Here is a 42,276-nt window from a genome sequence, read left to right as displayed (position 1 = left end):
GTCGCACTTCCATCCTGCCGCCAGGCCTACCCCTTCCTCACACCCGACCCCGCGTCACCAACGTCATGACCCGCAACAGCTAGGGCCCGAGGCTGGGCCTTGCCCCAGGCTCGCGACGGCGTGGTCCGCTCGCAACAGTTCGTGTACGCGTGCACGTGCTCGCGGGCAGCCCGGGCTGCCTCGATCAGGACCGCTTCGCGGACGTGGCGCTCCAACTCGGTATGGGGTAGCGCACGCGTGACGGAAGGCTGCTGGCCCGTTCTGATGGTGAGTCCCGCGACCGGCAAGGATCGCGGGACTCACTTTCGAGTCTGCGCCGGTGCTCGGTGGGACGCAACGGCCCGCCGGTGTCGCACTCGCACGCGGCACGCAAGCAGACGGAGGCTGCACGCGAGCACATCGTCCAACCGAGGCCTCGAAGTGCCGAGGCGACTACGGAGCCAGGGCTGGCAGTGAGCGTCCCCCGTATGCAGTGCCATCAACACGAGCTGGTCTGCTGCTGACGGTCCCGCTCCACGCTAGTCTGACCACCATCAGGTCCTGTGCCTTCCTCAGTAGGGACATCGGCCGTACGACTCCGCCCCCAAGAGGAACTTCATGAACTCCACACCAGGGCACAACCAACCGCCGTCGGACAGCGATATTGAAGAGGCGCTCGGTGGAGGCGCTAGGCCACCTGTCGGGCGTTACCGGCTCGACCTGGCGACGGGTGAGTGGGCGTGGTCGGATGAGGTGTATGTGATGCACGGCTTCGCGCCGGGGGACATCGTGCCGACGATGGCCCTGATGCTGTCGCACAAGCACCCGGACGACCGCGCCCGCGTCGACGGCGTCCTGCGACGTGCGGCGGAGACAGGGCAGCCGTTCAGTTCCGTCCATCGCATCGTGGACGCGGCAGGAGAGACCCGAACGCTGGCCGTGACCGGTCAAGGGCGGCGCGATCCCGTCACTGGTCAGGTGACCGAGCTGTTCGGGTACTTCATCGACGTCACCAAGACGCAGCGTGAGGCGGCGTCGCGCGAGGCGACGGCCTCGATCCAGGCGTCCTCGGAGCGGCGGTCGGTCATTGAGCAGGCCAAGGGCGTGCTCATGGTCATCCATGGCATCGACGAGGAAGCGGCGTTTGACCAGCTGCGTGAGGCGTCCAACCAGTCGAACATCGCCGTCCGGGACCTCGCCTACTCGCTGGTGCACTTGTTCTCCGGGCCGGATGTCACGGTGTTCCCGACGAGTGAGGCCATCGACAAGTTCTTGGCCGACCCGATCCGGCCGGACGACCTCTGACACTCCGGCGGTCCGGAAGCACCACCGCGCTGCGCGGCGACTATTCTGTTCTCGCTTCGCCGGCTGTGACGAAGCCGGGGCATGCGACTGGGAAGTCGTGGTGTGAGAGTGGGGCTGGGGGCACGGGAGGTGACGCACGGATGGACGCGCCGCAACTTTTCAGTTCTTTTGCGCGATCTCTAGCCAAGACCGAAACCGACCGTACGTGGGCGATGCAGCTGTGCGAGGCATGCGTCGACGCCTTGGGGGCGCAAGGCGGTGCGCTGACGGTCGCGGCAGGGCCGGACGAGCGAGTCGCCGTCAGTACGTCAGGGGCGTTCGAGGGCCTCGAACCGCTCCAGGAGGTCCTGGGCGAGGGCCCGGTGCACCAGGCGATGGCCGAGGGCCGGCTGGTGGTCATGCGCCTAGTTGGGGTGGTGGACGAGTGTCCCGTCTTCTCCCAGCTGGCTGGTTCGGTCGGCGGTGAGGTGACGCTCTACGCGGTGCCGATGCGGGCGCAGAGCCGCGTCGTCGGGGTGCTCAGCCTTTACGTGACGGATTCTCGAGTCCGTAGCGCGAAGGACCTGCAGGTCCTCGCCGACCTCACCGGGGCGTACCTCCTGGCGAACGCCGAGTTCCTTGACTGGTCAGAGCGAGCATTGCTCCATCGGGCAGCCGGAATGGTCATCGCCCAACTGGGGATACGCGCAGAGGATGCGTTCGCGGTGATCCGGGCGAATGCCTTCCTGCGTTCGACGAGCCTGCGATCCGTCGCGGAGGACGTCCTTGGACGACGATTGACGTTCACCCTCGATGGATAACAACGACGCATCAGGCGCTTCATCTGCCATGAGGGGCGAGGCGGTAACGCCGTAGCCGAGTCCGAGTCAGTGTTGCCAGACCCTTTTTGGACCCGGCGTTCGGCGCCGCCACCGCTCCCACGGAGGCGAGACCTTCCAGTTGAGCCGCAGGGTGCGCCACGCGCGATCGAGCCGCCGACGGCGTTGGCGCCGCCCGCGCAAACTACGCGCGGACACGCCCACCCGCCACGAACGGTCGAGTCGGATGCGTCGGCGAGGACCGAGCCGGAACGCCAGGTCGAGGTCGTCGTGCACCTCTGCGTCATCGCGTACGACATCTCGGCGCACGGCCCGCCAGGCGCTGGAGCGCATCGCCATGCACGAGCCCCACAGGGCAGTGTGTCCGAGCGCAAGGTGCCCGAGGACGTAGTACGCCCCCAGGTAGGCCACGGCCCCAGCGGTCCGCAGGCCCGGCGGCGCATCGTAGAAGCTGCCGGTACCTGTGAGCGCGTCGAGCCCCGGGTCGGCGACCATACGCTCCACGACCGTCTGCACCCACAGCGGGCCGGGCCGGGAGTCGGCGTCGAGCCGCGCGATGACGGCACCCTTCGCGGCGTCGTACCCGGTTGCCGCGGCGGCGGGGATCCCGACGCTGGGTTCGACGACGACCACGGCGCCCCAGCGGTGCGCCACCGCAGCGGACGCGTCGGTCGAGGCGTTGTCGACCACGACGATCTCCAGCGGGGCCACGGTCTGGCGGGCCAGCAGGGACAGGCACCTGTCCAGCGCCGGTGCGTCGTCGCGCACCGGGACGACCACGGAGACCGTCGGCGCGAGATCAGATGTCACGCCCGCGCCTCCATGCCTGGCCCCGGGCTGCGAGGACGGCTCCGGCCAGCATCGCACCGAGCAGGCCGAAGGCGAGGTCGGCGATGGTGTCCGGGTATCCGACGTCGATGCCTTCGTGGAGGTAGGTGTGACCGGCCCACTCCCCCAGCTCCCACACGATCGCGCTCAGTGCACCGAATCCCGTGGTCATCAGGACCAGTCCGGCCTTCGCTCTCCCGGGAAGTGCACCGGCCTCCAGCATCTGCCCGCGGATCATGATGATGACACCGACAGCTGCGATGAGGCCCGTGCATACCGCGTGCATGAGGAGATCGAGCCATGGCACGGCCTCGTACCACCCGAGCTGCGAGGCCCACGCCGCCAGCAAGAGGCTGAACCCGAAGCAGAGGTCGAGGACCGTCGGCAGACGCAGGAACCGCGGGACGAAGACCCCGCCCAGCACAAGGAAGAACAGCGCGCCCGCGACACTTCCGAGAGCCACGATGCCGACGGCAAGACTGCCTACCGCCGCGGCACGCACCACGTCGCCCAGCACGAGGCCCTGTTCGACGGCAACACGAGGCATGGCCCCTCCGGCACAGATCGGGACGACGGCCCTCCAGTGTCACCCCGCACCCGACCGCACGCACGATCGCCTGCATCGCAGCGTTCGCCACGTCACCAGGTTTGACCGACGCCGTGGAGCGACGGCGCGCGTGTCACGAACTTACGCCAACTGCTCGTCCATGCCTGGGTCTGCGAGGTCGTGGAGAAAGCGAGTGACGATGTCCCGCTCGTGCGCGGTCAGGCGGGCGGCCGCGGCGAACCGGCGGGCATGGCTGCGGCCGACCGTCTCGCGCGCCACACGCCGCGTGTCCTCGGTGACCTCGATCGCGAGGCTGCGCCGGTCAGAGGGGTGCGGGAACCGCAGCACGTGGTCGCCCGCTGCCAGCCGGTCGATCAGCTTCGTGGTCGACGCCGTCGTGATGCCGAGGTGCTCGGCGATGGCGCCCGGGGTTACGACGCGCCCGTGGTTCTGCATCGCGATGATGTAGCGCAGCGCCCGCATGTCGGTCTCACCGAGCTTCATGTACCGCCGGGAGACCTCGCTCATCCGGCGTTCGGTCTCACGCCAGAGACGCAACGCCTCCAGGACGCGCACCACCTGGTCAACGTCCCGGTCGCCCATGCCCGAGCGGAGCACGATCTCCTGGTCGGGATCCATGACTCGAGGGTCCATCATCGACGGCTCGGGCTCGTCGCGCGCTACAGGTTCTGGATCCACCCGCGGATTTTACCGCTCTGGTGATTGCGTCCTATCCTTGAATATAGCCAGGCTAACGAAAGCATCGGCATCCTGATCGCGCGGCTCTGATGGTGGACCTGCCCCGCTTGATCACGCTCGGCAGCCCCGGATCTTGCTGGGCGGCGGGCGATGCGTGCTTCCCGGAAGCGGACCTCTGAACAACAAGACCTGGAGAACCTCGCACATGAGATCGCGACCGCCGCGCACCGACCCGAGCCGTTCGCCGTCGGGCGGCGAGGTGTCGGGCGCCGCGTCCTCGCGCGTGCCACGCTGGCTGCGTGTCTTGCTGCCTGCCGCCCTGATCCTGGTCTGGGTCGCGGCCGCCGGGCTCGGCGGGCCCCTGTTCGGGCGGATCGACGAGGTCTCTTCCAACGACCGCACGGCCTACCTGCCCACCACCGCCGAGGCCACTGAGGTTCAGGAACGGCTCGACGGCTTCTCCGAGGGCGATGCCATTCCCGCGGTCGTGGTCTTCGTCTCGCAGGACGACCTGTCCGATGAGGACCTGAGCGCCATCGGTGACCGGCTGGCAGAGGCCGGCGAACTCGACACGGTGGACGGCGACGTCTCTCCGGTGATTCCGTCCGATGACGGCGTTGCAGCGCAGGCGTTCGTCCCGCTGTCCGGCTCGGCCGACCTCGGCGAGGCGACCACCGCACTCCGTGACGCGCTGACGATCGATCTGCCCGCCGGTGTCGACGTGTACATCACTGGTCCCGCAGGGTTGTCCAGCGACCTCGGGACCGCTTTCGCGGGGATCGACGGCCTCCTGCTGGGAGTAGCTCTCGCCGCGGTGCTGGTCATTCTCGTCATCGTCTACCGTTCGTTGCTGCTCCCGCTCGCCGTGCTCGCGACCAGCATGTTCGCCCTGTGCGCGGCCCTGCTGGTCATCTGGAACCTGGCGAACCAGGGGGTGCTGCTGCTCAGCGGACAGACTCAGGGCATCTTGTTCATCCTCGTCATCGGAGCGGCGACCGACTACGCCCTGCTGTACGTGGCCCGCTACCGCGAGGAGCTGGTGCACACGCCCGCCCGGTGGACCGCCACCAAGCGCGCGGTGCGCGGCTCGTTCGAACCGATCTTGGCCTCGGGCGGCACCGTCATCGTGGGCCTACTCTGTCTGCTGCTCAGCGAGCTGCGTTCCAACAGCACCCTTGGACCGGTCGCGGCGATCGGTATCGCGTTCGCGATGCTCGCGGCGCTCACCCTGCTCCCTGCGCTGCTGCTGGCCATGGGCCGCGCTGCGTTCTGGCCCCGGCGCCCGATGTACGACCCGGCCGCTGCCCGGGCCGGTGGTGGAGCTGGTGGCCTGTGGGGCCGGGTCGCACGTCTGGTGCGCGCCAGGCCGCGCATCACCTGGATCACCACGGCGCTCGTGCTCGCCGTCGGCTGCGTGGGCGTGACCCAGCTGCAGGCGTCAGGCGTACCGCAGTCGGAGCTCGTGCTCGGCGCCTCCGAGGCGCGCACCGGACAGGAGCGGCTGGCCGAGCACTTTCCAGCAGGCTCCGGCAGCCCCGCCTATGTGATCGCACCCCAGGAGGATTTGCAGGACGCCGCCGACGTCCTGCTGAACGAGGACGGGATCGCGTCGGTCGCAGTCACCGCGGACACCCCGAGCAACACCGCCCCCGTCACCGCTGAAGGTATTGAGCCTTTCGGCCCACCTGGCACCCCGGCGCCCAAGCCCGTCGTGTCCAACGGGGAAGTACTGCTCCAGGCCACCCTGTCCGACGCCGCCGACTCCGCCGCCGCGGAAGAGACCGTCCGCGACCTGCGAGCCGGCTACGCCGACGCCGTTCCCGAGGCCATCGTCGGGGGCGTGTCCGCGACGGACCTCGACACGAACGACGCATCGATCCGCGACCGCACGCTCATCGTGCCGATCGTCCTGGTCGTCATCCTGCTGATCCTCATGCTCCTGCTGCGCGCCATCCTCGCGCCCGTGCTCCTGATCCTCACCACGGTGCTGTCCTTCGGCACGGCGATGGGAGTGGCCGCGCTGGTGTTCAACGACCTGCTCGGCTTCCCAGGCGCCGATCCTGCCGTGCCGTTGTTCGGATTCGTGTTCCTCGTCGCACTCGGCATCGACTACAACATCTTCCTCATGACACGCGTGCGGGAGGAGTCGATAGCACACGGCACCCGGGAGGGCGTGTTGCGTGGCTTGAGACTGACCGGCGGCATCATCACGTCGGCGGGCCTGGTGCTCGCCGCCACCTTCACCGCACTGGTGGTCATCCCGGTGCTGTTTCTCGTGCAGCTCGCCTTCATCGTCGCGTTCGGCGTGCTGCTCGACACGTTCGTCGTCCGCTCGCTGCTCGTTCCCGCGCTCGCCTACGACGCCGGCCGGGCGATCTGGTGGCCCTCCAAGCTCGCCCGCGGGCGCCGCTAGCACCTGCTGTCGGTTCTGACCGGTCGGCGGCAGGGCGCCCCGAGCCGCGCCGTGTCCTGGCTCTCAAGCACTACAGGCCCTCGCCAGTGGCGGCCAAGTCATCGAGAAACCGAGTGACGATCTCTCTCTCCGGTGAGGTCAGCCGCGCGGCGGCGTCGAACCGGTGGGCATGCCTACGGCCGACGGTCTCATAGGCGACGCGCGTGGTCTCCTCGGTTACCTCGACGGCGACGCTGCGGCGGTCGGTTGGGTGCGGAAGCCTGCGGATGTGGTCGCTCTCGGCCAGCCGGTCCAGCAGCTTCGTGGTCGAAGCGGACGAGATGCCGAGGTGGGTGGCGATGGCACCCGGCGTCGCCAGGCGACCTTGATTGCTCAATGTGATGATGAAACGCAGAGCGCGCATATCGGTCTCGCCCAGCTTCATATAGCGCCGCGAGGCCTCGCTCACACGACGCTCGGTCTCGCGCCAGCGCCGCAGCCCTTCCAGCAGGCGCACCACTTGGTCGACGTCGCGATCCGTGAGACCGGCCCTGCGGACCAGCTCCTGATCGGGATCCAGCACGCGCGGGTCCAGCATCGACGGTTCGACAGACCCGCCCGACACACGTTCTCGGACCACGCTCAGATCCTATCCTTGCGAGTAATGCTTCCCGTGCTTAAATATAGCCTGGCTAGCAAGAATCAACCTGAGGGGACCCATGTCAACGGAGAGAGTGGTCCTGCTGGACGAGGACGGCACACCCATCGGATCAGAGCTCAAGAGCGTCGTGCACTCCGCGAGCACGCCGTTGCACCTGGCGTTCTCGTGCCACGTGTTCAGCCCTGCAGGTCAGGTGCTGGTCACCCGCCGTGCCCTGCACAAGCGCACCTGGCCGGGTGTGTGGACCAACTCCTTCTGCGGCCATCCGCAGCCGGACGAGTCGATCGACGACGCGGTCGCGCGGCGAGCCCGTGACGAGCTCGGCCTGACCGTGCACGGGCTCACGGTGCAGCTACCTGACTTCCGCTATCGCGCGACCGATGCCACGGGAACCGTGGAGAACGAGCTGTGCCCTGTCTACGTGGCAGTCACCGACGACGCACCGAGCCTGGACCCGGACGAGGTGATGGAGGCCCGGTGGTCCGAACCGGGCGCACTCGGCTCGGCTCTGCGCGCTGCCCCCTGGGCGTTCTCGCCCTGGTTCGTACGCCAGGCCACCGAGATGTCCCACTACACGGTCGCAGCCCCGAGCGAGCGGGCACACCGATGACCGCGATCCTCACCCGAGATGCGGTAGACGTCGTCCTGGCCGAGCTGTTCGCGGACCGCATCCAGCGAGCCGCGCCGCTGGGCGAGCACTACGCACAGTTGTGGCGGCGGCTGGAGCTGGCGAGCAGCGGCGGCAAGCGGCTGCGCCCGCGCCTCCTGCTGGACACCCACCAGGCCTTCGGCGCCCCGTACCCCGAGGACGCCACCACCGCGGCCGCGGCGTTCGAGCTGCTCCACACCGCACTGCTGCTGCACGACGACGTCATCGACCGGGACCTCAGCAGACGGGGACGGCCCACGGTGTCCGCCGAGTTCGCGGCCGACGCGAGCCAGGCAGGCCTGTCAACCAGCACCGCGTCCGCCTGGGGCGATGCCTCCGCCATCCTGGGCGGCGACCTGCTGCTCAGTGCCGCACACGCCCTCGTCGCCCAGGTACGGCCGGCGGTTCGCACCGAGCTCGCCGACCTCATCGACGAGAGCCTGTTCCGCGCCGCAGCCGGCGAGCACGACGACGTCGCGTTCGGTCTCGGTACGGCGTCGGCCACACCCGAGCACGTCGTACGGATGATGGAGAACAAGACGGCCGGCTACTCGTTCGCTGCACCGCTGCGCGCCGGGGCGGCGCTGGCCCAGGCCGGCGAACAGGCGTCCACCGAGCTGGAGCGGGTCGGTATCGCGCTTGGCGTGCTCTACCAGCTGCGTGACGACCTGCTCGGCGTCTTCGGCGACACGAACCGCACGGGAAAGAGCACGACGGGCGACCTGCGCCAGGGCAAACGCACGCTGCTGGTCACGTTCGCCGAGGGCCAGCCCGCGTGGAGCGCGGTGCACCACCTGTGGGGCGACCCGCAGCTCGACGAGACCGGCGCCGAACGCCTCCGGGCCGCACTGGTCACCAGCGGCGCGCGCGACGCGACCGTCGACCTCATCGACGGCATGCGGCGCAAGACGATCACCATCATCGGCGAGACGACCCTGCCCGCTGGCCTGCGACAGCAGCTGGTCGCGCTCACTGACACCGTCGCGGAGCGTGTGTCATGAACCCGTCGTCCTCTCTCGCTCTGTACTCCGAGACCGCCCACCTGGCGGCGGCTCGCGTCCTGGGGGCATACTCCAGCTCGTTCAGTCTGGCCACCCGCCTGCTGCCACCCGTGATGCGAGCGATGATCGAGGACATCTACGCGCTGGTGCGGGTGGCCGATGAGGTCGTCGACGGCCCTGCGCATGAGGCAGGGCTCGCACCGGCCCAGTGTCGCAGCGCCCTCGACGCCTTGGAGGGCGAGACGCTCGCGACCTTGCGTAGCGGGTTCAGCGCGAACGTCGTCGTGCATGCTTTCGCCGTCACCGCTAGGACCGTCGGTATCGACGAGGCGCTCGTGCGCCCCTTTTTCGCTTCCATGCGCCGCGACCTGGACCCGGTGGTCTCGCTCACCGACGAGGAGTACCGCACCTATGTGCACGGGTCCGCCGAGGTGGTGGGCCTGATGTGCCTGCGGGCGTTCCTGCACGAGCACCCGGTCTCTCCCGCTGTACGTGAACGGCTCGAGGAGGGTGCCCGCCGGCTGGGCGCCGCGTTCCAGAAGATCAACTTCCTGCGCGATCTCGGCGACGACCAGGACCGCCTGGGCCGGTCCTACTTCCCCGGCATGGCTCCGGACGGGTTCGACGACGAGCACAAGGCAGTGATCGTCAAAGAGATCGACGCCGACCTGGCCGCAGCACGAGCCGTCGTCCCCCTGCTTCCCCCGGGCCCACGACGGGCCACCGCGCTGGCCGCCGGGCTGTTCACCGAGCTCAACGAGAGGCTGCGGCACACGCCCACCGCCCGGCTGCGCGGCCAGCGCGTCTCCGTGCCCACCGCCGTCAAGCTTCGCATCGTCGCCACGGCACTGGCCGGAGCGCGCGAAGGCAGGGACACATGAACGACGTCACGGACGATGCGGTGCGCGGTCGACGGGTTGTCGTGGTCGGCGGTGGGATCTCGGGCCTGGCGACCGCCGCCCTGCTGGCGCGGGAGGGTGCGGCGGTCACTCTGCTGGAGGCGCGCGCGGAGCTCGGTGGCCGTGCGGGGCAGTGGCACCACGGCGGCTTCCGGTTCGACACCGGGCCCTCGTGGTACCTCATGCCGGAAGTCTTCGAGCACTTCTTTCGGCTGCTGGGCACGAGCGCGGCCAAGGAGCTGGACCTCGTGCGTCTCGACCCGTCCTACCGGGTCTTCTTCGAGGGCGACCCCGAGCCCTTCGACCTGCCGGCCGACGGCGCCCGCGAAGCCCTGGTGGCGCTCGATCCGCCGTCCGCCGCGAAGCTCGGCGCGTACCTGGACTCGGCGGCGAAGACGTACCGCATCGCCACCGAGCGGTTCCTCTACGCGACGTTCGCGTCGCCGCGGCCCTTCCTCGACCGTGACCTCGTCCGTCGCCTCCCGCGCCTGGTCCGGCTGCTGACCGAGCCGTTGGACCGCTTCATCGCCCGGCACACGACCGATGACCGCGTGCGCCGCATCCTCGGCTATCCCGCGGTGTTCCTCGGTACCTCGCCGAGCGCGGCGCCGAGCATGTACCACCTCATGAGCCATCTGGACGTGACCCAGGGCGTGCTGTACCCGCGCGGCGGGTTCGGCGCCGTGATCGACGCGGTCGCCCGCGCGGCCGAGGGGCAGGGCGCGCGGCTGCTCACCGGACAGCGGGTGAACCGGATCACGGTGACTGGTGGCGCCGTCACCGGCGTCGAGGTGACCGACCTCACCGGTCACTCGCGACATCTAGAGGCCGACGTCGTGGTCTCGACCGCGGACCTGCACGTCACGGAGCACGCCCTGCTCGATCCCGAGCACCGCAGCCACAGCGACCGCTGGTGGAAGCGCCGCGACCCGGGTCCCGGCGCGGTGCTGGCGCTGCTGGGGGTGCGCGGCCAGCTCCCGCAGCTCGCGCACCACTCGCTGCTGTTCGCCCGCGACTGGCAGGAAGGGTTCGACGCGATCTTCGGTGACTCCCGGTCGGTCCCGGCACCGGCGTCGCTCTACGTCTGCCGGCCGAGCGCCACCGACGACGTCGCGCCGCCGGGCCACGAGAACCTCTTCGTCCTGATCCCCGTACCGGCCGACACCGCGATCGGCGCGGGCGGCATCAATAGTGGCGGGGATGCCCACGTCGAACTCATCGTCGACGAAGCCATCGCGCAGATCGCGCAGTGGACAGGGACGCTGGACCTCGCGGAGCGGGTGGTGGTCCGGCGCACGATCGGGCCCGCCGACTTCGAGCGCGACTTCGGCGCCTGGCGCGGCGGAGCCCTGGGCCCCGGCCACACGCTCCGGCAGAGCGCGATGTTCCGCGGGCCGAACGTCTCGGCGCGCGTGGACGGTCTCCTGTACGCGGGCGCGACGACGATCCCGGGGATCGGGCTGCCGATGTGCCTCATCAGCGCGGAGCTGGTCGTCAAGCGCCTGCGGGGCGACACCAGTGGCGGCCCGCTCCGGGAGGGCCGATGAGCTTCGCCTACCTCGCCGCGCTGCTCGTCTCGGCGGCCGGGGTGCTGCTGCTGGACCGCAGGTACCGGCTCTTCTGCTGGCAGGATCCCGCCCGGGCGGCGGCAGTTCTTGTCCTGGGCACCGTGTTCTTCCTGCTCTGGGATCTGGCGGGCATCGGGCTCGGGGTGTTCTTCCACGGCTCCGGGCGCTACATGACCGGGCTCATGCTCGCCCCTGAGCTGCCCGTCGAGGAGCTCGTGTTCCTCCTGTTCCTCTGTGAGCTGACCATGGTCCTCGTCCTCGGCGCCCAGCGCGTCCTGCACCGCTCGAGCCGGCGAGGCGACCGCCGATGGGACGAGCGCGCTCGCGGACGAGAGCACGGGCTCCGATGACCTACCTCCTGCTGGCGCTCGGCTTCCTCGCGGCGGCCACGGCGGTCGCCGTCGTGGCGGGGGTAGCCGCCGCGCGCCGCACCGGGGCGCATCCCGCCGGCTGGCGTGCCGTCGTGCTGGCCACCGTGGCCCTGCTGCTGCTCACCGCGGTGTTCGACACAGTCATGATCGCGAGCGGGCTGTTCGCCTACTCCGACGCCCACATCTCGGGGCTCCGGATCGGCCTGGCGCCCGTCGAGGACTTCGCCTACCCGCTGGCGGCCGTCATCCTGCTGCCCGCGCTCTGGACCTACCTCGGGAGCCGTCGTGATCGCTGACCTCGCGCGCGCGTCGCGACCGCTGAGCTGGATCAACACCGCCTACCCGTTCGCCGTGGCGTACCTCCTGACCGTGCGCGAGATCGACGCCACGCTGATCATCGGGACGCTGTTCTTCCTCGTGCCGTACAACCTCGCGCTCTACGGGATCAACGACGTGTTCGACTACGCGTCCGACCTCGCCAACCCCCGCAAGGGCGGCGTCGAGGGCGCCCTGCTGCCACCGCGGCGGCACCGCACCGTCCTGGTCGCATCGGTGGCGACCTGTCTACCGTTCGTGGTCGCGCTGGTCCTGCTCGGTCCGTCGCTGTCGTGGCTAGCGCTCGCGACCAGCCTCTTCGCGCTCGTCGCCTACTCCGCGCCGCCGTTCCGCTTCAAGGAGGTGCCGGTGCTCGACTCCCTCACCTCCAGCGTGCACTTCGTCAGCCCGGCGGTCTACGGCCTGGCGCTGGCCCAGGCTGCCGCCACCCCCGAGATCATCGCTGTGCTCGGCGCCTTCCTGCTGTGGGGCATGGCGAGCCACGCCTTCGGTGCGGTCCAGGACGTGGTCCCCGACCGCGCGGGCGGTATCTCCTCGATCGCGACGGCGTTCGGCGCGGCCCGCACCGTCCGGTGCGCACTGGGTGCCTGGGTCGCCGCCGGGCTGCTGGTCGCCACCACCGGGTGGCCGGGCGCGCTCGCCGGCCTGCTCGTGCTGCCCTATCTCGCACTGGCCCTCCCCTACGCACGGCTGCGCGACGAGGACTCAGCACGCGCGAACGGCGGCTGGCGGCACTTCTTGTGGGTCAACTATGCGGTAGGCGCCGCCGTGACGATCCTGCTCTTCACGATCGCCACCTTCGACATCTGACTAGGAGGAACCATGCCTAGAACCTTCTCGAGCGTCGTGCCCTACCCACGGTCCGAAGTCTTCGCCTGGCACCAGCAGCCCGGCGCGATCCACCGGCTCACGCCACCCTGGGCACCCCTGCACGTCGTGCAGGAGGCACGGTCACTGGCCGACGGCGAGGCCGTGCTCAGGCTGCCCCTCGGCCTGCGGTGGGTGGCCCGGCACTCGGGTTACCGACCGCCGGAACGGTTCGTCGACGAGCAGGTCTCCGCGCCGCTGCGCTGGGTGCTGCCGTGGCGGCACACCCACGAATTCCGTACCGAAGGCAACCACACCCGCATCACGGACACGGTGCAGACCCCGGTGCCGCGGGCACTGCTACAAAGCATGTTCACCTACCGGTACCGCCAGCTCAGCCTGGACCTGGCGGCGCAGGCCACGGCCCGGAACAACGGCGACCGACCCAGGGTCGTTGTGATGACCGGCAGCAGTGGCCTGGTCGGGAGCGCCCTCGCGCCGTTCCTGACCACGGCGGGCTACCGCGTCATCCGGCTGGTCCGGGGCAGGCCGCAGGGGCCCGACGAGCGACGCTGGGACCCACAGGCACCGGCCGACGACCTGCTGCGCGGCGTCGACGCCGTCATCCATCTCGCCGGAGCCTCGATCGCCGGCCGCTTCAACGACTCCCACCGTGCCGCAGTGCGCGGATCGCGCATCGGACCGACCAGGGCGCTGGCCAAGCTGGCCGGCCGCACCCGGGGCGGACCGGCGGTCTTCGTCTGCGCGTCGGCCATCGGCTACTACGGCCCGGACCGCGGCGACGAGATGCTGGACGAGTCCAGCGCACCGGGCGACGGATTCCTTGCCGATGTCGTCGCGGACTGGGAGAACGCCGCGTCGGCAGCCGCCGACGCGGGACTACGGGTGGTCCAGGTCCGGACCGGGCTGGTGCAGTCCCCGCGCGGCGGCACGCTGCGGCTGTTCTACCCGCTGTTCGCCGTCGGGCTCGGCGGGAAGCTCGGCCACGGGCGCATGTGGCAGTCGTGGATCGGGATCGACGACCTGGTGGACGTCTACCACCGCGCGATCTACGACACCGCGCTGTCCGGTGCGGTGAACGCCGTCGCGCCGCAGCCGGTACGCAACGCGACCTACGCCAAGACCCTGGCCACGGTGTTGCGGCGGCCGGCGGTGCTGCCGGTTCCCGTTCTGGGGCCACGGCTGCTGCTGGGCGAACAGGGTGCGACCGAGCTCGCCGAGGCCAGCCAACGCGTCTCGCCCGCCGCCCTGCTCGCACGGGGACACCGGTTCCGGTACGCCACCCTGGAGCCGGCACTGCGACACCTGCTCGGCCGGGAGCACGCCGAAGCACGTCCCCGACCCGGACTCTGAACTGCAGAACCCCAGATCCCGTCGGGGACTCAGCTCGATGAAAGGCAACGTAGAAACCATGTCAGCTGCCACCCAGCCGTACGACGCCCTGCTCCTGGTCTCCTTCGGTGGGCCGGAGAAACCCGACGACGTCCTCCCCTTCCTGCAGAACGTCACTCGAGGCCGTGCGATCCCCGACGAGAGACTGGTCGAGGTGGGCGCGCACTACTATGGGTTCGGCGGGCGCAGTCCCATCAACGATCAGTGCCGCGAACTGAAGGCGGCTATCGAGACCGACCTCGCCGCGAACGGCATCGACCTTCCAGTCTACTGGGGCAACCGCAACTGGGACCCGTACCTCCCCGATACGTTGCGGGCCATGGCCGCCGACGGCGTGCAGCGCGCCGTGTACTTCGTCACCGCCGCCTACGCGTCCTACTCCGGCTGCCGGCAGTACCGCGAGAACCTGGCCGCCGCGGTGGCCACGGTCGGTGACGACGCGCCCAAGCTGCACCGGCTGCCGCACTACTTCGACCGCCCCGGCTTCATCGAACCATTCGTCGACGCGACGCTCGCCGCGCTGGGCGAACTGCCGACGGGTGCGCGGATGGTTTTCGTGACGCACTCGATCCCGACCGCGATGAACGACGCGAGCGGAGCCGGCGGCGCCTACGTCGCCCAGCACCACACCGTGGCCCGGGCGGTCGCGGGCGAAGTCGCCCGACGCACCGGCGGGTCAGCTGCCTACGACCTGGTGTACTGCAGCCGGTCCGGCCCCCCGAGCCAGCCCTGGTTGGAGCCGGACGTGGGCGACCACCTGGAACAGCTCGCGGCGAGCGGCACACCCGGCGCCGCGGTGATACCGATCGGCTTCGTCTCCGATCACATGGAGGTCATCTACGACCTCGACACCGAGGCCAAGGACGTTGCGGCGCGTGTCGGGCTGCCCTTCGCCCGAGCGGCGACACCAGGCATCGACCCTCGATTCGTGTCCATGGTGCGTGAACTGGTCCTCGAACGAGCGTCGGCCGAACGCGGGCAGCAGATCGCCCCGGCGCTTCGCGGCACTCAGGACGGACCGCCGGCCTACTGCCAGCAGACCTGCTGCCCCAATCCGCGCGCCGCGCTGGCCGCCCTCTGAGGCAACAGGAGCCCGGGTCGACGAAACCGTCAGCGCTCTCCGCGTTCGCGGCGTTTGAACTCCCGGACGGCTTCGTAGCGGTCCAGCGCTTCTGCCCGTTCGTGCTTGTGGTCGACGACGGGTGCGGGATATCCGGCGGGCGGACCGTCCGGCAGCTTCCACGGCTGGTGCACGGCCTTACCGGTCACGTCAGCGAGCTCGGGCACGTAGGTCCGCACGTAGTCGCCGTTCGGGTCGAACCGTTCGCCCTGCAGTACCGGGTTGAACACCCGAAAGAACGGTGCTGCGTCGGTACCGGTGCCTGCCACCCACTGCCAGCCGTGCTGGTTGGAGGCGAGGTCGCCGTCGACGAGCGAACGCATGAAGTGCTTGGCCCCCCACCACCACGGCAGATGCAGGTCCTTGACGAGGAACGACGCGGTGATCATCCGCACCCGGTTGTGCATCCACCCTTCGGCCAGCAGCTGCCGCATCCCGGCGTCGACGATGGGAAAGCCGGTGCGGCCCTCCTGCCAGGCGATGAACCGCCGGTCGGCTTCCGGCCCGCTGTCGGTCTTCAGCGCGTCGTACGAGCGGTCGTAGTTACGGTGGGCGGAGTCCGGGCGCTGGTCGAGGACGTCGGCGTAGAAGTCGCGCCACGCGAGCTCGCTGCGGAACGACTGCGCGCCGTCCGATCTCTTGGCAGCGAGGTCGGCGAGCAGGGTGCGGGGGTGCACGCAGCCGTACTTCAAGTAGACCGACATGCGCGAGGTACCGGGCTGGTCGGGCCGGTCTCGGCCGTCCGCGTAGTCCTGGAGATGATCATGCACGAAGCTCTCCCACCGCTTCCGCGCTGCCGCCTCTCCGGGATCAGGCAGCTCCGCAGTGAGAGGGACGTCGTCAGGCACTGGTGTCGCCTCGACCTTGACCGTCCCTGGGTCGATCCAGTCGAGGTACTCGGCATCGGTGTCGGCCGGGGCGCGCCACCCGTGCTCGGCCCAGGCCCGTCGGAACGGGGTGAACACGCGGTAGCGACCGCCGTCCGCGGTCCGGACCCGACCAGGTGCCACTGCGTAGGGGGAACCTGTGCGGACCAGCTCCCGGTCCTGTTCGGTGAGTGCCCGCTCTACGGCACGGTCGCGTGCCTGGCCGTAGGGCCCGAAGTCGGCGGCGATGTGGACGCTGTCCGCGCCGATCTCGCGGGCGACCCGGGGGACGACCTCGACCGGGTCACCCTCGACGACCAGCAGCCGGCCGCCCAGGCTCTCGTCGAGTTCTTGCAGGCAGCCGTAGAGGAACCACTGCCGTGGCGCTCCAGCGGGGGCGAGCAGGCGCTGGTCGAGCACGAACAGTGCCAGTGCACGAGTGTTCTGCCCGGCGGCGAGGAACGTGGGCTGGTCGGTCACGCGAAGGTCGCGGCGGAACCACACCAGCGCTGGGGAGTCATTCATGTCTGCATTAACGTAGCCGTGCCCGGTAGGTGCCGCCATGCGCGTGACCGGGACGGGTGCGAAGGTCGTGGAAAGCTGGCCAGACCTGGGAGGTTTCGGTGACAGATCACGACGTGGTGATCGTCGGCGCAGGCATGGCCGGGCTCGTCGCCGCCATCGATCTGACGGACGCGGGGCTCGACGTCTGTCTCCTGGAGCGTTCGCAACGGCCCGGCGGCCGGGTCAGCACGGATCGCGTCGATGGTTTCGTGGTCGATCGCGGGTTCCAGGTGCTCAACACCTCCTACCCCCAGGTGCGTCGCCGCCTGGACCTTCCGTCGCTCGACCTGCGGTTGTTCACCGCGGGCGCGCTCGTGCGCCACGGTGGTCGGCTGCATCGGGTCGTCGATCCACGCCGACACCCTGGCGGGCTCGCGGCGACCGTCGGGTCGAGGCTGCTGCCGTGGAACGACAAGCTGGCGCTGGCCGCCTACACCGCCCACGCGGCGTACAGACCGGTCCACCGCCTGCTGACGTGGGAGGAGACAACCGCTGCCGATTCCCTACGCCGGTGGGGCCTCGGTGGGGCCGGGCTCGAGCGCTTCCTGCGCCCGTTCCTCGCCGGTGTGCTGGGCGAGGACGAGCTGAACACGTCGAGTCGCTATGTCGACCTGGTCTGGCGCAGCTTCGTCCGCGGTCGCGTGGGCGTGCCCGCCACGGGCATGGCCGCCGTCCCGCACCAGCTCGCCGCGCGCCTGCCGGACGGCGTACTGCGGTGCGGCGTCGAGGTGCACGGGGTCGACACCGGCGAGGTGCGCCATTCCGGCGGACGGCTGGACGCCCACGCGGTGATCGTCGCCACCGATCCGCCGACCGCGGGACAGCTTCTGCCCTCGCTCATGGTCCCGCCGATGCGTGGTCTGACGACGATCTATCACGCCGCGCCGGACCCGCCCGGCGCCGAGCCGATCCTGCTGCTCGACGGCGATCATGACCGCATGATCGCCAACTCGGTCGTGCTGAGCAACGCCGCTCCCGAGTACGCCCCCGACGGTCGCGCGCTCATCGCGACCTCGCTCGTGGGAGCCGTGGAGGCCGATGAACTAGTTGTACGCCGGCGACTCGCTCGTCTCTACGGCGTACCCACGACGCACTGGGAGCATCTACGCACCGTGACTATCCCGAACGCGCTGCCCGCCGCGCCACCGTCCCTGGGTGACCTGCGTCGGTCCGTCGACCTCGGGCGCGGTCTCTTCGTCGCGGGCGACCACCGCGACACGCCTTCCATCCAGGGGGCGATGGCCAGCGGCACCCGGACCGCCCAGGCAGTCCTGCGCCGTCTGAAAGCTGGAACCGTCATCTGAACTAGGAGCACGACCAGCACTGCGATGCCCAACACGGGACCGGAAGTCACACCTGGCGCTGTGCGTCGGGGAGCCGGCTCACGGTCGCATGCGTGCGGGAGAAACCGTGCCTATGGTCAGGAAGACAGCTTCGAGACGGGGAGCAGCCCGAACCAGGGAGCGATGATCCGAGATCCATTCCTCTGCACCGGTAGCCCTGCGTCGCGGCACAACGCGTCGAGAGGCAGCTTGTGATGCGCCGCTCTCGGCACCGGACACGGCCCAAAAGTTCGGGGACAGGGCCGGGTGTCGCGCTGGTCACCGGCGCGTCCAGCGGCATCGGGTTCGCGATAGCGCGTGAGCTCGCACGTCAGGGTCACGACGTGCTCGTCGTGGCCGACCGAGGCGTGGACGACGCCGTGCGCCGGCTGCGCGAGGACACGGACACCCGGGTGACCGGCCTCGAGGTCGACCTCTCGGTGCCCGCCGGTGTCGAGAAGGTCATCGCCCGTGCCCGGGAGCTGGAGGTGCGCACGTTCGTGCTCAACGCGGGCGTCGCCGTGCACGGAGCGTTCCGGCACGCCCCCCTGGAGGACGAGCTGCGGCTCGTCGACCTCAACGTCCGTTCCGTGGTGCACCTCGCACACCTTGTCGTCCCTGACCTGGTCGCGGCGGGCGCGGGACGGCTGCTGATCATGTCGTCGATCGCTGCGACGATGCCCGCCCCGCTCTTCGGCACGTATGCCGCGTCGAAGGCGTTCCTCCGCTCCTTCGCCTGGTCGCTGCGCCGCGAGCTCGCCGGCACGGGCGTCAGCGTGACGACGGTCCTGCCCTCGGCCACCCGGACCCCGATCTACCGCACGGCCCATATGGAACGCACACGCATCGGCCGGATCCCGAAGCAGAGTCCTACGATGGTGGCCCGCCGAGCAGTAGGCGCACTACAGGACGGCCGCGCCGAGGCCATTCCCGGCCTGCAGGCCAAGGCGATGGTCGCGATCGCCTGGGCGCTCCCCCAACCCGCACGCACGGCCTTCCACGGCTGGTTCTACGGGCCGGCCGCCCCGCCGGCCGGCCTCAGTCGTTGAGGGGGTCGTGTCCCCAGTTCATCAAGGAGTAGCGCCACCTCGTGTGCTCCACGTCCCCGTCCGGGCGCTGGGCGAGGTGCCGGTGGACGTACCCGACGACCTTGCGCATGTGCGCCTGGTCGTCCTCCGTCAGGTCGCCCTGCTTCTTGCGCAGCAGCTCCACGATCCGTCGGCCCGACCCGTGCCCGACCGACTCGCCCCCGTCGGACTGGCCCACCGACCTCGACTCGTCGCTGGCCAACCATCGCTCGAGCTCGGCCGCCGTCATGTTCACGGCCTCGTCGAACTCGCCGCTCACGCGTCGTCCCCCAGCGCGGACGGCTTGTGCACCGCGTCCTTCCCGCTCTTGTCGCTGCGCACGCGGTACTGCGGGTCGTCCTCGGAGGCCCGAACCGTCCGGCCCGCCGCCTCGGTGTCCTCGGTGATCTCCTCGACCACCTCGCCGTGCACCGTCTGCCCATGACTGGACCAGGTGACCTCGTCTCCCTGGTGGACCTCTTTCTCGTTCATGACGGCAGTCTGTGCCGTCCGGCCACACCTCGCACACGGGCGGTCGGGGCTCGTCGTGACTGTCGTCAGGCGCGCGGGCTCCCCCGGCGGCCGCACAGGCGCTCGAGCCCGTCACGAATACGGGTCTTGACTGTCATGGGTTCCACGCCGAGGTGATCGGCGACCTCACGATAGGTGAGGCCTCGGCAGTAGGCCTCGGCGATGGCCTCGCGCTGAGCCGGCGCCAACGAGTCCAGGTGACGGCGCAGGGCTCCTACATCGACACCCAGGTCGCACTTGTCCGGGTCCTGCGGGGAACGCTCGGTCCGGACGCGGTCGACGGCTCGTCGGCGAGCGATCGTGGCGACCCAGGTCCTGGCGGAAGCGTGTGCAGGGTCGTACAGTGCGGCGGTCTGCCAGACCTCCAACATGACGTCTCGAGTCACCTCGGCAGCGCGATCCGCGTTGCTCACCACACCGAGCGAGACACCGAACGCCACCGGCGCCAGTGCGTCGTAGACCGGACCGAAAGTGGCAGGATCTGCTCCGACGCACGCCACGAGCGCTGAACCGGCCGACGAGGAGCGGCTCGCGTCGTTCACGGCAACCTCCTGCGGCTCTGCTGCTCGGCTGCACGAGCGATGTTGCGCTGCATCCCACCGAACACGATGCCGTGGAACGGGCTGATCGCCCACCAGTACAGCTGTCCGGGTAGCCCGCGCGGTGAGAAGATCGCACGCTGACGAAACGTCGGTCGGTGATCGGGGTCGCCCTCGATGGACAGCTCGAGCCAGGCCAGGCCCGGCAGGCGCATCTCGGCCCGCAACCGCAGCAGCCGACCGGGGTCGACCGTCTCCACCCGCCACCAGTCGAGAGCGTCACCGGGAGCGAGGCGGTCCGGGTGCCTGCGGCCCCGCCGGAGTCCGGGGCCACCGAAGAGGCGGTCCATGACGCCGCGGGCCACCCAGCCCAGACGCCAGGAGTACCAGCCACGCGCGCCACCGATGCCCTCGATCACCGTCCACAGCGCCTCGCTCGTAGTGTCCACCTCGCTCGACCGGTCGTCCACGAGCAGACTCCCGCCGGACCAGTCCGGGTCCTCGGGCAGGGGGTCGGACGGCGCGCCGGGAGTGGAGGCGGAGACCCAGCTCGTCCGCACGTCCAGGTCGCGAATCCGGGCGAGCGCGAGCTCGACCGCCGTGTCGAAGTCGATCAGCCCCTCGGGTGGGTCCGGCACGTACTCCTTGATGTCGTGCTCCTGGGCCACGACCTCGTGCACCAGCGACCCCACCAGCGGTCGCGCGATTCCCGGCGGCACCGGGGTCACCAGACCGACCCAGTGGCTGGCCAGCCCGGGCGTCAGCACGGGGACGGCGCGGATGAGCCGAGGGCGCAGCCCGGCGACCGCGGCATAGCGCTGCATCATCTCGCGATAGGTCAGGACGTCGGGTCCGCCGATGTCGAAGCCGCGGCTGACCGTCGTCGGGATCCCGGCCGCTCCGACGAGGTAGCGCAGGACGTCGCGCACTGCGATGGGCTGGATGCGGTTGTTGATCCAGCGCGGCGCGACCATCGCCGGCAGACGCTCCGTCAGGTACCGCATCATCTCGAACGACGCGCTGCCCGAGCCGAGGATCACCGCGGCCCGCAGCACGAGGGTCGGCGCGCCGCCGTCGAGCAGGATCTGCTCGACCTCCCGACGGGACTGCAGATGGGGTGAGAGCCGCTCACCCTCTGGGTACAGGCCACCGAGGTAGATGACGCGGCCGACGCCGATCTCCCGAGCCACGACCGCGAAGCCGCGCGCGGTGCTGCGGTCGCGCTCGGCGAAGCCGGACCCGGCCCCCAGTGCATGGATCAGGTAATAGGCGACCTCCACACCGTCGAGCGCCCTGCGCAGGTCGTCGCGCGACGTGGCGTCGCCGGCCACCACCTCGACGTCGTCGGACCAGTCACGGGAGGCGATCCGGTCCGGGTGGCGGGCCAGCACGCGCACGTCGTACCCGGCGGCCAACAGCTCAGGCACCAGCCGCCCCCCGATATAGCCGGTGGCCCCGGTCACCAGGACCCGCACCTGGCCCGTCACCGGCGCGTCCGCCGTCGTTCGATCCATGCCATCGCGACCGCTCCCGCTCTTCGCTCGGCCCTCATGTGACTGATGGGATTACTAGATAGGCTAGCGAACGTCACGGCCATCGGCCTGCCGTGGCCCGAACCGGGTCGGTGGCGACCCAGGAGGAGGACCTTGTGACGAAACACCAGACAGACATGCGCACCAAGGACCGGACCCAGCAGATCGCCGTCACCGCCAGCTTTCTGGTGTGCCTGATCGGCTCCATGATCGGAGTCGGCGTTTTCGGTGGCACACCGATCGCATCCGCGGCAGACGGTGCGCTCGCTGCCGACGCCACCCTGCTCGCCCCGGCCTCCGCTGCGTTCTCGGTGTGGACGGTGATCTATCTCGGACTGGCCGGATACACGGCGCTGCAGTGGTTCCCCACGGCGGCATCCGCTGCCCGGCAGCGTCGCCTCCGGCTGCCGGTCGCCGGGACGATGCTGCTCAACGCGGCCTGGATCCTGGTGGTCCAGGCCGGTTGGATCTGGGTAAGCGTTGCGGTCATCGCAGTCCTGCTCGCGCTGCTCAGCCGCGTTCTGGTGATCCTGATGCGGTCCCGTGCGAGCGGGCCGCTGGAGCGCCTACTCGTCGACGGGACGCTCGGCCTCTACCTGGGCTGGGTCTGCGTGGCCACCGCGGCCAACGTCGCGGCAGCCCTCACCAGCTCCGGTTTCGACGGAGGCGGCCTCGAACCTGAGTGGTGGGCGGTCACGATGCTGGTGATCGTCGGCGGGATCGGGATCGCCCTGGCCGCACGGAGCAAGGGCCGCATCGCCGTGGCCGCAGCCATCGCCTGGGGTCTGGCCTGGATCGCCGTGGCTCGATGGGACACCATGCCGCACTCAGGACCGACGGCGACGGCCGCAGCGGCAGGCGCTGTCGCTGTGCTCGGCGTGACGCTCGCACTACGAGTGCGTGCCGTCCGCCAGGCCGGCGCTGTCAGTGCCTGATCCGGACCTGCGGTCGCTGGCACTGTACTCGGGGGAACCTCCATATGGTTTGGCATGACACCGGGGTGCTCCCAAACGCCGAGTTCAGAACCAGTGCCGAGCGCCCCATGCCGCCGTGCCCCACTGCCGCATTGCGATTCGAGCCGTGACACGGTTCCTGACACGGTTGCCGCCCGTGACACGCAAGATGACACGGTTGGGGCGACCATCGGCGACAACGCTTGCCCATGAGTGCCAACCGTGTCAGGCTGAACCCGAGCGGCGCAGGAATGGCGGAATCTAGCCGTTCGTACGCCATTACCAGGGCAATCCCAGCCCACTCAAGACAGCCTTGTGAGCGAGCGTCGAAACCCGCTCCACCAGCAGGGGGTTGCGGGTTCGAGTCCCGCTGGCTCCACCACGTCCCACCTGCACTGATACCCATCGGTGCAGGTGGGTTCTTTCGTTCCGGGGCTGAAAATGCCCGTCAAAGACGAAGCGGTCCCGAATCCAGCTCCGGAACCGCTCCATGCCTAGCCAGCGACCCAGCGCTGCTACCGTCCGCCCCATGAAGAGGCGCATCCATGTGGCACTCGTGACGGTCGGTGTCTACTTGGCCATCGGCGTCGTCTTCTCGATCGAGACGCAGCCCCAGCAGATGTGGACATGCCCCGATCCCTCCGCACCACACGGCATCACGACCTATGGTTACGCCAGTGACGTCCCCAGCGACGACTGCTTGCCAACAGTTGGTACCGCGGAGCGTTTGGAATGGACCGTCTTCTCTACAGCCGCCTGGCTGCCACTGATTGTGCTCAAGGGGCTGTCGAACGCCAGCCGGTGACTAGGCGGGAGCATGAGCCAGCCGATGCGCGCTGTCGCCGAAAGAGGCCGGAACGAGGCTCGACGCAGAGAACCGATGTCCGAGACGTGCCCCGCGCCAACGAATGACGGAGAACGGCTGTCATCGCAGGGCCGAGAGCCGTCGGGTGACCCGCCTCAGCGAAAACCCGTACCCCGGGCCTGTGGGATTCCCCCTAGATTTGGCCGCTTCGAGCATTTTTCACCCTCGATCGCGGGCAGAGTGCTGACAAGTCAGGACTCCTTCCATAACCTCGAACGCGAGGGGCACGCACCACCCAAACTGACCGGCCCCTCGTGATCCGAGGAGCACCGCGTGTCCCTGACCAGGAAACTCATCGGCACCGCCGCCGCGCTGACCGCAGCCTTGTCGGCCGCAGTGGTCGCGATGCCGACGGCCACCGCAGTACCCGACACCATCCCCCTCACCATCACCAACGACTCGGGTCGTGGTGACCAGGTGTTCATCTACGTTCTCGGCGAGCAAGGCGGCGAGCTGGGCTACGCCGACGCCGACGGCACGTTCCACGCCTGGCCGGACGCGGGAAGCGTCCCTGAGCCGGCGCCGGACGCGTCGATCGCAGGCCCTGCCACCGGGCAGGACGTCACGATCCAGATGCCGAAGCTTTCGGGACGGGTCTACTTCTCGTACGGCAGCAAGCTCGACTTCAAGATCGTCAACGACGGCCAGCTCGTGCAGCCGGCCGTGCAGAACCCTGACGACCCGAACCGTGACATCCTCTTCAACTGGACGGAGTACACGCTCAACGACTCCGGCCTGTGGATCAACAGCACGCAGGTGGACTTCTTCTCCGCGCCGTACCAGACGGGTCTGCGCTCCTCGAGCGGCGAGCTGATGCACACCGGCATGCTCAAGCCGGACGGCTGGGACAACGTGATCTCGGCACTGTCGCAGCAGGACGGTTGGGACGGCCTCGCGCAGACCGCGCCCGACGGCTCGGTTCTGCGGGTGCTCTCCCCCGGCCACGCCGTCGGCACGGGACAGATCGACGCCGGCATCCTGTCCGACTACGTCGACAGGGTCTGGACCAAGTACTCCAGCGAGACCTTGACCGTGGTGCCCTACGGCGACCAGCCGGACACGAAGTTCCTGGGTACCGTCTCGGGCGACACGATGACGTTCACCGACACCTCCGGCGCCCAGGTGGCCACGTTCCCCAAGCCCTCGGGCGAGTCGATCTTCGGGTGCGCCGGAGACCTGGCCGCGCCGAACGACGACGTCGGCGCCATCGCCCGCACCCTGTGCGCCGGCTTCAACCGGTCCTCCCTGCTCGACAGCAGCACGCAGCCGACCCAGGACCCTGCCGGGTTCTACCAGGACTCGGTGACCAACTACTACGCCAAGCACATCCACGAGCAGATGGCTGACGGCAAGGCGTACGCCTTCGCGTTCGACGACGTGGTCAACCAGGAGTCGCTCGTGCACGACGGTGACCCGACCGAGGCGTTCATCCAGCTCGACCCGTTCAGCGGGGCCGCCACGCCGATCGGGGGGTGACGACAGCACCGCGTAGTGCAGCACGGAGGGCCCGGCCGCAGCGGCCGGGCCCTCCGTACTGCACTGCTCAGGGGCGGGTGAAGGTCAGCTCTCCTTCTTGCTCTCCCCCGTCGGCTCGGGCTCCGCAGGCGGGACGGGCTCCGCAGGCGGGACCGTGCCGGTGACCGGCTCGTCCACAGGCGGCGTGGCCGCGCCGGGCTCCTCCAGGACCGAGCTCTCCGGCGCCGGAGCGACGGGTGGTGTTGTCCCAGGCGTCGTGGCGACGGGCTCTGTGCTGCCGGTACGGCCCTTCTGGCTCGCCTTCTGCGCCGACGACCACGCGGCGTCGAAGACCGGGGCGGCCTTCTCCTTCGCGGCGTCGAAGACAGGGGTCGCCTTCTCCTTGGCAGCCTCGAACGCGGGGCTCGCCGCCGAGTACGCCCGGACGCCGAGATCCTTGGCCGACTGCGCGGCCCTGGCTCCCGCCTCCTTGCCCTTGGCCACGGCGGAGCCGGCCGCGGAGCCGACGCCGGACGAGTGCTTCGCGCTGCCGTCCGTGTAGTCGGCGCCGGTGCCCTGCTCCCAGGGCTCCGCCCACGGGTCGGTCTGCGGCTGTGCGCGCTTCCAGAACACGTAGCCGGCGACCGCGGCACCTCCGGCGGCCAGCGCGATGAGCCAGCCCTTCCTGGAGCCCTTCTTGTTCGCCTTGTCCGCCGCGGCGGTGACGCTCTCGGCGAGTGAGGCCTTGCCCTGTGCCGATGCGGCGTTGGACGCGGCGTCGTTGAACGTGGCGACCATCTTGGGAAGCAGGTCGTCCACGAGCTTGTCGTGCGCGGAGTCGATGAGCGGAGCGGCCTTCCCCGCGACCTTCTCGACCTGGGGTGCGGCAGCCTGGAGGCTGTCCTGCCAGGCCTTCTCGGCCCGTGGCGTCAGCCAGGCGATGAAGTCGTTGACGCGGGGTTGTGCCCATTCCCTGGCGCTCGAGGCCTGGCCCCTGGCCTGTGCGGCGAGGGCCTCGGCCTGTAGTGCGGCCCTGGAGCTGACGTCGGACAGCAGGGCTGAGGCCTCCGCGGCCCTCTCCTTGACCTTCTCGGAGTCGATCTTGCTGGTGTCCACGTGATCGGTCACCTTCTTGCGGGTCATGAAGCTCCCCCCGAACTGTTCAGATACTCCTCAAGGTGCCACTCTGCCACCGCCTGCCGTTGCTGGCGAGGGCGGGCACGGAGGATGCAGCGCCAACCGGCCGCTCCGTGGGAGGATTGATACATGTTCGCAATCCTGCACACCACCTCCGGTGACATCCGCATCGAGCTCTTCCCGAACCACGCGCCCAAGACTGTCGAGAACTTCGTCGGCCTCGCGACCGGTGAGAAGGCCTGGACGGACCCGCGCACGGGTGAGGAGCGCAAGGACCCGTTCTACGACGGCCTCATCTTCCACCGCGTCATCGACGACTTCATGATCCAGGGCGGCTGCCCGCTCGGGACGGGAACCGGCGGTCCCGGGTACACGTTCAACGACGAGATCCACCCGGAGCTCCAGTTCAACGAGAAGTACATCCTCGCCATGGCCAACGCCGGCAAGCGCCGCAACCCGGTGACGGGCGAGGTCGAGGGGACCAACGGCTCGCAGTTCTTCCTGACCACCGCAGAGACCCCCTGGCTCAACGGCAAGCACACCATCTTCGGCAAGGTCGCTGACGACGCGTCCCGCCTGATCGTCGACGAGGTCGGCAAGACGCGCACGCGTCCTGGCGACCGCCCCGTCGAGGACATCACGATCACGTCCGTCACCATCGAGCCCTGAGCCACGGCGGCCACAGCGCCGCTCCGGCCGGACACCACCGGAGTACTGAGGACCGAGGGACTGAGGACGTATCGCGATGAACGACCCGGCCGCCGAGGAGCCGACCGAGGCCGCGGCTCCCGTCTGCCCGCGACACCCGGACCGGGTGTCCTACGTGCGCTGCCAGCGCTGTGGCAGACCGGCCTGCCCCGAGTGCCAACGGCCGGCGGCCGTGGGCGTTCAGTGTGTCGACTGCGTCCGGGAGTCGAAGCGGACGGCGCCCCGGGTGCGGACCGTCTTCGGCGGCGCTGCCGACAGCGCCGCCGTCAACGGTCGTCCGCTCGTGACGCTCACCATCATCGGCATCTGCGCCGTGAGCTGGCTGCTGCAGCTGGTGACGGCGGGCGCGTGGACGGAGGCGCTGTGGTTCTGGCCCTGGGGCGGCGTGATCGAGCCCTGGCGCTTCCTCACCGCCTCGTTCCTGCACTCGACGTCACCGCTGCACATCCTGTTCAACATGTACGCCCTGTGGATCACGGGGCAGTTCCTCGAACCGCTGCTCGGCCGTCTGCGCTTCGGGGTCCTGTGCCTGCTCTCCGCCGTGGGCGGATCGGTCGCGGTGCTGCTTCTCGCCGGTGACCCGGCCACGTCCGCCGCCTGGGTGACTCCGGTGGTCGGCGCCTCGGGGATGGTGTTCGGCCTGTTCGGGGCGATGCTTCCGGTGATGCGGCGGCTGGGCCGGAGCATGGGCCAGGTGCTCGTGCTGCTCGCGATCAACGGTGCCATCGGGTTCTTCGTGCCGAACATCTCCTGGCAGGCACACCTCGGTGGGCTCGTCACGGGAGCCTTGGTGGCTGCGGCCTACGCGTACGCGCCGAAGGAGCGCCGGGCCGCCGTCGCCTGGGTGGTTCCGGTCGCCGGAGTCGCGCTCCTGGTCGGCCTGGCCGTGCTGCGCTACAGCTCGCTGGGCATCCTGTGAACAACCTGCGCTGCCTCGGCGTACCCGCCGAACCCGTGGAATCAGGCCGATCTGCACACGTGGCGTCCGGCCACCACTCTCTTTTCCCCAGCTTTACCCACAGCTGTGGATAAATGGGGACACAGTGCCGCGGCCGCTTCGGTGCGGCCGCGGCACTGTCACTTCCAGCGGGTCGTGAGACCGAAACCGACGATGATCAGGCCGAAGCCGACCGCGAGGTTCCACTGGCCCAGCTGCGGGATCGGCAGACCCAGCTCGGAGCTCGTGAGGTAGAACGTCACGATCCAGACGAGGCCGAGGATCATGAGGCCGAGCATCACCGGGGCGAGCCAACGCGGGTTGGTCGCCTCTCCGGGCAGGCCGACCTTGGCCTCGGACTTCTCAGCCTTGGGCGTGGCCTTCTTCTTGTTGCGGGACTTCGACTCGGGCACGAGGCGGGCTCCTGTCCTGGTGTGGTCGCCCGACGGGTGTGCCGAGCCGACGTCTGCTTGCTCGTGGACTAGCGTAGTGGTCCACAGGCCGCAGTCGTGACCAGACGCGTCCGCGGGTTTGTCGAATCTTGCAGGAGGGACGCGGTGACCGGAGCCCAACCGACCCCTGCGGGGCCCGCGCCGGGTGGAGCGCGGAGCTTTTTCCGCGCCGCGATGCACACGCGGTGGCGCTCCTGGTTCAGCGTGGGCGCGGTAGCCGTGCTCGCGGGCCTCATGTTCAGCGCGAGTGCGCGGCTGGCCGACGGCGGGGGTGCGGGCACCCGCGATCCTCAGGACCTCTCGCAGCTGGTGGACGCCGAGACGGCTCGGGTCACAGAGCTGACGGAACGCACCAGCGAGCTGGACCGCGAGATCGAGACGCTCAGTGCGCACGCCGGCACCACCGTGCCCACGCAGGACCGTGACCTGGTGGAGCGCGAGGGCGTGGTGTCCGGGTCGGCGCCGGTGGAGGGGCCGGGGCTCACGGTCACGCTCGACGACGCGCCGTCGACGTCCGTCGGTGCCGGGCCCGGCGGTGTGGAGCCGCAGCCCGACGACCTGGTGGTGCATCAGCAGGACCTGCAGCACGTCATCAACGCGCTGTTCGCGGGCGGAGCCGAGGCGATGACGCTGCAGGGCGAACGGGTGACCTCCACGTCGGCCTTTCGCTGTTCCGGAAACATCCTTCTGCTGCACGGCAAGGTGTTCTCACCCCCGTACAAGGTGACGGCAGTCGGAGACCCGGCGAAGATGGAGAACGCACTGACGAGCTCCGAGGGCGTCCAGACGTATCTCGAGTACGTCGACTGGGTCCATCTGGGCTGGGATGTGCAGCGTAGCGACCACCTCGACCTCCCCGCGTACGGCGGCGGCGGTCTGCAGTATGCGACGGTTCCCGACGGTACGGAGGTCTTTGGATGACCCACGCGCAGGCCGGCCACAACGTGCCGCTGCCACAGGAGGTCTTCCCCATCGCGTATCAGCGCGGCCCCTCCGGCATGGGGCCGCGCAACGCGCGACGTCCGTCACGCGGCTCGGCGGCACCCATGCGCCCCGTCGCCTGGCTGATCGGTGCGCTGGGCGAGCTCCTCGTCACCGCCGGCGTGGTGCTCGGTCTCTTCGTGGTGTGGCAGCTCTGGTGGACGGACGTGGAGGGCGCGCGCGCCCAGAGCGAGATCATCGCGGAGATGGACTGGGAGTCCGCTCCGGAGGGCCCGGCGACGGCCACGGAGAACCACGGGCCACCGCCGGTCATGAAGGAGCCGGAGGCCGGTGGCCTCTTCGCGCAGATGTACGTCCCGCGCTTCGGCGACGACTATGTGAAGCCGATCGCCGAGGGCACGGACAAGGCGACGGTCCTCGACACGATCGGCATCGGCCACTACGTCGACACCGCCATGCCGGGAGCGCTCGGCAACTTCGCCCTCGCGGCGCACCGCACCACGTACGGCAAGCCGTTCAACCAGATCGCGGAGCTCAAGAACGGCGACCCGGTCGTGGTCCGCACCGAAGACACCTGGTACGTCTACAAGGTGACGGAGTCGAAGATCGTCTACCCGCAGAACGTCGAGGTGATCGCTCCGGTGCCCGGCGTGACCAGCGACCAGCCCATGCCCGAACCGACCAAGCGGTTCATCACGCTGACCTCCTGCCACCCGATGTTCTCCGCGACCGAGCGGTACATCGTGCACGGCGAGCTCGAGTACTGGGCGCCTGTGGGCGAGGGAAAGCCGAAGGAGCTGGTGAGCTGATGTACGCGCTGCTGTGGCGGGCCATCCCCGGGCCCGGTTGGTTCAAGTTCCTCGTCTGCCTCGTGCTCGTGTTCGGGGTGGTCGCCGTGTGCTTCACCGAGTTCTTCCCCTGGCTCAGCGACTACATGCCGTTCAACGAGACGACGGTCGGCGCGTAGCATTCCTGCATGACGCGCATCCTCGTCGTCGACAACTACGACTCGTTCGTCTACACGATCGTCGGCTACCTCGACCAGATCGGCGCCCGGACCGTGGTGGTCCGCAACGACGCCGTGCCCTCCCCCGACGCCGACGGCCGGTACCGGTACGACGGCGGTGACGGTTCCCCCGTGCCGTACGACGGTGTGCTCGTGTCGCCAGGTCCCGGGACGCCGGCGGAGGCCGGAGCCTCCGAGGACGTGATCCGCGCCTGTGCCCGGTCCAGCACCCCGATGCTCGGCGTCTGTCTGGGACACCAGGCCCTCGCCGAGGTGTACGGCGGGAAGGTGACGCACGCGCCGGAGCTCATGCACGGCAAGACGAGCCAGGTGTTCGCACAGGACAGCGGCCTGGACCGGCCCAGCGTCCTCGCCGGTCTGCCCACGCCGTTCACCGCCACGCGCTACCACTCGCTCGCCGTGACGCCTGACAGCGTGCCGGCGGAGCTCGCGGTGACCTGCGTGACGGATTCGGGCATCGTGATGGGCCTGCAGCACCGTGAGCTGCCGCTGCACGGCGTCCAGTTCCACCCCGAGTCGGTGCTCACCGAGGGCGGGCACCGGCTGCTGGCGAACTGGCTCGAGGCGTGCGGGCTCGAGGGCGCCGTGGAACGGGCAAAGGGAATGGCGCCGCTGGTCACCTCGTGACCACCGACGCCATGCCGGTCCCGCGCTGACCGAGGTACCCGGTCAGCGCAGGACGCTACGGGAAGATGGGGCCACCCTCGCCCTCACCCTCTCCGTCTCCTTCGCCCTCGCCGCCACCCTCACCGGTGTCGCCGGCGGGGCCGGTTGACATGACGAGGCCGATGTAGGCACCCTCCTCGACGGTGGACCCGGGCGGCGGGTCCGAGCTGATGACCCGTCCGGCCTCGATGATCTCCGAGGGCTCCTCGGACGTCGCCTCGCAGGAGATCTTCACGCCGGTGCACGCGACCTGGGCCTCCTCGAGCGTCTTGCCGACGAGGTCGTTGGGGACCTGCGTCTCCTTGACCTCTGGTGCGGTGGCGAGGAAGACATCGACGTAGGAACCCTGGTCGACGTCTCCGGTGGGCTCGGTGCGCACCACCAGTCCCTCGGCCACCTCCTCGCTCGGCTCGTCCTTGAACGCGTAGTTCAGGCCGACCTCCTGGAGCTGCTGCTCGGCGGCCTCCCGGGACAGGCCTGCGAGGTTGGGCACGGTGACCTGGCCGGTCGAGAGGTACAGGGAGACCTCCGAGCCCTCCTGCACGGTCTGCCCGGCGCTGGGCTCGCTCTTGGTCACCATGCCGGCGGGGACCTCGGGGCTGTTCTCGGACTCCGTACCGCCGACCGTGAGGTTGTCCTCCTCGAGCCGGCTCCGGGCGTCTGCCTCGGACAGGCCGCTGACGTCCGGGATCGTGACCTGGCCAGGGGCGCCGGCCACGAAGACGGTGACCGTCGAGTTCTCGGAGACCTCCGAGCTGGCGGGAGGGTCGGTCTCCCCCGTCGTCCTGCCCTCCTCGAGGTCCGATTCCTTGTCGATCGCCTGCTCGAACGTCAGGCCGGCCGCCTCGATCTGGCCGCGGGCCTCCTCGGCGGTCAGGCCCTCCTCGATCGAGGGCACCGTGACCGTCGTCGGCTCCTGGTTGGCCGCGTTCTCGATCGCCATGGCGATGGCGATGGCCGCGACCGCGGCCAGGGCGATGCCGAGCAGCCACCACAGGAGGGCCTTGCTCTTCTTCTCGGGCTCCCGCTCGCCGCGCGTCGGCTGTCCCGGGTATCCCCCACCGGGCGTGACCGGGCTCTGCTGCGCGGTCGCCGGACCCCAGTTCGCCTGGGTCGGCGACATGACCTGGGTGGCCCCGTAGGCGGGCTGGCCGGCGACCTGGGTCGCACCCATCATGGCGCCCACCATCGGCGCGCTGATCTGGCCGCCGCGCATCGCGGCCTCCAGGTCCCGGCGGAACTCGGCGGCCGTGCTGTACCGCTGCTCGCGGTCCTTGGTCAGCGCCTTGAGGGTGATGCGGTCCAGCACGTCGGGGACGTCGGTGGCCACCTCCGACGGGCGCTGCGGCTCCTGTCCCACGTGCTGGTAGGCGACGGCCACCGGCGAGTCGCCCTGGAAGGGCGGGCGCCCCGTGAGCAGCTCGAACAGCATGCAACCGGTCGAGTACAGGTCCGAACGGGTGTCCACCTGCTCGCCACGGGCCTGCTCGGGGGAGAGGTACTGCGCGGTGCCGATCACGGCGTGGGTCTGCGTCATGGTCGCGGCGGAGTCCGCCATGGCGCGCGCGATGCCGAAGTCCATCACCTTGACCGCACCTGTCGGCGTGATCATCACGTTCGCGGGCTTGATGTCGCGGTGCACGATGCCGGCGTGGTGCGAGTACTCCAGCGCGCTCAGCACACCGACGGTGATCTCGACGGCCTCCTCGATGGGCACGGCGGCGCCGTCGGTGAGGATGTCGCGGACCGTATGACCCTCGACGTACTCCATGACGATGAACGGCACGTGCACGTCCTGGCCGGAGGCATCCTGGTGGATGTCCTCCCCCGTGTCGTACACGGCGACGACCGCGGGGTGGTTCAGCGCGGCGGCCGACTGCGCCTCGCGTCGGAAGCGAACCAGGAAGGACGGGTCACGGGCGAGGTCCGAGCGCAGCACCTTGATCGCCACCGTACGGCCGAGTCGGGTGTCGTGGCCGATGTGTACCTCGGCCATGCCGCCACGGCCGACCAGCTCACCGACCTCATAACGGCCGGCGAGTACGCGGGGCGTGTTCTCCACCACTCATACGTCCTTAGATGTCGTGGCCATCTGCCTCAGGGCATACGGCTCGTTGAAAAGCATCATCCCAGAAGCGGCGACTGCGGCCGCTGCCGGGGGATTCAGCGTTTCGGCGTAGATTTCGGAGGAACCCCACGGCTCCTGCAGAGCGCTGTTGTCGCCACCACCGGTGACGAGCGTGATGATGAGCACGGCCAGCAGCAACGCGACCAGTGCGACGAGCGGCCAGGACACGCGGACACCGATACGGTCCTCGATCCCGCCCACCCAGCGTTGGACGTCCGACGACAGACTCCGTCGTCTCCCAGGGTGCCCTCCCGAGCGTCCCTGCGGGGGGACCTTTCGCCCGTCCTGGCGTGTCGAGTGCAGATCACGGCGCGACGGGTAGGACCGCGCACCATTTCCCGCGCCGTTGCCTGCCGCGATGCCCGACGGCGGGGGAACGTACCCGGCACCGTGCGGACGGCCGGAGGCGTCGGTGCCGTACGTGCCGGACGTCGTGCCGTAGCCCGCCGAGTCCGTTCCGTACCCGGCCGAATCAGTGCCGTACCCCGAGGAGTCCGTTCCGTACCCGGCGGAGTTCGTGCCGTACGGACCTGATCCGGGACCACCGGCCGGCGTACCCGGCGCAGGCGAGTACGGACGCCCATAGGCGTCCGTCCCATAGGTGCCCGAGGTCGTGCCGTAGCCGGCCGAGTCCGAACCGTACGGTCCCGAGCCATAACCGCCCGCGGGCGTGCCGGAGCCGTTGCCGCCCGCCGGCGAACCCTGCTGCGGGCCGGGCGGCGCCGACTGCGCGTTCGCGACCGTCGTGTGCCGGCCGCCGTTGCCCTGGCCGAACGGCGCCGGACGCCGCGCGTGGGAAGGACCGGGCTGGGGGGCGCCGTTGCGGCCGTTGCCCGTGCGCTGCGGGCCGGACGGCTGGCCGTCACGGCGCGTGCGGCGCGCGAAGCGCGAGCTGCCGAACGGGTCTTCCGCGATCTCGGCGGCGAGCACGTCGAGATGCCGTGCGAGCTGGTCCGCCGACGCGATGCGTTGCGCGGGGTCCTTCTCCAGCATCTTCGTGATGGTCTCGGCGAGACCCGGATGGACCGACGTCGGCAGCAGGGGTACCGGTGCGTTGACGTGCGCGATCGCGATGTCGACCGGGGTACGGCCCGTGAAGGGTCGGCGGCCGGCCGTGGCCTCGTAGGCGACGACGCCGAGCGCGTAGATGTCGGACGCTCCGGTGGCCGACTGGCCGACCGCCTGCTCGGGCGACAGATACTGCGCGGTGCCCATGACCATGCCGGTGGCAGTCATGGGCACCTGGTTCTGCGCTACCGAGACCCCGAAGTCGGTGATCTTCACGGTGCCGGAGTGCTCCAGCAGGATGTTGCCCGGTTTCACGTCGCGGTGCACCACCCCGGCGAGGTGAGCGGCGTGCAGACCGCGAGCCGTCTGCGCCAGGATCGGGAGGAGCCGGGCCGGCGGGAGCACCGGTTCCCGCTCGAGGAGGTCGGCGAGCGGTTCGCCCAGGACCAGCTCCATGACGAGGTAGCCGGCTCCGCGCTCCTCGCCGTAGTCGAACATCTGCGCGATGTTGGGGTGAACGAGGGTCGACGAGTTCCGTGCCTCCGTGCGCAGGCGACGAAGAAAGTCCTCGTTGCCCGTGTACTCCTCACGGAGCACCTTCACGGCGATCTCGCGCGCGAGCTTCTCGTCGCGCGCTACCCAGACCTCGCCCATTCCGCCCATGGCGATGCGCCGCACCAGCGTGTAGCGCTCACCGAGCGACAGACCCTCGACCGGTCTCATTTCGAGATCGCCGCCTGCATGATCTGCGCGGCGATCGGGCTGGCGAGGGCGCCACCCGTGGACTCGTCGGTGGACTGTCCCTCGTTCTCCAGCACCACGGCCACGGCGACCTCAGGGTCGGCGGCCGGTGCGAACGACGTGAACCACAGGCTGGGCGAGCGCGGGTCGTCCTCGGCGGTACCGGTCTTGCCGGCCACCTCGACGCCCGAGATCTGCGCACCCGTGCCGGACCCGTCGTTGACGACATTGACCATCATCTCGGTGAGCGCGTCGGCGGTGGACGACGAGAACGGGCTCTTGTAGCGGCTCGGCTTGGTCTGGCTGACGAGCTCGAGGTCGCTGTCCCGCACGCTCTGGATGAGGTACGGCTCCATGAGGTCGCCGTCGTTCGCGATGGCGGCCGACAACATGGCGACCTGGAGCGGCGTCATGCGGAGGTCGCCCTGGCCCATGCCCGAGAGGGCGATGCGCGCGGCCGCGTCGTCCGTGGCGGTCTCGGACAGGCCGGGGTACGAGCCGACCGAGGTGGACATCGGGATGTCGATCGACTCGGTGAAGCCGAAGTCCTGGAACATCTGCTGCATGCCGTCCTTGCCGACCTCGTCGGCGAGGTCGAGGAACGCGGTGTTGCAGGAGATCCGCATGGCCTCCTTGAGCGGCATCTCGCCCGTGTCCGAACAGCTCGTGCCGCCGTAGTTGTGCACCCTGCCGCCGTCGCCGGTGGTGCCGGGGAGCTGGTAGACGTCCTCCGCCGGGATCGACGTGTCCGGGGTGATGCCCTCGTACTCGATGGCGGCGGCCGCTGTGAGCAGCTTGAACGTGGACCCGGGCGGGTAGGTGGCGTTGATCGTGCGGTTGATGGTGGGCCCGTAGGGGCTGAACCGCTCCTCGCCGTCGACGGTGTTGACCTGCGGCTTGTCGTTGATCAACGCCTCGGAGTTCGCCTTGACCTCGGCGGCGTCGTGCACGGCCAGCGTGTTCGGGTCGTACGACGGCTTGGAGACCATCGCGAGGATCGCCCCGGTCTTCGGGTCGAGGGCCACCGCAGCGCCGGTGTAGTCACCCAGCGCATCCCAGGCGGCCTTCTGCACCGCGGGGTCGATGGTGAGCTCGACCGAGGAGCCCTGTGCCTCCTCACCGGTGATGAGGTTCTGCAGGCGGTCGAGCCACAGCGAGTCGTCCTCGCCCGCGAGGTAGCTGTTCGCGTACCGCTCCATGCCGGTGACCGTGCCGTTGATGGCGAAGTAGCCGGTGACGGGTGCGTACACGCTGGCAGCTCCGCCGTCGCCCTCGGAGTAGGTGCGCTGGTACTTGAAGTTGTCGTCCACCGGCACGGAGGTGGCGATCGCCTCGCCGCCGCTCACCACGATGGGTCCACGGTCACGGGCGAGGGCGCTGTAGATGCCGCGCACGTTCCTCGGGTGGTCGTTCAGCTCGCCGGCCGCGACGAACTGGATCCAGGAGGTCGACACCATCAGGGCCAGGAACATGACCAGCACGACGGTCGACAGGCGGCGCAGGGTCGCGTTCACCGGTCCACCCCCCGCACGATCTGCGTCGCGTCGTCAGGGGTCGAGCCTCCGCCGGCCCCGGCTTCGGTCTCCGCCTGGACGGGGGTTCCGCCTCCCACCTCGATGGCGCCGCCGCCCACCACGGCGGGTGCCGGGTCGGCGAGCGCGCCGCGGGTCGGCAGGGCCGAGGGCCGTCGGGCGGCGTCGGAGATGCGCAGCATGAGTGCGATGACTATCCAGTTCGCGAGCAGGGACGATCCACCCTGAGCCATGAACGGCAGGGTCAGGCCGGTGAGCGGGATGACACGGGTGATGCCGCCGACGACCACGAAGAGCTGCAGGGCCATGACGAACGCGAGACCGCCGGCGAGGAGCTTGCCGAAGCCGTCGCGCACGCCGATCGCGTGCCGCAGGCCGCGCTGCACGATCACCAGGTAGATCAGCAGGATCGCGAGCAGCCCGGTCAGGCCGAGCTCCTCGCCGAGGGCGGCGTAGATGAAGTCGGAGAAGGCGAACGGCACGTACTGCGGGTAGCCCTCGCCCCAGCCCGCGCCGAACATGCCGCCGTAGGACATGGCGAACAGGCCCTGCACGAGCTGGTAGGACGCCCCGTTCATGAGATCGGGGTTGAGCGCGTCCAGCCAGATGTTCACGCGGAGCTGCACGTGGCTGAAGATCGACCAGGCCACGACGGCGCCGGCCGCGAACATCGCGAGGCCGATGACGATCCAGCCCACCCGGTCGGTGGCGAGGTAGAGCATGCCGACGAACAGGCCGAAGAACAGGAGCGACGTACCGAGGTCCTTCTCACCGATGAGGACGGCGAGGGACACGGCCCAGACGATGAGGATCGGGCCGAGGTCGCGCAGGCGCGGGAGCTGCAGGCCCATGAACTTCTTGCCGGCCAGCGCCAGGGTGTCGCGGTTGGCGACCAGGTACCCCGCGAAGAACACGGCGAAGGCGATCTTGGCGAACTCGGCCGGCTGTGCGGAGAACGGGCCGATGAAGATCCAGATCTTCGCGCCGTTGAGCTCGCGGCCCAGACCGGGGATCAGCGGCAGGATCACCAGCACGATGCCGACGATCATCGCCGTGTACGTCAGGCGGCGCAGGCTGCGGTGGTCCTTGATCAGGAAGAGGACCACGCAGGCCACGATGATCCCGAGCGCCGTCCACATGAGGTGGCGTGACGCGTTGGCGCCGTCGATGTCGACGAGGTCCTGTCGCAGGATCGTCGCCATGCTCACGCTGTTGAGGAGGATCACCGCGGGCAGGATCACCTGGTCGGCGTACGGGGCACGCAGCCGCAGCACGATGTGCGCGGTGAAGGCCAGGGCGGCGAGGACGATCGAGTAGGTCCAGAAACCCTCGGGCAGGCCGTCCTCGAGCGAGTAGCCGACCATCCACATGCCGCCCATGCCCAGCGCGAGCGCGACGACGATCAGGACGGCTTCCGCCACGCGAGACGGGGCGTTCTCCTCGGGGCGGAGCGCGCTCATCCGTTCTTCTCCTGGTCGGAGTCGTTCGACGACTTCTCCGACTTCGGTGTGGAGCGGCCGTCGGGCTCGTCGCTCGTGGTGGGCTCGGGTGACTGGGTCGGCGAGGGCGACGGCGTCGGCTCGGTCTCCTCGGTGGCGTCCGCGATGAGGCGGTCGGCGCGTCCTCTGGCGTCCTCGAGCGACGTGGCACGGATGCTCTCGTGCACCCGGTTGGCGACGAACTCCGGCAGCTCGTCGACGCGGGTTCCGGTGAGCTCGACCGGGGTCGAGAAGGTCAGGGGGCCCGCCGTCGCGGGGATGCCGCGGAACACGGCGACCTGACCGTCCGACTCGCCGACGTAGTACTGGGTCTGGGTCCAGCGAAAGCCGCCCCAGCCCGCGAGGCCGAGTCCGGCGATCACCAGCAGCACACTGAGCACGGTGAGCCAGACGCGCTTCTTGGGCGCGGACTCCTCCTCGTCGACCTCGTCGTCCAGGTCGTCGTCCGGCTGGATGTCCGGCTGGTACTGCTCCTCCTCGGTGCCGCCGGCGAGCATGGCCTGCTCGAGCGTGTCGGCGAGGCCGTCCTGCGCCATGGCGTCCGGCAGCACGGTCACCGCGACGGGGGACGTGGCGGGCTGGCCACCACCCGGGACGGTGGACCGGGTGAAGCTGGTCACGGTGTCGCCGTCGAGGTCGGCGCCGGGCAGGGAGGTGGGTGACGCCGGGTCCCCGCCGCCCGCGGTCACGCCCGCGAGGGCCGCGGAACCCACGATCTCCGGGGTGACGGTGGCGGCGGTCGTGGCCGCGGCGGCCTCGTCGAGGACGTCGGCGACGACCACCGTGATGTTGTCGGTGCTGCCCGCTCGCATGGACATCGAGACGAGCCGCTCGACGGCGTCGTGCGGCGTGGTGACCGAGACGAGGACCTCGGCGATCTCGTCGTCGGGCACGAACCCCGACAGGCCGTCGGAGCAGAGCATCCAGCGGTCGCCGGGCACTGCCTCGCGGATCGACAGGTCGGGGGTGAGGTCCAGGTCGAAGTCGCCGAGCACCCGCATGACGACGTTGCGCTGCGGGTGGGTCTCCGCCTCGTCGGGCGTGATGCGGCCGGTGTCGACCAGGTGCTGCACGAAGGTGTGGTCCACGGTGACCTGCGCGAGGGTCCCGTCGCGCAGCAGGTACGCGCGAGAGTCGCCCAGGTGCGCCATGGCCAGCGTGTTGCCCGACTTGAGCAGTGCCGTGACGGTGGTGCCCATGCCCGCCAGGTCGGGGTCGGCCGTCGTCGCGTCGACGAGGTCCTGCCGTGCGCGGTCGATGGAGCGTTCGAGCTCGGACATCGACTGGTCGGAGCTGTGGTCGGGCCGGTCGAGGCCCACCAGGGCCGCGATCGTCAGCGCGGACGCGACGTCGCCGCCGGCGTGCCCGCCCATGCCGTCGGCCACGACGAGCAGGTTGGGCCCCGCGTAGGCGGAGTCCTGGTTGTTGGAGCGGACGAGGCCGACGTCGGAGCGCGCGGCATACCGCAAGGTCACGGTCACGTGATGGTCATCCCTGGAGCTCGACGACGGACTGTCCGATCTGCACACCCACACCCGGAGCGAGCGGGAGGATGCCCTGCACGCGCTCCTCGCCGATGTAGGTGCCGTTCGTGGAGCCGAGGTCCTCCACGAACCACTGGCCGCCCTGCGGGAAGATCCGTGCGTGGCGCGACGACGAGTAGTCGTCGTCGAGCACGAGGGTGCAGCTCGGCGCCCGTCCGATCAGGACGCCGGACGACGTGAGCGGGATGGTGGTGCCCGTGAGCGGGCCTGCCACCACGACGAGCCGCGACGGTCCTCCGCGCTGGGGAGCGCGGGTCGCGCCGCCACCGGGGGCCGGCGACGGGGCCGGCCCCGCGAGCTCCGGCCGGCGCCGCCGGCTGCTGGGGGTGCGTGGTCCTGCCAGGTCGCGCCGGAGCACGGCGACGGCGGAGAGCACGAACACCCACAGCAGCACGAGGTAGCCCAGCCGAAGCAGGGTGAACGTCAGCTCGCTCATGTCGGGATTTTCACCAGTCCTCGTTGTCTGCACCGGATGCGCTACCGGTCCAGAACATGATGCGGGTACGGCCGATGGTCATCGTGTTGCCGTCGAGCAGGGTCGCGGCCGGGACCTGGTGGCCCTCCACGTACAGGCCGTTCGTGGAGCCCATGTCGGTGGCCACCACGCCGTCCGGCGTCACGCGGATCTCGAGGTGGCGCCGGGAGACGCCCGGGTCGTCCACCACGATGTCCGCCTCGGCGTCCCGTCCGATGACGGTGACCGGGCCGGTGAGCAGGTACCGCTGCCCATCGATGTCGATGAGCGGGTGCCGCCCGGTCGGCGCGCCGGACGTCGCCGGTGCGACACTCCCCTGCACGCTGCGCGACCGTACGGTGAAGCGGCCGGGTACCAGCTCGTACTGCTCGTCGAACGTCACGCTCACGGGTCCCACGAACGCGTAGTGCTGCGTCGCGGCGTACGCCGTGATGTTGGACGCGAGCTCGTCGGCGAGGGTCTGTGCACCCCACGCCTCGATCTGGGCGAAGTCGTCGGGAGCGAGCTCGATGGTGAACTCGTTCGGCGCGACAGTACGGTCACGTCCGACGACCGCGGCACGGTCGTCCAGCTCACGTCGCAGCCTGCTCGCCAGTTCGACCGGCTTCACCTCGCCACGTCCCACCTTGGCGAACGCGTTGTTCATCATGCGCTCCACGCTCTTCTCGAAGCGGTCCAGGGCGCCCATGCCACCTCCTTCCGGGTCTGCGCCGGGCAGACTACCTAGATCGTATAGACCGGTAGGTCCCCGCAGACTCCAATACTGTGGATGTCCTGCGGATCTTCTCCGATCTTCCCTCAGGAGGCGCGGTGAAGAGAGGCGTGGGCGGATCCGCACGCTACTAGACCTGCGGCGGGACGTGAACCACTTCACTGTTATTGGATTCGGAGTCCCCCCGTTTGCCGTGCTAGCCTCATCCAGCAGCGCGCGAGTGGCGGAATAGGCAGACGCGCACGGTTCAGGTCCGTGTGCCCGAAAGGGCGTGGGGGTTCAACTCCCCCCTCGCGCACGTTGTTACGAAAGGCCCCGGCTCGAGTCGGGGCCTTCGTCATGCCCGGGCCAGTCACGCTCCGGACGGGCGGCACTGCCGTACGTCAGACGGAGCGCGCCATCTCGATCTCCTGACCGAGCGCGCCGTCCAGCCGGACCCCGGTCGGGTCGAACCCGCACTTCCGGTAGGCGTCCTGCGCGCGACGGTTCTCCGCGTGGACGTAGAGCCTGACCCGGTCCAGCCCGCGTCCCCGCGCCCAGTCGAGGCTCTCCTCGAGGAGCCGCTCGATCAGCCCGGATCCCCGGTGCCGCGGCTCGATGAACACGCCGACGACGTGGCCGCCGGACCTCTCGACGGTTCTGCCCTCGAAGTCCTTCTCCCCGGCCGACTCGACGATGACGACCGACGTGCCGACCCAGCCGCCGTCGTCCGCGACCGCCACGAACTGCCGGGCGCCGGCTGCCGGTCCCGCGTCGAGCGAGGATCCGGCCGCGCGGTCGATCCAGAAGCTGTCGGGCATCGCCGCACCCTCGTCGTAGGACTCGACGAAGGCGAGCGGAGCCGCTTCGTCCCTGAGCCCGGCGAGACGCAGCGCACGGACCTCCCGCCACTCGGAGGCCCTGACCGGTCGGATCGTGTAGCTGCTCACCCCCGGCATCCTGCCACCTTGCCGAACGTCGAACCGGGCGCGCCGACGCGTCACACGGCGCTTGCGATCTCCAGCCGTGCCGGCCGGCTGACGGCGGAGGCCTGCCCCGGCGGGAACCGCCCGTCCTGGCCAGGCGTCACCGAGCCCAGCACGCGCGGGTGCCGCGCGCCCGTGGCGCCGGGCAGCACGCCGGGCAGGCCGTGCCAGGTGTGGAAGCCGAGCACCGCGAACGCCAGGGCCTCCTTGGCCTGGCTCGGTACGCCCAGCTCGTCCGAGGTCCGCACCGTGGTGCCGGGCAGCTCGTCCCGCAGCGCGGCCATGATCGCGGGGTTGCGCGTACCGCCGCCTGACGCGACGACCTCGGTGGCGGTGTGCCGGACGGAGTCGGCGACCGTGCGCGCCGTGAGTGCGACGAGGGTGGCGAGGAGGTCCTCGGCGGCCGGTGGCACGGTCCCGAGCCGGTCCAGCAGGTAGTCCAGGTGGAAGTGCTCCTTGCCCGTCGACTTCGGGGCCGGGCGTACGTAGTAGGGATCCTCCAGCAGGTGTTCCAACAGGTCGGGCAGTACCCGCCCGCCGGCGGCGAGGAGGCCGTCGGTGTCGAGGGCGAGGCGGCCGCCGGTGACGTGCCGCGTCGCGGCGTCGAGCAGTGCGCAGGCCGGACCGGTGTCGAAGGCGAGCGGGGTGGTCCCGCCCCGCAGCACGGTCACGTTCGCGATGCCGCCCAGATTGAGGGCGACGGCGGTGCCGGGCCG

Annotated in this window: 43 protein-coding genes and 1 tRNA gene (1 of these 44 cut by a window edge); 24 read left to right on the top strand and 20 right to left on the bottom strand. The window is 69.9% G+C overall.

Going from position 1 to position 42,276, the window contains the following annotated elements; genetic code table 11:
• Positions 1 to 741 precede the first annotated feature (741 nt).
• Both ACYVK7_RS16535 and ACYVK7_RS16530 read left to right on the top strand, forming a co-directional pair.
• Entirely contained in the window at positions 742 to 1,284 is a 543-nt protein-coding gene (locus tag ACYVK7_RS16535) for a PAS and ANTAR domain-containing protein (protein WP_460888816.1), read from the top strand.
• Positions 1,285 to 1,424: 140 nt separating this feature from the next.
• A complete protein-coding gene (locus ACYVK7_RS16530) occupies positions 1,425 to 2,084 on the top strand; it encodes a GAF and ANTAR domain-containing protein (protein WP_460888815.1) in 660 nt (219 codons plus the stop codon).
• A gap of 66 nt (positions 2,085 to 2,150) precedes the next feature.
• On the opposite strand, the gene ACYVK7_RS16525 is transcribed toward ACYVK7_RS16530, so the two are convergent.
• The 3 genes from ACYVK7_RS16525 to ACYVK7_RS16515 form a co-directional block, all read right to left on the bottom strand.
• A complete protein-coding gene (locus ACYVK7_RS16525; RefSeq protein WP_460888814.1) occupies positions 2,151 to 2,912 on the bottom strand; it encodes a glycosyltransferase family 2 protein in 762 nt (253 codons plus the stop codon).
• Positions 2,902 to 3,477: a hypothetical protein gene (locus tag ACYVK7_RS16520; protein WP_460888813.1), complete on the bottom strand. Its 576-nt coding sequence runs from the start codon at positions 3,475 to 3,477 to the stop codon at positions 2,902 to 2,904. The genes ACYVK7_RS16525 and ACYVK7_RS16520 overlap by 11 nt, the downstream gene beginning before the upstream one ends.
• 141 nt (positions 3,478 to 3,618) lie before the next feature.
• Entirely contained in the window at positions 3,619 to 4,176 is a 558-nt protein-coding gene (locus tag ACYVK7_RS16515; protein ID WP_460888812.1) for a MarR family winged helix-turn-helix transcriptional regulator, read from the bottom strand.
• Between the two features lie 205 nt (positions 4,177 to 4,381).
• Between ACYVK7_RS16515 and ACYVK7_RS16510 the strand changes: the two genes are divergently transcribed.
• The gene (locus ACYVK7_RS16510) at positions 4,382 to 6,589 is read left to right on the top strand and encodes an MMPL family transporter (protein ID WP_460888811.1); all 2,208 of its coding nucleotides are present in this window, start codon (positions 4,382 to 4,384) and stop codon (positions 6,587 to 6,589) included.
• Between the two features lie 70 nt (positions 6,590 to 6,659).
• Here the strand turns inward: ACYVK7_RS16510 and ACYVK7_RS16505 are convergent, their stop codons facing one another.
• Entirely contained in the window at positions 6,660 to 7,208 is a 549-nt protein-coding gene (locus ACYVK7_RS16505) for a MarR family winged helix-turn-helix transcriptional regulator (RefSeq protein ID WP_460888810.1), read from the bottom strand.
• Between the two features lie 79 nt (positions 7,209 to 7,287).
• On the opposite strand from ACYVK7_RS16505, the gene idi reads away from it, so the two are divergent.
• The 9 genes from idi to ACYVK7_RS16460 are packed head-to-tail and all read left to right on the top strand — an operon-like array spanning position 7,288 to position 15,354.
• The gene (gene idi / locus ACYVK7_RS16500) at positions 7,288 to 7,839 is read left to right on the top strand and encodes an isopentenyl-diphosphate Delta-isomerase (protein WP_460888809.1); all 552 of its coding nucleotides are present in this window, start codon (positions 7,288 to 7,290) and stop codon (positions 7,837 to 7,839) included.
• Positions 7,836 to 8,879: a polyprenyl synthetase family protein gene (locus ACYVK7_RS16495; RefSeq protein WP_460888808.1), complete on the top strand. Its 1,044-nt coding sequence runs from the start codon at positions 7,836 to 7,838 to the stop codon at positions 8,877 to 8,879. Before idi ends, ACYVK7_RS16495 begins: the two co-directional genes overlap by 4 nt.
• Entirely contained in the window at positions 8,876 to 9,760 is an 885-nt protein-coding gene (locus ACYVK7_RS16490) for a phytoene/squalene synthase family protein (RefSeq protein ID WP_460888807.1), read from the top strand. The genes ACYVK7_RS16495 and ACYVK7_RS16490 overlap by 4 nt, the downstream gene beginning before the upstream one ends.
• Positions 9,757 to 11,325: a phytoene desaturase family protein gene (gene crtI / locus ACYVK7_RS16485; protein ID WP_460888806.1), complete on the top strand. Its 1,569-nt coding sequence runs from the start codon at positions 9,757 to 9,759 to the stop codon at positions 11,323 to 11,325. The genes ACYVK7_RS16490 and crtI overlap by 4 nt, the downstream gene beginning before the upstream one ends.
• Positions 11,322 to 11,696, top strand: coding sequence for a lycopene cyclase domain-containing protein (locus ACYVK7_RS16480; RefSeq protein ID WP_460888805.1), 375 nt, complete (start codon positions 11,322 to 11,324; stop codon positions 11,694 to 11,696). The genes crtI and ACYVK7_RS16480 overlap by 4 nt, the downstream gene beginning before the upstream one ends.
• On the top strand, positions 11,693 to 12,013 hold the full coding sequence (locus ACYVK7_RS16475) for a lycopene cyclase domain-containing protein (RefSeq protein ID WP_460888804.1): 321 nt from the start codon (positions 11,693 to 11,695) through the stop codon (positions 12,011 to 12,013). Before ACYVK7_RS16480 ends, ACYVK7_RS16475 begins: the two co-directional genes overlap by 4 nt.
• Positions 12,003 to 12,863: a prenyltransferase gene (locus ACYVK7_RS16470; protein WP_460888803.1), complete on the top strand. Its 861-nt coding sequence runs from the start codon at positions 12,003 to 12,005 to the stop codon at positions 12,861 to 12,863. The genes ACYVK7_RS16475 and ACYVK7_RS16470 overlap by 11 nt, the downstream gene beginning before the upstream one ends.
• A 12-nt stretch (positions 12,864 to 12,875) precedes the next feature.
• The gene (locus ACYVK7_RS16465) at positions 12,876 to 14,234 is read left to right on the top strand and encodes a TIGR01777 family oxidoreductase (protein WP_460888802.1); all 1,359 of its coding nucleotides are present in this window, start codon (positions 12,876 to 12,878) and stop codon (positions 14,232 to 14,234) included.
• Positions 14,235 to 14,271: 37 nt separating this feature from the next.
• Positions 14,272 to 15,354 (top strand): ferrochelatase, encoded by a 1,083-nt coding sequence (locus tag ACYVK7_RS16460; RefSeq protein ID WP_460888801.1) that lies wholly within the window; start codon positions 14,272 to 14,274, stop codon positions 15,352 to 15,354.
• Positions 15,355 to 15,383: 29 nt separating this feature from the next.
• Here ACYVK7_RS16460 and ACYVK7_RS16455 read toward each other — a convergent pair whose 3' ends face one another.
• Positions 15,384 to 16,784, bottom strand: coding sequence for a cryptochrome/photolyase family protein (locus tag ACYVK7_RS16455; RefSeq protein ID WP_460888800.1), 1,401 nt, complete (start codon positions 16,782 to 16,784; stop codon positions 15,384 to 15,386).
• A gap of 98 nt (positions 16,785 to 16,882) precedes the next feature.
• On the opposite strand from ACYVK7_RS16455, the gene ACYVK7_RS16450 reads away from it, so the two are divergent.
• On the top strand, positions 16,883 to 18,127 hold the full coding sequence (locus ACYVK7_RS16450; RefSeq protein WP_460888799.1) for an NAD(P)/FAD-dependent oxidoreductase: 1,245 nt from the start codon (positions 16,883 to 16,885) through the stop codon (positions 18,125 to 18,127).
• A gap of 233 nt (positions 18,128 to 18,360) precedes the next feature.
• Positions 18,361 to 19,194, top strand: coding sequence for an SDR family NAD(P)-dependent oxidoreductase (locus tag ACYVK7_RS16445; RefSeq protein WP_460888798.1), 834 nt, complete (start codon positions 18,361 to 18,363; stop codon positions 19,192 to 19,194).
• On the opposite strand, the gene ACYVK7_RS16440 is transcribed toward ACYVK7_RS16445, so the two are convergent.
• The 4 genes from ACYVK7_RS16440 to ACYVK7_RS16425 form a co-directional block, all read right to left on the bottom strand.
• Complete coding sequence (locus ACYVK7_RS16440) at positions 19,184 to 19,492, bottom strand: DUF3140 domain-containing protein (protein WP_460888797.1); 309 nt, start codon at positions 19,490 to 19,492, stop codon at positions 19,184 to 19,186. The genes ACYVK7_RS16445 and ACYVK7_RS16440 overlap by 11 nt on opposite strands.
• Entirely contained in the window at positions 19,489 to 19,704 is a 216-nt protein-coding gene (locus ACYVK7_RS16435) for a hypervirulence associated TUDOR domain-containing protein (RefSeq protein ID WP_460888796.1), read from the bottom strand. The genes ACYVK7_RS16440 and ACYVK7_RS16435 overlap by 4 nt, the downstream gene beginning before the upstream one ends.
• Positions 19,705 to 19,769: 65 nt before the next feature.
• Positions 19,770 to 20,285: a sigma factor gene (locus ACYVK7_RS16430; RefSeq protein ID WP_460888795.1), complete on the bottom strand. Its 516-nt coding sequence runs from the start codon at positions 20,283 to 20,285 to the stop codon at positions 19,770 to 19,772.
• Entirely contained in the window at positions 20,282 to 21,796 is a 1,515-nt protein-coding gene (locus ACYVK7_RS16425) for an SDR family oxidoreductase (protein ID WP_460888794.1), read from the bottom strand. Before ACYVK7_RS16425 ends, ACYVK7_RS16430 begins: the two co-directional genes overlap by 4 nt.
• A gap of 155 nt (positions 21,797 to 21,951) precedes the next feature.
• Here ACYVK7_RS16425 and ACYVK7_RS16420 point away from each other — a divergent pair, with 155 nt between their 5' ends.
• The 3 genes from ACYVK7_RS16420 (at position 21,952) to ACYVK7_RS16410 (ending at position 25,108) form a co-directional block, all read left to right on the top strand.
• Entirely contained in the window at positions 21,952 to 22,749 is a 798-nt protein-coding gene (locus ACYVK7_RS16420) for a tryptophan-rich sensory protein (RefSeq protein WP_460888793.1), read from the top strand.
• Between the two features lie 547 nt (positions 22,750 to 23,296).
• Positions 23,297 to 23,572 carry a hypothetical protein gene (locus tag ACYVK7_RS16415; protein WP_460888792.1) on the top strand — a complete coding sequence of 92 codons (276 nt, stop codon included), beginning with the start codon at positions 23,297 to 23,299 and terminating at the stop codon, positions 23,570 to 23,572.
• A 333-nt stretch (positions 23,573 to 23,905) separates the two neighbouring features.
• Positions 23,906 to 25,108: a beta-1,3-glucanase family protein gene (locus ACYVK7_RS16410; RefSeq protein WP_460888791.1), complete on the top strand. Its 1,203-nt coding sequence runs from the start codon at positions 23,906 to 23,908 to the stop codon at positions 25,106 to 25,108.
• 84 nt (positions 25,109 to 25,192) lie between these two features.
• Here the strand turns inward: ACYVK7_RS16410 and ACYVK7_RS16405 are convergent, their stop codons facing one another.
• Positions 25,193 to 26,230 (bottom strand): hypothetical protein, encoded by a 1,038-nt coding sequence (locus ACYVK7_RS16405; protein WP_460888790.1) that lies wholly within the window; start codon positions 26,228 to 26,230, stop codon positions 25,193 to 25,195.
• A 123-nt stretch (positions 26,231 to 26,353) separates the two neighbouring features.
• On the opposite strand from ACYVK7_RS16405, the gene ACYVK7_RS16400 reads away from it, so the two are divergent.
• Positions 26,354 to 26,893, top strand: a complete 540-nt coding sequence (locus ACYVK7_RS16400; RefSeq protein ID WP_357465327.1) for a peptidylprolyl isomerase — start codon at positions 26,354 to 26,356, stop codon at positions 26,891 to 26,893.
• Positions 26,894 to 26,969: 76 nt separating this feature from the next.
• Positions 26,970 to 27,851, top strand: coding sequence for a rhomboid family intramembrane serine protease (locus tag ACYVK7_RS16395; RefSeq protein ID WP_460888789.1), 882 nt, complete (start codon positions 26,970 to 26,972; stop codon positions 27,849 to 27,851).
• 158 nt (positions 27,852 to 28,009) lie between these two features.
• On the opposite strand, the gene ACYVK7_RS16390 is transcribed toward ACYVK7_RS16395, so the two are convergent.
• Positions 28,010 to 28,282, bottom strand: a complete 273-nt coding sequence (locus ACYVK7_RS16390; RefSeq protein WP_460888788.1) for a cell division protein CrgA — start codon at positions 28,280 to 28,282, stop codon at positions 28,010 to 28,012.
• Between the two features lie 144 nt (positions 28,283 to 28,426).
• Here ACYVK7_RS16390 and ACYVK7_RS16385 point away from each other — a divergent pair, with 144 nt between their 5' ends.
• Genes ACYVK7_RS16385 through ACYVK7_RS16370 form a run of 4 tightly spaced genes read left to right on the top strand, consistent with a single transcriptional unit; the run spans position 28,427 to position 30,917 of the window.
• Entirely contained in the window at positions 28,427 to 29,242 is an 816-nt protein-coding gene (locus ACYVK7_RS16385) for a DUF881 domain-containing protein (RefSeq protein WP_460888787.1), read from the top strand.
• Positions 29,239 to 30,072: a class E sortase gene (locus ACYVK7_RS16380; RefSeq protein ID WP_460888786.1), complete on the top strand. Its 834-nt coding sequence runs from the start codon at positions 29,239 to 29,241 to the stop codon at positions 30,070 to 30,072. Before ACYVK7_RS16385 ends, ACYVK7_RS16380 begins: the two co-directional genes overlap by 4 nt.
• The gene (locus ACYVK7_RS16375) at positions 30,072 to 30,230 is read left to right on the top strand and encodes a hypothetical protein (protein WP_377182768.1); all 159 of its coding nucleotides are present in this window, start codon (positions 30,072 to 30,074) and stop codon (positions 30,228 to 30,230) included. Before ACYVK7_RS16380 ends, ACYVK7_RS16375 begins: the two co-directional genes overlap by 1 nt.
• Positions 30,231 to 30,239: 9 nt before the next feature.
• Positions 30,240 to 30,917, top strand: coding sequence for an anthranilate synthase component II (locus ACYVK7_RS16370; RefSeq protein ID WP_460888785.1), 678 nt, complete (start codon positions 30,240 to 30,242; stop codon positions 30,915 to 30,917).
• A gap of 55 nt (positions 30,918 to 30,972) precedes the next feature.
• Here the strand turns inward: ACYVK7_RS16370 and pknB are convergent, their stop codons facing one another.
• The 7 genes from pknB to ACYVK7_RS16335 are packed head-to-tail and all read right to left on the bottom strand — an operon-like array spanning position 30,973 to position 40,571.
• Positions 30,973 to 33,021, bottom strand: coding sequence for a Stk1 family PASTA domain-containing Ser/Thr kinase (gene pknB / locus ACYVK7_RS16365; protein WP_460888784.1), 2,049 nt, complete (start codon positions 33,019 to 33,021; stop codon positions 30,973 to 30,975).
• A complete protein-coding gene (locus tag ACYVK7_RS16360; protein ID WP_460888783.1) occupies positions 33,022 to 34,815 on the bottom strand; it encodes a protein kinase domain-containing protein in 1,794 nt (597 codons plus the stop codon).
• Complete coding sequence (locus tag ACYVK7_RS16355; protein WP_460888782.1) at positions 34,812 to 36,347, bottom strand: peptidoglycan D,D-transpeptidase FtsI family protein; 1,536 nt, start codon at positions 36,345 to 36,347, stop codon at positions 34,812 to 34,814. Before ACYVK7_RS16355 ends, ACYVK7_RS16360 begins: the two co-directional genes overlap by 4 nt.
• Positions 36,344 to 37,825, bottom strand: a complete 1,482-nt coding sequence (locus ACYVK7_RS16350) for an FtsW/RodA/SpoVE family cell cycle protein (protein WP_460888781.1) — start codon at positions 37,823 to 37,825, stop codon at positions 36,344 to 36,346. Before ACYVK7_RS16350 ends, ACYVK7_RS16355 begins: the two co-directional genes overlap by 4 nt.
• On the bottom strand, positions 37,822 to 39,345 hold the full coding sequence (locus ACYVK7_RS16345) for a PP2C family protein-serine/threonine phosphatase (RefSeq protein WP_460888780.1): 1,524 nt from the start codon (positions 39,343 to 39,345) through the stop codon (positions 37,822 to 37,824). Before ACYVK7_RS16345 ends, ACYVK7_RS16350 begins: the two co-directional genes overlap by 4 nt.
• Positions 39,346 to 39,352: 7 nt before the next feature.
• On the bottom strand, positions 39,353 to 39,844 hold the full coding sequence (locus ACYVK7_RS16340; protein WP_460888779.1) for an FHA domain-containing protein FhaB/FipA: 492 nt from the start codon (positions 39,842 to 39,844) through the stop codon (positions 39,353 to 39,355).
• A gap of 10 nt (positions 39,845 to 39,854) precedes the next feature.
• Positions 39,855 to 40,571, bottom strand: a complete 717-nt coding sequence (locus ACYVK7_RS16335) for an FhaA domain-containing protein (protein WP_020017306.1) — start codon at positions 40,569 to 40,571, stop codon at positions 39,855 to 39,857.
• Positions 40,572 to 40,809: 238 nt separating this feature from the next.
• Between ACYVK7_RS16335 and ACYVK7_RS16330 the strand changes: the two genes are divergently transcribed.
• Positions 40,810 to 40,893, top strand: a tRNA-Leu gene (locus ACYVK7_RS16330).
• An 85-nt stretch (positions 40,894 to 40,978) separates the two neighbouring features.
• Here the strand turns inward: ACYVK7_RS16330 and ACYVK7_RS16325 are convergent.
• Together ACYVK7_RS16325 and ACYVK7_RS16320 are read right to left on the bottom strand one after the other, a co-directional pair.
• A complete protein-coding gene (locus ACYVK7_RS16325; protein ID WP_460888778.1) occupies positions 40,979 to 41,524 on the bottom strand; it encodes a GNAT family N-acetyltransferase in 546 nt (181 codons plus the stop codon).
• A gap of 50 nt (positions 41,525 to 41,574) precedes the next feature.
• Positions 41,575 to 42,276, bottom strand: the 3' portion of a protein-coding gene (locus ACYVK7_RS16320) for an anhydro-N-acetylmuramic acid kinase (protein ID WP_460888777.1). Its footprint extends 459 nt past the window's final position; only the last 702 of its 1,161 coding nucleotides appear in the window; its start codon lies beyond the right edge, outside the window; its stop codon occupies positions 41,575 to 41,577.

The organism is Promicromonospora xylanilytica, assembly GCF_054782895.1.
Note: the sequence above shows the minus strand (reverse complement) of the source record. Positions and strands in the feature narration are given on the sequence as shown.

Coding starts and splice junctions, on each gene's coding strand:
- ACYVK7_RS16535 (WP_460888816.1), top strand. CDS start 742: ATGCACGGCTTCGCGCCGGGGGACATCGTGCCGACGATGGCCCTGATG.
- ACYVK7_RS16530 (WP_460888815.1), top strand. CDS start 1,425: ATGGACGCGCCGCAACTTTTCAGTTCTTTTGCGCGATCTCTAGCCAAG.
- ACYVK7_RS16520 (WP_460888813.1), bottom strand. CDS start 3,477: ATGCCTCGTGTTGCCGTCGAACAGGGCCTCGTGCTGGGCGACGTGGTG.
- ACYVK7_RS16510 (WP_460888811.1), top strand. CDS start 4,382: ATGAGATCGCGACCGCCGCGCACCGACCCGAGCCGTTCGCCGTCGGGC.
- idi (WP_460888809.1), top strand. CDS start 7,288: ATGTCAACGGAGAGAGTGGTCCTGCTGGACGAGGACGGCACACCCATC.
- ACYVK7_RS16495 (WP_460888808.1), top strand. CDS start 7,836: ATGACCGCGATCCTCACCCGAGATGCGGTAGACGTCGTCCTGGCCGAG.
- ACYVK7_RS16490 (WP_460888807.1), top strand. CDS start 8,876: ATGAACCCGTCGTCCTCTCTCGCTCTGTACTCCGAGACCGCCCACCTG.
- crtI (WP_460888806.1), top strand. CDS start 9,757: ATGAACGACGTCACGGACGATGCGGTGCGCGGTCGACGGGTTGTCGTG.
- ACYVK7_RS16480 (WP_460888805.1), top strand. CDS start 11,322: ATGAGCTTCGCCTACCTCGCCGCGCTGCTCGTCTCGGCGGCCGGGGTG.
- ACYVK7_RS16475 (WP_460888804.1), top strand. CDS start 11,693: ATGACCTACCTCCTGCTGGCGCTCGGCTTCCTCGCGGCGGCCACGGCG.
- ACYVK7_RS16465 (WP_460888802.1), top strand. CDS start 12,876: ATGCCTAGAACCTTCTCGAGCGTCGTGCCCTACCCACGGTCCGAAGTC.
- ACYVK7_RS16460 (WP_460888801.1), top strand. CDS start 14,272: ATGAAAGGCAACGTAGAAACCATGTCAGCTGCCACCCAGCCGTACGAC.
- ACYVK7_RS16455 (WP_460888800.1), bottom strand. CDS start 16,784: ATGAATGACTCCCCAGCGCTGGTGTGGTTCCGCCGCGACCTTCGCGTG.
- ACYVK7_RS16445 (WP_460888798.1), top strand. CDS start 18,361: ATGCGCCGCTCTCGGCACCGGACACGGCCCAAAAGTTCGGGGACAGGG.
- ACYVK7_RS16435 (WP_460888796.1), bottom strand. CDS start 19,704: ATGAACGAGAAAGAGGTCCACCAGGGAGACGAGGTCACCTGGTCCAGT.
- ACYVK7_RS16425 (WP_460888794.1), bottom strand. CDS start 21,796: ATGGATCGAACGACGGCGGACGCGCCGGTGACGGGCCAGGTGCGGGTC.
- ACYVK7_RS16420 (WP_460888793.1), top strand. CDS start 21,952: ATGCGCACCAAGGACCGGACCCAGCAGATCGCCGTCACCGCCAGCTTT.
- ACYVK7_RS16415 (WP_460888792.1), top strand. CDS start 23,297: ATGAAGAGGCGCATCCATGTGGCACTCGTGACGGTCGGTGTCTACTTG.
- ACYVK7_RS16405 (WP_460888790.1), bottom strand. CDS start 26,230: ATGACCCGCAAGAAGGTGACCGATCACGTGGACACCAGCAAGATCGAC.
- ACYVK7_RS16400 (WP_357465327.1), top strand. CDS start 26,354: ATGTTCGCAATCCTGCACACCACCTCCGGTGACATCCGCATCGAGCTC.
- ACYVK7_RS16395 (WP_460888789.1), top strand. CDS start 26,970: ATGAACGACCCGGCCGCCGAGGAGCCGACCGAGGCCGCGGCTCCCGTC.
- ACYVK7_RS16380 (WP_460888786.1), top strand. CDS start 29,239: ATGACCCACGCGCAGGCCGGCCACAACGTGCCGCTGCCACAGGAGGTC.
- ACYVK7_RS16375 (WP_377182768.1), top strand. CDS start 30,072: ATGTACGCGCTGCTGTGGCGGGCCATCCCCGGGCCCGGTTGGTTCAAG.
- ACYVK7_RS16370 (WP_460888785.1), top strand. CDS start 30,240: ATGACGCGCATCCTCGTCGTCGACAACTACGACTCGTTCGTCTACACG.
- ACYVK7_RS16360 (WP_460888783.1), bottom strand. CDS start 34,815: ATGAGACCGGTCGAGGGTCTGTCGCTCGGTGAGCGCTACACGCTGGTG.
- ACYVK7_RS16350 (WP_460888781.1), bottom strand. CDS start 37,825: ATGAGCGCGCTCCGCCCCGAGGAGAACGCCCCGTCTCGCGTGGCGGAA.
- ACYVK7_RS16340 (WP_460888779.1), bottom strand. CDS start 39,844: ATGAGCGAGCTGACGTTCACCCTGCTTCGGCTGGGCTACCTCGTGCTG.
- ACYVK7_RS16335 (WP_020017306.1), bottom strand. CDS start 40,571: ATGGGCGCCCTGGACCGCTTCGAGAAGAGCGTGGAGCGCATGATGAAC.